General features: G+C 60.1%; 47 protein-coding genes and 1 tRNA gene (2 of these 48 only partly in view). 5 read left to right on the forward strand and 43 right to left on the reverse strand.

Annotation, left to right across the window (positions count from 1 at the left end; genetic code table 11):
- On the forward strand, window positions 1–451 hold the 3' portion of the coding sequence (locus AC54AF_RS08245) for a S8 family peptidase (RefSeq protein ID WP_496636157.1). The gene continues 2,702 nt to the left of window position 1, outside the view; the window shows 451 of its 3,153 coding nt (coding positions 2,703–3,153); its start codon lies beyond the left edge, outside the window; its stop codon occupies window positions 449–451.
- A gap of 116 nt (window positions 452–567) precedes the next feature.
- Window positions 568–975: a protease inhibitor I9 family protein gene (locus AC54AF_RS08250; protein ID WP_496636158.1), complete on the forward strand. Its 408-nt coding sequence runs from the start codon at window positions 568–570 to the stop codon at window positions 973–975.
- On the opposite strand, the gene AC54AF_RS08255 is transcribed toward AC54AF_RS08250, so the two are convergent.
- The 4 genes from AC54AF_RS08255 to AC54AF_RS08270 form a co-directional block, all read right to left on the reverse strand.
- Window positions 972–1,643, reverse strand: a complete 672-nt coding sequence (locus AC54AF_RS08255; protein WP_496636159.1) for a LuxR C-terminal-related transcriptional regulator — start codon at window positions 1,641–1,643, stop codon at window positions 972–974. The two genes, AC54AF_RS08250 and AC54AF_RS08255, sit on opposite strands and share 4 nt — an antisense overlap.
- Window positions 1,640–2,368 carry a winged helix-turn-helix domain-containing protein gene (locus AC54AF_RS08260; RefSeq protein ID WP_496636160.1) on the reverse strand — a complete coding sequence of 243 codons (729 nt, stop codon included), beginning with the start codon at window positions 2,366–2,368 and terminating at the stop codon, window positions 1,640–1,642. The genes AC54AF_RS08255 and AC54AF_RS08260 overlap by 4 nt, the downstream gene beginning before the upstream one ends.
- A gap of 182 nt (window positions 2,369–2,550) precedes the next feature.
- On the reverse strand, window positions 2,551–3,189 hold the full coding sequence (locus AC54AF_RS08265) for an NF038129 family PEP-CTERM protein (protein WP_496636161.1): 639 nt from the start codon (window positions 3,187–3,189) through the stop codon (window positions 2,551–2,553).
- Between the two features lie 10 nt (window positions 3,190–3,199).
- A complete protein-coding gene (locus AC54AF_RS08270; RefSeq protein ID WP_496636162.1) occupies window positions 3,200–6,193 on the reverse strand; it encodes an ExeM/NucH family extracellular endonuclease in 2,994 nt (997 codons plus the stop codon).
- A 454-nt stretch (window positions 6,194–6,647) separates the two neighbouring features.
- On the opposite strand from AC54AF_RS08270, the gene AC54AF_RS08275 reads away from it, so the two are divergent.
- Entirely contained in the window at window positions 6,648–7,385 is a 738-nt protein-coding gene (locus AC54AF_RS08275) for a PEP-CTERM sorting domain-containing protein (protein ID WP_496636163.1), read from the forward strand.
- Window positions 7,386–7,430: 45 nt separating this feature from the next.
- On the opposite strand, the gene AC54AF_RS08280 is transcribed toward AC54AF_RS08275, so the two are convergent.
- The 11 genes from AC54AF_RS08280 to AC54AF_RS08330 all read right to left on the reverse strand — a co-directional run bounded on the left by AC54AF_RS08280 (window position 7,431) and on the right by AC54AF_RS08330 (window position 19,932).
- Complete coding sequence (locus AC54AF_RS08280) at window positions 7,431–8,459, reverse strand: TIGR03790 family protein (RefSeq protein WP_496636164.1); 1,029 nt, start codon at window positions 8,457–8,459, stop codon at window positions 7,431–7,433.
- A 133-nt stretch (window positions 8,460–8,592) separates the two neighbouring features.
- Window positions 8,593–9,171 (reverse strand): FxDxF family PEP-CTERM protein, encoded by a 579-nt coding sequence (locus tag AC54AF_RS08285; protein WP_496636165.1) that lies wholly within the window; start codon window positions 9,169–9,171, stop codon window positions 8,593–8,595.
- Window positions 9,172–9,255: 84 nt separating this feature from the next.
- Window positions 9,256–9,813, reverse strand: coding sequence for an FxDxF family PEP-CTERM protein (locus tag AC54AF_RS08290; protein WP_496636166.1), 558 nt, complete (start codon window positions 9,811–9,813; stop codon window positions 9,256–9,258).
- A 183-nt stretch (window positions 9,814–9,996) separates the two neighbouring features.
- The gene (locus AC54AF_RS08295) at window positions 9,997–11,451 is read right to left on the reverse strand and encodes a mannose-1-phosphate guanylyltransferase/mannose-6-phosphate isomerase (RefSeq protein ID WP_496636167.1); all 1,455 of its coding nucleotides are present in this window, start codon (window positions 11,449–11,451) and stop codon (window positions 9,997–9,999) included.
- 20 nt (window positions 11,452–11,471) lie between these two features.
- Window positions 11,472–12,626, reverse strand: a complete 1,155-nt coding sequence (locus tag AC54AF_RS08300; RefSeq protein WP_496636168.1) for a nucleotidyltransferase family protein — start codon at window positions 12,624–12,626, stop codon at window positions 11,472–11,474.
- A gap of 49 nt (window positions 12,627–12,675) precedes the next feature.
- The gene (locus tag AC54AF_RS08305) at window positions 12,676–13,938 is read right to left on the reverse strand and encodes a glycosyltransferase family 4 protein (protein WP_496636169.1); all 1,263 of its coding nucleotides are present in this window, start codon (window positions 13,936–13,938) and stop codon (window positions 12,676–12,678) included.
- On the reverse strand, window positions 13,919–15,229 hold the full coding sequence (locus AC54AF_RS08310) for a nucleotide sugar dehydrogenase (RefSeq protein WP_496636170.1): 1,311 nt from the start codon (window positions 15,227–15,229) through the stop codon (window positions 13,919–13,921). The genes AC54AF_RS08305 and AC54AF_RS08310 overlap by 20 nt, the downstream gene beginning before the upstream one ends.
- Window positions 15,230–15,240: 11 nt before the next feature.
- Window positions 15,241–17,247, reverse strand: coding sequence for a heparinase II/III family protein (locus AC54AF_RS08315; protein WP_496636171.1), 2,007 nt, complete (start codon window positions 17,245–17,247; stop codon window positions 15,241–15,243).
- Window positions 17,244–18,323, reverse strand: coding sequence for a glycosyltransferase family 4 protein (locus AC54AF_RS08320; protein ID WP_496636172.1), 1,080 nt, complete (start codon window positions 18,321–18,323; stop codon window positions 17,244–17,246). Before AC54AF_RS08320 ends, AC54AF_RS08315 begins: the two co-directional genes overlap by 4 nt.
- A 49-nt stretch (window positions 18,324–18,372) precedes the next feature.
- A complete protein-coding gene (locus tag AC54AF_RS08325) occupies window positions 18,373–19,431 on the reverse strand; it encodes an acyltransferase family protein (RefSeq protein ID WP_496636173.1) in 1,059 nt (352 codons plus the stop codon).
- Between the two features lie 72 nt (window positions 19,432–19,503).
- The gene (locus AC54AF_RS08330; RefSeq protein ID WP_496636174.1) at window positions 19,504–19,932 is read right to left on the reverse strand and encodes a serine O-acetyltransferase; all 429 of its coding nucleotides are present in this window, start codon (window positions 19,930–19,932) and stop codon (window positions 19,504–19,506) included.
- A gap of 274 nt (window positions 19,933–20,206) precedes the next feature.
- Here AC54AF_RS08330 and AC54AF_RS08335 point away from each other — a divergent pair, with 274 nt between their 5' ends.
- Window positions 20,207–21,415 (forward strand): glycosyltransferase, encoded by a 1,209-nt coding sequence (locus AC54AF_RS08335; RefSeq protein WP_496636257.1) that lies wholly within the window; start codon window positions 20,207–20,209, stop codon window positions 21,413–21,415.
- A 17-nt stretch (window positions 21,416–21,432) separates the two neighbouring features.
- Here the strand turns inward: AC54AF_RS08335 and AC54AF_RS08340 are convergent, their stop codons facing one another.
- The 10 genes from AC54AF_RS08340 to AC54AF_RS08385 form a co-directional block, all read right to left on the reverse strand.
- Window positions 21,433–23,667 (reverse strand): DUF4962 domain-containing protein, encoded by a 2,235-nt coding sequence (locus tag AC54AF_RS08340; RefSeq protein WP_496636175.1) that lies wholly within the window; start codon window positions 23,665–23,667, stop codon window positions 21,433–21,435.
- A 419-nt stretch (window positions 23,668–24,086) separates the two neighbouring features.
- Window positions 24,087–25,025: a beta-1,6-N-acetylglucosaminyltransferase gene (locus AC54AF_RS08345; RefSeq protein WP_496636176.1), complete on the reverse strand. Its 939-nt coding sequence runs from the start codon at window positions 25,023–25,025 to the stop codon at window positions 24,087–24,089.
- A gap of 50 nt (window positions 25,026–25,075) precedes the next feature.
- Window positions 25,076–26,635 (reverse strand): polysaccharide biosynthesis protein, encoded by a 1,560-nt coding sequence (locus tag AC54AF_RS08350; protein WP_496636177.1) that lies wholly within the window; start codon window positions 26,633–26,635, stop codon window positions 25,076–25,078.
- Window positions 26,628–28,259, reverse strand: a complete 1,632-nt coding sequence (locus AC54AF_RS08355) for a hypothetical protein (protein WP_496636178.1) — start codon at window positions 28,257–28,259, stop codon at window positions 26,628–26,630. Before AC54AF_RS08355 ends, AC54AF_RS08350 begins: the two co-directional genes overlap by 8 nt.
- Window positions 28,260–28,274: 15 nt before the next feature.
- Window positions 28,275–28,964 (reverse strand): exosortase-associated protein EpsI, B-type, encoded by a 690-nt coding sequence (gene epsI, locus AC54AF_RS08360; protein WP_496636179.1) that lies wholly within the window; start codon window positions 28,962–28,964, stop codon window positions 28,275–28,277.
- Window positions 28,961–29,869, reverse strand: coding sequence for an exosortase B (gene xrtB / locus AC54AF_RS08365; RefSeq protein ID WP_496636180.1), 909 nt, complete (start codon window positions 29,867–29,869; stop codon window positions 28,961–28,963). Before xrtB ends, epsI begins: the two co-directional genes overlap by 4 nt.
- A complete protein-coding gene (epsG, locus tag AC54AF_RS08370; RefSeq protein ID WP_496636181.1) occupies window positions 29,869–30,759 on the reverse strand; it encodes a chain length determinant protein tyrosine kinase EpsG in 891 nt (296 codons plus the stop codon). Before epsG ends, xrtB begins: the two co-directional genes overlap by 1 nt.
- 8 nt (window positions 30,760–30,767) lie before the next feature.
- A complete protein-coding gene (gene epsF, locus AC54AF_RS08375) occupies window positions 30,768–32,177 on the reverse strand; it encodes a chain length determinant protein EpsF (protein WP_152251727.1) in 1,410 nt (469 codons plus the stop codon).
- 64 nt (window positions 32,178–32,241) lie between these two features.
- Window positions 32,242–33,030 (reverse strand): polysaccharide export protein EpsE, encoded by a 789-nt coding sequence (epsE, locus tag AC54AF_RS08380; RefSeq protein ID WP_496636182.1) that lies wholly within the window; start codon window positions 33,028–33,030, stop codon window positions 32,242–32,244.
- Window positions 33,031–33,076: 46 nt separating this feature from the next.
- Complete coding sequence (locus tag AC54AF_RS08385; protein WP_496636258.1) at window positions 33,077–34,063, reverse strand: EpsD family peptidyl-prolyl cis-trans isomerase; 987 nt, start codon at window positions 34,061–34,063, stop codon at window positions 33,077–33,079.
- A 372-nt stretch (window positions 34,064–34,435) separates the two neighbouring features.
- Between AC54AF_RS08385 and AC54AF_RS08390 the strand changes: the two genes are divergently transcribed.
- On the forward strand, window positions 34,436–34,726 hold the full coding sequence (locus AC54AF_RS08390) for a hypothetical protein (RefSeq protein WP_496636183.1): 291 nt from the start codon (window positions 34,436–34,438) through the stop codon (window positions 34,724–34,726).
- Here the strand turns inward: AC54AF_RS08390 and AC54AF_RS08395 are convergent.
- The 18 genes from AC54AF_RS08395 to AC54AF_RS08480 form a co-directional block, all read right to left on the reverse strand.
- Window positions 34,720–36,102, reverse strand: coding sequence for an undecaprenyl-phosphate glucose phosphotransferase (locus AC54AF_RS08395; protein WP_152251728.1), 1,383 nt, complete (start codon window positions 36,100–36,102; stop codon window positions 34,720–34,722). The two genes, AC54AF_RS08390 and AC54AF_RS08395, sit on opposite strands and share 7 nt — an antisense overlap.
- Before the next feature lie 8 nt (window positions 36,103–36,110).
- A complete protein-coding gene (gene epsL / locus AC54AF_RS08400; RefSeq protein ID WP_496636184.1) occupies window positions 36,111–37,367 on the reverse strand; it encodes an XrtB/PEP-CTERM-associated polysaccharide biosynthesis outer membrane protein EpsL in 1,257 nt (418 codons plus the stop codon).
- A 40-nt stretch (window positions 37,368–37,407) separates the two neighbouring features.
- Window positions 37,408–38,097 carry a CAAX prenyl protease-related protein gene (locus tag AC54AF_RS08405; protein ID WP_496636185.1) on the reverse strand — a complete coding sequence of 230 codons (690 nt, stop codon included), beginning with the start codon at window positions 38,095–38,097 and terminating at the stop codon, window positions 37,408–37,410.
- 149 nt (window positions 38,098–38,246) lie between these two features.
- Window positions 38,247–40,139 carry an ATP-binding cassette domain-containing protein gene (locus tag AC54AF_RS08410; RefSeq protein WP_092715120.1) on the reverse strand — a complete coding sequence of 631 codons (1,893 nt, stop codon included), beginning with the start codon at window positions 40,137–40,139 and terminating at the stop codon, window positions 38,247–38,249.
- 172 nt (window positions 40,140–40,311) lie between these two features.
- Window positions 40,312–40,386, reverse strand: a tRNA-Arg gene (locus AC54AF_RS08415).
- A 76-nt stretch (window positions 40,387–40,462) separates the two neighbouring features.
- Window positions 40,463–41,482 carry a hypothetical protein gene (locus AC54AF_RS08420; protein WP_496636186.1) on the reverse strand — a complete coding sequence of 340 codons (1,020 nt, stop codon included), beginning with the start codon at window positions 41,480–41,482 and terminating at the stop codon, window positions 40,463–40,465.
- A 41-nt stretch (window positions 41,483–41,523) separates the two neighbouring features.
- Window positions 41,524–42,996: an MBOAT family O-acyltransferase gene (locus AC54AF_RS08425; protein ID WP_496636187.1), complete on the reverse strand. Its 1,473-nt coding sequence runs from the start codon at window positions 42,994–42,996 to the stop codon at window positions 41,524–41,526.
- Between the two features lie 241 nt (window positions 42,997–43,237).
- Window positions 43,238–43,981, reverse strand: a complete 744-nt coding sequence (locus AC54AF_RS08430; protein WP_496636188.1) for a PEP_CTERM-anchored TLD domain-containing protein — start codon at window positions 43,979–43,981, stop codon at window positions 43,238–43,240.
- 122 nt (window positions 43,982–44,103) lie between these two features.
- Window positions 44,104–44,496 (reverse strand): RidA family protein, encoded by a 393-nt coding sequence (locus AC54AF_RS08435; RefSeq protein ID WP_496636259.1) that lies wholly within the window; start codon window positions 44,494–44,496, stop codon window positions 44,104–44,106.
- A 26-nt stretch (window positions 44,497–44,522) separates the two neighbouring features.
- The gene (locus AC54AF_RS08440; protein WP_496636189.1) at window positions 44,523–45,674 is read right to left on the reverse strand and encodes an acyl-CoA dehydrogenase family protein; all 1,152 of its coding nucleotides are present in this window, start codon (window positions 45,672–45,674) and stop codon (window positions 44,523–44,525) included.
- 1 nt (window position 45,675) lies between these two features.
- Window positions 45,676–46,530, reverse strand: coding sequence for an enoyl-CoA hydratase family protein (locus tag AC54AF_RS08445; RefSeq protein ID WP_496636190.1), 855 nt, complete (start codon window positions 46,528–46,530; stop codon window positions 45,676–45,678).
- 2 nt (window positions 46,531–46,532) lie between these two features.
- Window positions 46,533–47,045 (reverse strand): MarR family winged helix-turn-helix transcriptional regulator, encoded by a 513-nt coding sequence (locus AC54AF_RS08450; RefSeq protein WP_496636191.1) that lies wholly within the window; start codon window positions 47,043–47,045, stop codon window positions 46,533–46,535.
- 13 nt (window positions 47,046–47,058) lie between these two features.
- Window positions 47,059–47,859 carry an SDR family NAD(P)-dependent oxidoreductase gene (locus AC54AF_RS08455; protein WP_496636192.1) on the reverse strand — a complete coding sequence of 267 codons (801 nt, stop codon included), beginning with the start codon at window positions 47,857–47,859 and terminating at the stop codon, window positions 47,059–47,061.
- A 1-nt stretch (window position 47,860) separates the two neighbouring features.
- Entirely contained in the window at window positions 47,861–50,254 is a 2,394-nt protein-coding gene (locus tag AC54AF_RS08460) for a bifunctional salicylyl-CoA 5-hydroxylase/oxidoreductase (protein WP_496636193.1), read from the reverse strand.
- Window positions 50,251–51,870, reverse strand: coding sequence for an AMP-binding protein (locus AC54AF_RS08465; protein WP_496636194.1), 1,620 nt, complete (start codon window positions 51,868–51,870; stop codon window positions 50,251–50,253). The genes AC54AF_RS08460 and AC54AF_RS08465 overlap by 4 nt, the downstream gene beginning before the upstream one ends.
- A gap of 93 nt (window positions 51,871–51,963) precedes the next feature.
- Complete coding sequence (locus AC54AF_RS08470; RefSeq protein ID WP_496636195.1) at window positions 51,964–52,674, reverse strand: response regulator; 711 nt, start codon at window positions 52,672–52,674, stop codon at window positions 51,964–51,966.
- An 86-nt stretch (window positions 52,675–52,760) separates the two neighbouring features.
- The gene (locus AC54AF_RS08475; RefSeq protein ID WP_496636196.1) at window positions 52,761–56,990 is read right to left on the reverse strand and encodes a hybrid sensor histidine kinase/response regulator; all 4,230 of its coding nucleotides are present in this window, start codon (window positions 56,988–56,990) and stop codon (window positions 52,761–52,763) included.
- Between the two features lie 54 nt (window positions 56,991–57,044).
- A protein-coding gene (locus tag AC54AF_RS08480; protein ID WP_496636197.1) for a patatin-like phospholipase family protein crosses the window boundary here: on the reverse strand, window positions 57,045–57,671 show its 3' portion. 543 nt of this gene lie beyond the right edge of the window; only the last 627 of its 1,170 coding nucleotides appear in the window; its start codon lies off the right edge, out of view; the stop codon is at window positions 57,045–57,047.

Genomic DNA, 57,671 nt, shown 5'->3' on the forward strand with positions numbered 1-57,671 from the left:
CGACACCAGCGAAGGCGCCGGCAATGACCTCGACTTGCTGTTGCTCAACAGTGCCGGCGCGACTGTCGCCACTTCGGCCACGGCAGGCTCGAACGAAGCGATCAGCGTGACCACCCCGGCGGCGGGCAGCTACAAGGTGTGCGTGATCGGCTACGAGCTGGCGAATGGCGCGTCGACCGGCTTCGGCCTGTCGTCGGCCGTCGTCACGACAGCCGACAAGGGCGGCAACCTGAAAGCCACACTGCCCAGCAAGGTGTATGTGGGCGGCAGCGCCACGGCCGGCGTCAGCTGGTCGGGTCTGGAAACGGGCAAGCGCTACCTGGGCGGCGTAGTCTTCCTTGATGGCAACAACGCGGCGGCGTCCACCACCGTGCTGTCGGTGGAAACCAACAGCCCGTTGCCGCTGGCCGTCCCCAGCCTGCGCAACGTGAGAGCGGACGCCAAGCTGTAACGGCATCGCTCCAGGCGGTAACACGGCGCGCCCTGCGGGGCGCGTTTTTTATGCGCGACGCGCGTACAATCGGCGCATGAAAGGCTGGTCGTCCGCCACGCGCCAAAGGAGCTTGCATGTCCGTATTTCGCCTCAGCATGGCCATCCTGGCCGGCATCACCGGCCTCCATGCGCTGCCTGTCGCGGCGCAGGCCGCCGCGCCGCGCCTACCCTATCTGGTGCAATTACGCGCCCCGCCGCTGGCCTCGCAGGCGGACGGCGTGCATGGGCTCGATACAAAGAGCGACGCCGCGCGGCGCTACACGGCCCGGCTGGAAGTGCAGCAGCGCGCCGTGCTGGCGCTGGTGCCGGACGCTACCGTGCAGTACCGCTACACGGTGACCTTCAACGGCTTTGCCGCCATGCTGACAGCAGCCGAAGTGGCGCGTCTGCAAGCGAGCCCGGACGTGCTCAAGGTGTCGCCCAGCACCGTCGAACACACGCAAGAGGGGGGCGGCGATGGCAGGATGCGGGACCAGCGCTAATGGCCGAGCAGGCGTAGCGCGATGCCGCGCGACACGGCCTGCGTGCGGTTGCTCACGCCAAGCAATTTGTAGATGCGCTGCAAATGGCTTTTCACGGTGGCGCCGCTGATGCCGAGGATTTGCCCCACCTCGTCATTGCTCTTCCCCTCGCGCACCCAATGCAGCACTTCCAGTTCGCGTGCACTGGCTGCGCGCGTGGCGCCCGGACCGGCCAGGGGCGCACGCCCGCTGCCCTGCAGCGCCAGCCAGTGCACGTGCAGATACGGCAGCAACAATTCCAGCGCGTAGGCCTGGCGCGCCGCGTCCACGCTCCCCATGGCGAACAGGGCAAAAAAGCTGCCGCCGGCCTGCCCCACGCTGCCATGTACCAGCACGCCATCGATGACGCCCGCCCTTTGGCCGCCCGCGCGCCAGGCCAGCGCCAGGCGCGCCAGTTGGCCGTGGCGCTCGCGCAGCTGCGCGTGATCGGGCACGATACTGTGCCACGCTTCGCTGCGCAGCACGGCCCCGTCGGCGCCCAGCTGCGCGCACATCAAGATGTCGTGCGGCAACAACGTTTGCAGCGGCCCCTGGCTCCACAGGAAGAAATCGCCCGACACGGCGATACCATGCGCGCCGAGGATGGCGTGCAGCAGGTATTCCTGTTCCCGCCCCGTCAGCAGCATCATGCGCACACGGCCGCGTTGGCGGCATCGGCGGCCAGGTAGCGGTAGCCGCTGCCGCGCACGGTTTCGATGCGGTGGCCGCAGCCGCCCGGCAGCAAAGCTTGCCGCAAGCGTCCCACGTGGGTATCGACCGTGCGTTCGTCGAGATACACGGCATGGCCCCACACCTGGTCCAGCAGTTGCGCGCGGCTATGCACCGTGCCCGGATGATCCATGAGGAAATGCAGCAGCTTGAATTCCACGCGCCCCAGGTTGACGGGTACGCTGCCGGCCGTCACGCGCTGGGTACGCGGATCGAGCCGCAAGGCGGTAGTGCCAGCCGTGCTTGAGCCTGAGCCTGCGCGCAAGGCCGATGGCGCGCGCCGGCGCAGTAACGCATGCACGCGGGCCAGCATTTCACGGGGACCGACGGGCTTGCACAGGTAATCGTCGGCACCGCTTTCCAGCGCCAGCACCTTGTCCTGTTCGCTGTCGCGCGCACTGGCCATAATGATGGGCAAGTCGCACAGCAGCGCATCGTGGCGCATCTGGCGCAGCAGCGCGATACCGGACGCATCCGGCAGCTCCCATTCCAGCAGCAGCATGTCGGGCGGATCGGCCGCCAGCAGCGCCAGCGCGCCACGCGCGTCCAGGGCACAACTGACCCGGTAGCCGGCGCCCGCGAGGTTATGCGCCAGCAGCGCCTGCATTGCGGGTGCAGGGTCCAGCACCAGAATATGGCCAGGCATCGATGCATCTCCCGAAAAAAGTTGGCGGCAGTCCAGGAAAAACTAGACTGCCCGACAATTTTTTACTATGCATCAAGCATAAAACGGTGACCAATACAATTTAGTTTCCTGATTTATAGCTATTGCGACTAAATAGACGAAGCACAGCGGCCCGCAGGCGCGCTGTGCTCTGCTTGGCAAGACTATGCGCGTGTGACAGGCTGGCGGCGGCGCAGGGCCAGGCCGATCAACGCCAGGCCGCCCGTCAGCATCATCCATTCCGACGCTTCCGGCACGGCCGAGATCGACGCGATGCTGGCGTAGGTGCTGCCGGCGATGGTCGCCGGCAAGCCGCCGTTGAGCGGGGTCAGTTCGAATTGCACGAGGTTGCCATTCGCATTGCCCAGGTAGGACGTGGCCGTGGCGTCGAGCAAGCCCACGCCAAACGTCGTGCCCGCATTGCCGGCCGTGTTCAGGAAGTCGCCGCCAAAGACGATATTGAAACCGAACTTGCCACCCAGGGTCACGTTGTGAAACCAGTCGTTGTAGGCGCCGCTATTGCCGAAGGTCAAGGTACCGGGCAAGCTGCCGCTGACATTGCCTTCCTGCGACGCCAGCGCGCCAAACGCGCCCGAGAAATTGCTGAGCACGGCGCTGGCGCCCGGCGCGGGGCTGTTACCGGCAATAAAGGCGAAGTCGAGGAAACCGGCGCCCGAAAACTGGCTCGTGTCGATTTCCACGCGGTAGCCGAGCGGATCGGCCAGCGCCACGCTGGAGCTGCCGGCAAGCAAGGCGGCCAGCACGGCGCGGCGCAGGGTGAGGTTGAGTGTCGATGCAAACATGGTGAAGTCCTTAGAAGTTGCCGGCGTAGATGCTGGCGGAGTAATTGATCGTCACTTTCGACGGATTGGTGAAACTGACGGCAAACGAGGCTGTCGCGCCTGGCGCCAGGCTGGCGGCGTTGACGGTGACAAAAGCCGCGCCCGCATGGCTGCCCGTGGCATTGGCCAGGCTGACTCCAGCCGGCAAGCCGCCGAACACCACCTGGAACGGGCCAGCCAGGGTGCTCGTGCCCGTGTTGGTGAACGAGAACGTACCCGCGTATTTTTGCGTCACGCGGTTGTAGGTCAGGCCCGAGCTGGCCTGCGCCACAGCGGCCGTGATGTCGCGGTAGGCGGGCTGCAAGTCCAGGCTGACGACGACGGGGTCATGGTCCGAAGCGCGGTAGGGCAAGCCGTTGTACAGGTCTTGCGGCTTGGCCGAGTCGATGTTGTAGTCGATCACTTCCGGCTCGTCCGCATTCACATGCCATTCGGCCACGCCGGCCACTTGCGGGCTCAGCGACGCGCTGGCCAGCGCATGGTCGAGGTAACCGCTCTGGCCGCCGAACACGTACGAGTATGGCATGCCGGACGGCCGCACGAAACGCTCGAGCTCATTGACGAAGCCGGCGCCCGTGATGACCTGGATCGGGTCTTCCGCGCCATAGGAATTGAGGTCGCCGATGACCAGCACGTCCGCGTCGCCGGCAGCGGCTGCCACTTGCGGCACGAAACTGCCCACCAAGCGCTGCGCCTGCTGCACGCGGGTGGCATTCCAGCAGCTCTGGCTGTCGTTCTGGTCCGCGTCCAGCCCGCTCGAAGGGCAGCTGCCCTTCGATTTCAGGTGGTTGACGACCAGCGAGAATTTCTCGCCATTGGCGGCCTTGAACGTTTGCGCCATCGGCGGACGGTTATTGATGGCGTTGGCATCCGACAGGGCGCCGCCCACCAGGCCCAGCTTGGCTGGCTTGTAGATCATGGCCACGCGGATGGCGTCCGTGCCGGTCGCGGCCGGTTTCGGCACCACGGCATATGTGACGCCGCCGATGGCCGCATTCAGTTGCTCGACCAGGTAGGTAACGGCCGTCTCGCCATTGTTCTGGATTTCCATCAAGCCCACCACGTCCGCATCGATGGTCTTGAGTTCGGCGACGATCTTGTCGCGCTGGCGCACGAATTCGGCCAGGTTGTCGGCGCCGCGGCAATTGCTCTTGCTGTTGCCGCTGCCCAAGGTGCAGCCCTGCCCCGTCTGGCCAAAGACGTTGTTGCCATTCGTAAAGGTCGTAAAGAAATTGAGCACATTCGCGCTGGCCACCTTGACGTTGCCGGATGCCAGTTCCGGGCTGCCCGTGCGCGGGTTGTCGCGCGAGAACTGCGGCGTCTGCGTCGGCTGCAGTTTATACGCGGCGCCGCCGCCACCGATGGCGCCGAAATCCACCACGCCCGTCAGGTCGGCCAGCGTATCGCCGCTGCGCACGGTGTTGTCCTGGCCGAGATATGGAATGGTGGGCGGCGTGACGAAAATGCCATCATCGAGCACGATCAGGTTGTTCGCATTGGCCGCGATCAAGGCTTGCGCCTCGGCGGAGCCGGCAGGATAACGGTTGGTCGGCACTTCGCGCCGTCCGGCCGACAGGGTCAGTTCGCCGCGCGCGCCCAGGTAGGCGTTTTGCGACACGGTCAACGGTTGCGTGAAGCGCACCAGCATGCCTTCCACGGCGGCCAGGTTTTCGTTCGGCAGAGTCACATTCGCCGGCACGATGCTGTGACCCGCGCTTTGCGTGAGGATGGCCGTCACGTCCTTGAATTCCGTGTAGGAATTCTTTGCGCCAGACGGCGTGTACTCGACCACCGTGCCCGTCACGCGCACCAGTTCACCCGGCTGCACGGTGGTGGCCGTGCTGCCCGTGTAGACAAAAATGCCGTCCGACGTCGACGGATCGCCATCGCCGGCCACATCCTGGATAAAGAAGCCCGTGCCCACCTTCAGGGTGACAACGCCCTCGGTCGTCTGCACGGAATTGGCGTAGGGGCTGGCCGCACCGCTACCCTGGATCTGCGGAATCGTGTGGCTGATGGCGGCCAGGCCTTGCACGGCGACATCAATCTTGCAGCTGGCGCTTTGCTGCTGGTCATTGCTGAAGCTGACGATGACAGGGTAATTGCCCACCGGCACGCCGGCGGCCACCAGCAGGTTCACGCTGGCGCTCTCGCCCGCCACGCCGGCCGCGCTGAAGTTGGCCAGGCTGATGCCGGCCACGGCCGGCGAGCTCAAGGTAGCGGCGTTCACGACGCCATCCACATCGGCCGCGCGCAGCACGGCGCTGCCGCCATTGCCCACGGCCAAGGCCAGGCTGGCGGGGCAGCTGGTAATGATCTGATGCACGACAGGGCCGCCACACACATTCAACGGTGACGCCGTATTGCGCGGCGTCACGCTGCCGGTGGCAAAATCCACGCTGTTGTCGTCCGTGTCGCCGCAGCCGCCATGCGCGCGCGCAATCGACAGCGTATTCGATGGCGCGGGCGCGACGGCGCCCTCAAAGCCGTTGGCCGTGCCGAAGCCGACCAGGTCGACGACGGCGGCGCCCGTGGGGCTGGTACCCGTCTGCGCCGTCTTGCCATTGCTCAGCAACACCTTGCCCGCCGTGCCCGACATGGCCAGGCTGCCCGTGGCGTCCGGCGCGGGCAAGTCCTGCGTGCCGCCCGTGCCCTTGGCTTGCTGGACCAGCAGATACTGGCCCGGTTGCAGATCGATAGCCGGCAAGGCCGTCACGGCCCAGTTCGAACCGGCGGCGGACGCGTATTGCACGCTCCAGTTGCCCAGGTTGACGGGGCTGGCGCCGCGGTTGAACAGTTCGATGAAATCGTTGCGGTACAGCGCACCGTTGTTGCCGCCACCGCCATACACCTGGCTGATGACGATATCGGAGGCCGCCAGGGCTGGCAGGGACAGGCTGGCCAGCACGGCGGCCATGACGGTCAGGCGCAGCGGCGTGCGCAAGGGGGAAAACGAGGTGTGCATGAGGATCCCGGTCGATAAAAAAATGACGCCGGCCCTACATGATCGGCCGGCGCGCCACAGTTAACAAAAGTATTTCAGACTTGTTATTTGCATATTAATAGCCCGGGATGACGACTTGATGACATTTGATTAAGCTGAATGGAGTAAATACGCCATCTGCAGCATCTAAAGAAGTAACTTATCAGCAACAAATAATTCATCTCATTCACTCAAGGAAAGCATTTAGAGGAAAAATATGATATATTTCAGGCAAATAAGTTTTTATCCTGATAAGGGATTAGCGCTTTAAAGTAAAATGCAGTAAGGACCGCAGGAGCAGGCTTCATCCACGCCAGCACCTTGAGTTGCCGATTCGGCGATGCCCACAAAGGCGGCATCGCGGGATCCGGCAGAAATCCCATCCTGGACAGCACGCGCACTGGCGCGCGCGGGATGCACTCCTAAGAGATCAGCTATGTTAAAACCCATCACCCGACTCCCCATACGTGCCCTGGTTCTTGCTGCGGCGCTAGCGCTGTGCGGCGGTTCAGCGCAGGCACAAAGCACCCAACAACAGTCCAATACAGACGACAAAGGCTGCCAGGCAAACACATCCGGCGCCAGCGGCAAGACCAATGAGGCCGACTTCGACGGCACTTACAGTGCTTGCAGCCTAGTCAATGGCTTCATCGGCTTTGGCGCGCGCACCAACGATGGCACGAACCAGACGCCCGAGTTCAGCCTGGGCGAGTCAGACCAGGTGCTGCGCCACCCGCAATCCCCCAACAAGGACCATCGCCTGGCGAACCTGCTGGCGCAACAGGGCGGCAGCGGCAGCGAAGGTGGCTTGCGTACCGGTCGTGCCGGCGGCGAATACCGCTTCGGCACGCGTGACTTCGTCTCTGTGCAAGAAAATCAACCAATAGATGATGCGGACGGCTATCGCGGCGTGCCACGCGCATATGCTGGCGCACGCAGCGAGTATGCTCCATTTGTGAGCTCATCCAGTCGCGAGACCGGCTCACCCGCCGGTGGCGGTGGCGGCGTAGGTGGTGGCGGCGTGGGCGGCGGTATTGATGGCGGCAGCAACGGCGGCAGCCTCGTGCCACCCGTCACTCCGGCCGTACCTGAACCGGAAACCTGGGCCATGCTGATGGCAGGGCTCGGCTTGCTGGCCTTTGCCGGACGCCGCAAGGCAGGTCGCAAAGCATAGAAAAAGGCTCGCAAGAACCTTTTTCTTCCTCTGTGGATGACAACTTCAGCGCCGGTAAACGGCGTATGGTGCGGCCAGCGGGTCACCAATAAACAATCCCTGCGCTGGCCAGGCCACACTCCCCCAGTACGCTTCCAGTGCCGTCATGCCTGTCAGGTAGCGACGTAGCAGCACTGTCGGATTGGGAAATTTTTGCCAGTAATTGCACGGCTCGCTGACGGTACCGTAGCTGGCCGTAGCGCCCGCCTCCAGCCAGCGCTGGCTGCTCATTTGCGCCATCCCCTGCAGATCACCACCGAACGAAGTGAGATGGTCCGCCAGAGCGCCAGGCAGGAAGCGCAAGGTGTCGAGCTTGGCGACCTTGGCCATGCCGGTCTGGTACACCATGATGTCCTGCGCCCCATCGAGCACATCGACCTTCAGGTTCTTGACCGTCAGCTTGCGCTGGCGCACGACCCCTGCCGGTGGAAAAAAGGCGGCACGGCTGTTGCGCGCCTTTTCGCTGGTGGTCAGATAATACGCGCTGGCGGCAGGCACGGAAAAACCGCTGACCGTCCCGCGATCCACCACTGCCTTGGCCTCTTCCACATAGTCGACGGGCAGCAGCATCGACAGGCGCATGCCCATCTGCGTAAACGGTTGCGGCACATTGCTGTTGAAATAGGTGCTGGGCTTGCCGGCGTCACACGTCTTCGCGCATTGCCCCGCATCGTAGCCCAGGGTATAGGCGGACGTGATGGAATTGCATTCGACCGCGTACGGCGCGCTCCACACCATCAGCACGGCCTGGATATGGGGCTTCAATTGCGCGTCAATACGCTCCTTCAACTGCGCGAACTGATCCATGCTGAGCTTGCGCGGGCGATTCGGAATATTCACGTGCACAACGTTTACAAGAGGAATACCATGCGCCTGGCGGTAATACTCACCCACCGCGATGCTGTTCGGCTCGGCTTCATTGATCACGACAGCCAATTGCGCGGCATGCAATCCCAAGGGCATGGATGGCGCATCGGCGTGGGCGATGCCAGCGGTCAGCACCAGTAAAAGGAAGAGAAATTTATGCAAGGTCAATTTCGCCGTTGAGGAAGATCGAAGCAGCCATGCCGCAGCCACCAACTGTGCGTGACGATTATAGCCCCACGTCGGCCGGCGACAAAAAAAACGGAGGCCGCAGCCTCCGTTTCATGTACAGAATTTTTTATCTTCAGGCTTGCAGCTTGCGGCGGTGTGCCATGAAGCCGACCAAAGCCAGGCCCGCCAGCAACATGCCGTAGGTTTCCGGTTCCGGTACCGGCGTGACGGCCAGGATACCGCTGTAGCTGCCGCCCGTTGGCGAGGCAACATAGCCGTCAATTTGCAGAAAGTAATTACCCGCAGCCAAAGGCGTGGAACCGGACTGCAGCGACCATGCCTGGTCTTGCGCCGTAAAATTGATCAGGTCTAGCGCGCCATGAAACAGAATGCCGCTGGCATTACCCAGGCTGAAACCGGTCAGCGTCAGGCCCGAGTTGGCGCTCGGCTTGAGCGACGTCGCCAGCGCGCTCAGGTCGTTAAAACCCGTCACGCTGAACGTGAATTTGTCGCTGAAAAAGTTATTGCCCGCGCCGGCCAGCTGGTCGGATGCCAGCGAAAACGAGCCCAGCAGGTCACTGCTGGAATAGTCGAGCAAGTCTTGCGTCAGATCCACCGTCGCGTGGCTGATGTCAACCGGCGCCGCATGGGCTACCAGGCTGCTGCCGGCAAACATGGCGGCCACGAACAGGGATTTCAGGAATTTTTTCATACTTTTCACCAAGATGACTGCAACTGGCTCAGGCCAGCTGCGGGATGGAAACGCAAACGAGGATGCCTATCAGCCAGGCAGGGCTCAAGCGGCCTTCTGGCGGCGGCGTGCCATGAAGCCCAGCAGCCCCAAGCCCGCCAGCAACATCGCATACGTACCAGGCTCAGGCACGGCCGACACCAGGCTGCCATTCGCGCTGAAAGCCGCGCCCGTGTTCGACACCACGTTGCCGCTGACTTTCAGGTAATAGGAACCGGCAGCCAGGTTGGCATACGACAGGGTCCACTTGTCATTAATGCCGGTCAACAACTGATCGCCGCCCAGCAGCAAGGTATTGCCAACGCTGCTGTACAAGCCGAAACCCGTCAGATTCAGGCCATTCGTCGCGCTACTGCTGCGCGAGTTCAGTACCACGCTCAGGTCACTGGCCTGTGCCACATTGAACGTGAACAGGTCATTGAAAAAATTACTCTTTTGATTGTTTTTGAACTTGTCGCCAAAGGTCAGCGAACCGCCCGCTGCCAGATTGACGGCGCCGGGCGTGGAGCTGATGTCGACGGGCGCGGCAAAGGCTGCCTGCGCGAACAAAGCTGAACCGGCAAAGGCCAGCGCGGCCAGCACCGAATACGTATTTTTCTTCATGCGATTCCACTGAACGTGAATGCGGACGCGCCAGCGCGTCCGCATGAGTTATTTGATCAAACCAGGCAGAATCATAGCATAAAGTAATTTTTTGTGTTAACTATTGTTTAATTGAAAGTTACTTTATAGCATCATTCTTAAAGCCAATAGTTTCACGGTGCGGATATCGTAAAAAACCACACATCAGGCGCGCTGATAGACATCTTCCAGGCGCACGATGTCGTCTTCGCCCAGGTAGCTGCCCGACTGCACTTCGATCAGGTGCAAGGGCAGCTTGCCCGGGTTTTCCAGGCGGTGCGTCATGCCGATCGGGATGTACGTCGATTCGTTTTCCGTCAGCAAGGTCACCTTCTCGCCGCACGTGACTTGCGCCGTGCCGCTGACCACCACCCAGTGTTCGGCCCGGTGATGGTGCATCTGCAGGGACAACTTGCCGCCCGGATTGACCGTGATGCGCTTGACCTGGAAGCGTTCGCCGATATCGATGCCTTCATAACTGCCCCACGGGCGGTACACCTTGCGGTGCTGCACATGTTCGCTGCGCCCCGCCTGCTTCAAGTGATCGACCACCTGTTTCACGCGCTGCACCTGGTCCTTGTGCGCGATCAGCACCGCATCGTCCGTTTCCACGACGATCAGGTCCTGCACACCCAGCACGGCCACCATGCGGCGCTCGGCGCGCACCAGGCAATTGCTGACGCCATCGAGATACACGTCGCCGCGCACCACGTTGCCATTGGCATCACCCTGCTGCACTTCCCACAGAGCCGACCAGGAACCGACATCGCTCCAGCCGATGGCGGCCGGCAGCACCACCGCATGCGCCGTATGCTCCATGACGGCATAGTCGATCGAATCGGACGCGCACGCGGCGAAGGCCTTCTCTTCCAGACGGCAGAAATCGAGGTCGCGGTAGCCGTCGCGCACGGCCGTTTCGCAGGCGGTGAGCATGGCCGGCTGGAATTCCCCCAGCTCGCCCAGATAGCGTTCGGCGCGGAACATGAACATGCCGCTGTTCCAGAAATAATTACCGGCGGCCAGGAACGACTGCGCCGTGGCCAGGTCCGGCTTTTCCACGAAACGCTCGACCTTGCAGCCGACGGCACCCGGACTCACGGGCGCGCCGCTGCGGATGTAGCCGTAACCCGTTTCCGGCGCCGTCGGCACGATGCCGAAGGTGGCCAGGGCGCCATCGGCCGCCAGCAGCGCCGCCTGGGCGATGGCCTGGTGAAACGCAGCCACGTCGGTAATGACATGGTCGGCTGGCAATACCAGCATCAGCGCCTGCGGGTCGATGGCCAGCAGATATTGCGCGGCCACAGCCACGGCCGGCGCCGTGTTGCGCCCCACGGGTTCAAGCAAAATGCCCAGCGGCGGCAAGCCGATCTCGCGCAGCTGCTCGGCCACCATGAAACGGTGCTCATTGCCGCACACCACCAGCGGCGGCATGACGTCGAAACCGGCCAGTCCGCTATCGCCGGCACGGCGGTTCGGCAGGCTCTGCACGCGCAGCGCCGTTTCCTGCAGCATGGTCTTGTCCGTTACCAGCGGCAACAGTTGCTTGGGCAATACGGCGCGCGACAGCGGCCATAAACGGGTGCCCGAACCGCCGGACAGGATGACTGGATAAATTTTCATGGTTTCATTTCAAAAACAGTTTATTGGGCAGCATACAGGGCCGGCGGCGTTTCCGCGCGGCGCAGGCTGCGCCGGTCGCGCGCATTGCCCCAGGCATCAATCTCATAGTCGGAGACATGGCGCATCCGCCCGGCGCGGTCGACACTATAATCCTTGAAGACGATCATTTCCTCAAGCACCACGCCAGGCAGCACGCGCGTGTATTCGAACAGCACGCTACGCACCACCTCGGCGCCGCTGCAAACATGGCTGCCGTGGCCGATCCAGGTGGGCCCGATGATGGTCGCTCCCGCTTCGATGCGGCAGCCCGATCCGATGTAGACGGGCCCCTCGATGCGCGTACCGCCGCTCCAGTCGATGCTGGTGTTCAGGCCGGCCCACACGCCTTCGGCGATCTGGGTGCCAGGCACATGCAAATGAGCCACTTCACCCATCAGCACGCTTTGCAACACTTCCCAGTAATCCTTGACGCTGCCAATGTCGATCCAGTTGTATTGACGCTTCTGCGCATAGAACGGCAAGCCCTTTTCCACCAGCAAGGGAAACAGTTCCGATCCGATATCGAAAGGACGGTCGCGGGGAATCAAGTCCAGCACGGCCGGCTCGAAAATGTAGATGCCGGTGCTGACGCAATTGGACAGCGCATCGGCCTGCGCCGGCTTTTCCTGAAAGGCGCGAATGCGCCCGTCATCGTCGCTGACCACCACGCCATAGCTCGATACCTTGTCCCACGGCACTTCCAGGGTGATGACGGACGCCAGCGCCCCCACGCGGCGATGCTCGCGCAGGGCAGCTTCCAGGTCGAGGTCGATCAAGGCGTCGCCGCACAGCACGATCGTCGTGTCGTCAAAAAAGCCGCCAAACTCCTGGATCTTCTTCATGCCGCCGGCCGAGCCCAGCGGCTGCGGCACGACCTCGCCCGCATCGTTCGTATAGCCTTCGAAGGAATAGCCGATGCGCACGCCAAACTGGTGGCCTTCGCCGAAATACTCCTCGATCTTTTCATGCAGGTAGCTGACGTTGACCATGATGTCCGTCACGCCATGCTGCGCCAGGTGTTCCACCAGATAAGCCATCACGGGCTTGCCCAGGATGGGGATCATCGGCTTGGGCAAATCATAGGTCAGGGGCCGCACGCGCGTGCCCTTGCCTGCCGCCAAAATCATTGCTTTCATCGTCAAACTGCTCCATCAGGGTTGGGGATAGCTGGCCAGGCGGAACACTTCAGCGGCCATCCTTGCTCAAGGTCACGGCAGCGGCGGGCGCGGCGGCGGGAAACAGGCGCGCATACGCGGCCAGCAGCTTTGGCGCTTCATATTCCCACTCCAGCTCGTTGATCACGCGATGGCGGCCAAACGCGCCCATCTGCTCGCGGCGGGCCGGGTCGTCCAGCAATTCGACGATCTTGCGCGCCATGTCGATGGGGTCGTTCTTCAAGGCATACAGCGATGCCTGCTGTGCGGAAACCTTGCCCTCGACCAGGTCGAATTGCACGATCGGCTTGCCAAGGGCCATGTATTCCATGATCTTGTTCATGGTCGACTTGTCGTTCATGTCGTTGGCCACGTCCGGGTTCACGCACACGTCCGAGGTGTTGAGCATTTCCAGCAATTGCTGGTCCGGCACGCGTCCGGTAAACGTCACGTAGCCGGCGATGCCCATGTCCTGCGCCATCTGCTTCATCTGTTCGAGCGAGGTGCCGCCACCGACCAGACCGAAATGCACATCCTCGCGCTTCAGGGTCTGCACGATGTATTGCGCCGCCTGCAGCAGCAGGTCGATGCCTTCCTGCGCGCCCATCACGCCCACGTAGCCGACCAGGTAGGCGCGGCCCTTCTTGAGTTCCGGCACCGGCGGCAGCACGCGCAAGCGATCCAGCTTGGGTCCGCTGCGCACCACGTAGACATCCTCGGGCTTCATGCCGCCCCGCTCGATGGCGATCTTCTTGTACGACTCGTTGGTGGCGATCGACACGTCGGCGCTCTGGAACGACCAGCGCTCGAACAGCACCATCAGCTTGTAAAAGAAATCGCGCCGGCCAAACTTGGCTTCGTACAACTCCGGATTGATGTCATGGTGGTCAAACAGGAAACGCTTGCCCATCGTCAACTTGAAGAAACCACCGATGAGGAACAGCAGATCGGGCGGATTGCAGGCGTGGATGACGTCGAAGCCGCGCGCGAAATGCACTTTCCACGCCAGGCGGAAGGTGTGGAACAGCGCCAGCGAATATTCCACCAGATAGCCCTTCGCCCCTTCCGCTTCCAGCGGCAGGTGGTAGCGGTAGATATGGATGCCGTCGATGGCTTCGTAGCGCGATTCGTAACCTTTGCCCGTGGGACAGATGATCGACACTTCGTAGCCATTCGCATGCAGGGTGGTCGCTTCCTGCCACACGCGCCGGTCGAACGGCGACGGCAGGTTCTCCACCAGGATCAGCACGCGGCGTGGCGCACCTGCCACCTTGTTACCAGCAGATGCCGTCATATTGCTCTCCACTTTGTTCCTTGCTGATGCGCACCAGGTCGACGATATGCTGGTGCGGCTTCAGGCTGCCCGGCACGCTCTTGAATTCGGCCGCGCCATTGCCGATGACGATGGTGTCGGCAAAATCGAGCACGTCCTGCATGTTGTCCACCATTAGCTTGGAAATATGCGGGATCATGTTCAGGATGTAATCCTGGTTGGCGCCTGTCAGGGCGGCCAGGTTGACGTTCTTGTCGTACAGCTTCAGCTCGTAGCCCTTGCCCAGCAGATACTCGATGACATCGACCAGCGGCGACTCGCGCAAGTCGTCCGTACCGGCTTTGAAGGAAAAGCCCAGGATGCCCACCTTGCGCGCGCCCTTGTCGACGATCATCTTGATGCCTTTTTCCACTTGCTTCTGGTTCGATGGCAGGATGGAATTGAGCAGAGGCAAATCGAGGTCCAGGCTGCGCGCCTTGTAGGTCAGCGCGCGCACGTCTTTCGGCAGGCACGAGCCGCCAAAGGCAAAGCCCGGCTTCATGTAGTACGGAGACAGGTTCAGCTTGGTGTCCTGGCAGAAAATCTCCATCACCGTGTGGCCATCGATGCCGACGGCCTTGCAGATGTTGCCGATTTCATTGGCGAACGCCACCTTGACGGCGTGCCACGTATTGTCCGTGTACTTGACCATCTCGGCCGTTTCCACGTCCGTGCGCACCAGCGGCGCATCCATCTTTTCATACAGCTGCACCAGCAGCGCGCCCGCCTTTTCATCGGATTCGCCGATGACGGTCTTTGGCGGATGGTAATAATCGTAGACGGCCGTGCCTTCGCGCAGGAATTCAGGATTGTTGCACACGCCAAAGTCAACGCCGGCCACCTTGCCCGAGGCCGCTTCCAGGGTCGGAATGACGAGCGCGCGCATGGAGCCGGGCAGCATGGTCGAGCGTGCCACGACGACGTGGAAGCTGTCCTTTTCGCGGATGGCGGCGCCGATTTCCTGGCACACCTTGCGCACGTGGCTCAGGTCCAGGTTGCCATTGAGCTGCGACGGCGTGCCTACGCAGATGAGCGACATGTCCGAGCCGAAGACGGCGTCGCGCACATCCGCCGTGGCGCGCAAGTGGCCGCTCTTCACGGTGGCGGCGATCATCTCGCCAATGTCTTTTTCAATGATGGGCGTGGTGCCCTGGTTGATCAGTTCCACCTTAGTCCTGTTCGGATCGACGCCGATGACTTCGTGTCCATCCGTTGCCAGGCAACCGGCCGAGACCGCACCCACGTAGCCGAGGCCAAAAATACTGATTTTCAAAATATGCTCCCTTAATAATTAGCCGGCGAATTAGCCGGCGACGCCTGCGGCATCAGCTCGATGTGCGTCACGATTTCAGTGGTTCCCTGCACCCTCACGCGCCAGGCGGCGCTGACAATCGGTGATTTCTCGTCGAAGCGGCGCGATATCCAGCCGCCAGGCGGTGTATCGCTGCCGCGCAATAGGTCCAGCGTTCCATGCGAACAGCGCATGCGCAATCCGGACCGCAGTCCCTGCGCCTGCAATTGCCCCTCGTCGACAGCGACCACGCAGTGGTCGCCGAACTGCCAATGCACGGAAATATCATGTACATTTGTACATTGTAATATGTCTTTTACAACAATGCATTTATTATTAAAGTTAAACTCGATACGACGCCGGTGCAGCACGGGATCGGCCAGGCGGCCGTAGCCATCGTGTTCGCCCTCAAAAACTTGCACCTCGGAATTCGTTTCATGAGCAATCATGCGCGCATTGGCTTTTTTCAGCCACATGAAATTGCCGCCGATTTCAGACTGGTCCAGGCCGTCGACGGCTACCGTGTTATGCGCGGGCGTGCTGCGGAAGTAGTCGCGCCATTTTTTTTGCGTGTGATAGGCGTAAGTGCCAGGATCGGTGAGCAACTCTTCCCCGCTCACCGAGAGAGTAAAGGCCAGCGCATCGGCATGGCCATGGGCGGCAATGGACAGATAGCCGAGCGGTGCGCAATCGGCCACCAGACGCACCTCGTCCGGCGTGCCGAAATGGCTACCCAGCAGAAAGTAACCGCCTTCGGGAAAGGCCAGTACGGGCGCCTCGGGAGCGCTAGCATCGAGAGCCAGCCATTGTTGCAATCCAGCCTGCCCAAACAGCCAGCGGTTCTTGTCGTCGAAGTACTCAGCCTTGCGCTTGAAGTCACCGCGATTGAAAAGCAGGGCGCAGCTGGCCAGCAGCGAACGGTAGGGACTCCAGTGCTTCTCGTAGGCTAGGCGTACCATTTGCGCATCGTCAGCGTCACCCGTCATAGGCACGTTGCCATCCATGTCCATCATCGAGCAGATGAATTCGGCCATCCGTTCCAGACGCTGCAGGTAGCCATCGGAAAAAGTATCGCCCTGTGCATGGGCGGCCCGCTGGCACAGAAGCAGCATGTCCATCACTTCGTGCTGGTAGTACACCGCCTGTTCCTTGTTCACGCCGTCCGCGAAGTTCTGCTTGAGCGCTTCTTTTTCCATGCCGGCCTTGGCCTCGCGAAGCCAGCGCTTGCTTTCCGACCAGCAAGGCCATGTCACGCTGGCGATATACAAGCCCATATATTCGCCCAGCAAATGGTTATTCGCCGAAGAATGGCGCGAGAAGTAGCCGGCAATGAAATGACAATGTTGATATATGGCATCAAGCCAGCGGCGCTGGAAAGCCAGGCCTTCAGGACAATGGAACAAAGACGAGTCTGCGCCGCCAAGCAATTGCCAGGCAACACTCCAATTCACCAGGCGCACCGCCAGTTCCAGTGAACTGGTCCAATGCACGCCCAAGGGATAGGGGCACTGTGCCAGCCACGATTCCAACAGTGCGCGGGCTGCCTGGGCATAGCGCGCCTCTCCGCTGCTGCGTGCCGCCAGAGCCAGCGTGACCAGTTCCAGATGACGACTGGGCTCCCACAGGTATTTGATGTCCCCCACTACCGCTTCGCTGCGATAGTCAATTGCCTTGCCTAATATCATGGGTGCCAGAGTACCCGTCTTCGGGTCGCGGTTCCATTCAGGCGGAAAACCCAGCGGCGCGTCATGCATGGCAAAAACACGCCAGCGTCCATCCAGGATACGCTCGGCCGCGGCCAGCAGCGCGGTGTCATCCGGCAACTGGCCCATTTCAATAAAGGACTGTGCGGTGGCCGGCCAGCGAGAAGTAGGTGCCTGTGGCACCAGGCCCCATCCCCACTTGGCAGCCTTCTTTTGCGCAATTTGCCTGAAGCGCCAGACAATTTCAGCACCTCCCATCAACTTGATACGATTCAGTTTCCAGGCAAGCGTAGTCATGGCGCGACACTCCCCGCCTTCGCCCCCAACGCGCGATACAGAGCTTCGATATGCGGCACGATCGCTGCTGCAGAAAACTGGCGTTCGATCTTGTCACGCCCAGCCTTGCCCATGCGGCGTGCCAGACAGGCATCGGCTAGCAATTGGCGCAACCGTTGCGTCAGCAGCACCACGTCGCCCGGCGGTACCAAGAAACCTTCCACACCATCGCTAATGGCCTCGGGAATTCCGCCGACTGGCGTCGAAATGACGGGCAGGCCGGCAGCCATCGCTTCAAGTACACTCATAGGCAAGCCTTCATTGTAGGACGGCAACGCATAAATGCTCGCAGTACGCAACGCCTGTTCCTTGTCGCTGCCGGTGACCCACCCCAGCAGATGTACTTGCCCAGCGAGGCCCATTTGCGCGACAGCAGCCTCCACTTTGTCATGCTCGCCATCGCCACCCAACGCCAATTGGATGGCGGGAAACTCATCGCGCACGCTGCGGGCTGCCTCAAGCAAATCGTAAGTTCCCTTCGGCTTGCCCAAGCGCCCCAGCATCAATACTGTGCTGCCCTGCTCTGTGTCGCACCTAGGATCGAGCGGAGGCAGCATTACGGGATTGTAGATCGCAACGACATGATTGTTGCAGCTAATGCTCTGCACCCAGCCTTTCCACATTTCCGACAGCACCACCACGCGCGAAGCGCGATCAAACACATAGCGGATGAGCGCTTTTCCTGCGCTGCCGCACTGCTCGTAAAACAGGTGAAAGGCACCGCTGTGCACATGCACTATAGTCGGCCGGCGGCACAAGGTTGCAATCAGAAAAAATGGCGCCTTGCGCCAGAAACTGGCGCGTGAGGACACGTGCATATGCAGGAGACCAACCCTTCCGCTGCACAGCAATACCAAAAACCGCCCCAGGGCCGAGATAGCCATGCACAGCTTGGCTAGTCGGCTGCCATCGCAATGCGTGGCGACATATTCGACCGGGTAGCGTTCAAACAAACCTGCTGAACGATATACGTTGACGACTGCGGAAATGCCGCCCATGGTGTCGAAGGACGTACCTATCATGATAATTTTTTTCATTCGCCTGCCAGAAAAATCGTAGAAAACCAGATGCTTTCAAGCATAGGGCTCATTGGTGCAACTTACGCCGCAAGCGGGCGAACGGCAGCTCCACCACATGGTGCACGACATAGGAAAAAATGATTGTGAGCAGCAAGCCGCACAAGCCGGCGGCAAGCTGGCTCGGGCCAAAGATCAGGTGGCCGCAGTACATCCAGAACAAGTGCGACAAATAAAAAACATATGAAATCACGCCAAGAGTACGCACAGGCCGCCAGTTCAGCACGCGAAAAACAGGCCAATCCGGATGCCTGACAGCCAGCCAGAAGATAGGAAACAGGGCCAGCCCCTGCACCGTATAGCGCGCTGTCTCGCGAAATGCCTCGTCACGGTACACGAAAGCGAAGATCAGCAAGCCCACGGCACTGATCAACAGTAAAACGTTGGCCCAGAGCGAATTAAAAAATACCTGTGCATCGAGCGCCGGATTGCGCCATACCCCCATGATGCAGCCAAACAACAGACTATCCATACGGGTATCGCTGGCCAAATAGGTACGTGCGGGCTCCGCGTCGAGCAGGAAGACCAGCACGCAGCGCCAGGCAAGCACAAATATGCAAAGAGCGAGAAAGATACCCGCCACGCTATGCCGCCCCCAGCGTCGCATGCAAAAAATGAATAGAAGGGGGAAAAGCAGATAAAAATGTTCCTCTACCGCCAAAGACCAGAAAATACCCGTGAAAGGCACCAGCCCGGACGCGTCTGCGTACAATATATAATAATTGCTAACCTGCAGGATTTGCGCCACCAAGCCACCGCCCGTCACATTGTGCGAGATCACGCCGGACAGGCATAGGATCAGGAGGGAAAACAGCACCAGATACATGGGAGGCAGGATACGGTACGCGCGGCGCAGATAGAAGTGGCGGAAATTGATGCCGCCGCCCTGCTCCAGTTCGCGCCGCAGCAAGGTGGTAATCAGATAGCCGCTGAGGAAGAAAAATACAGTGACGCCAAAGCCGCCTGGCACCACATGGCCCAGGCCCGCATGACTGACAAATACCGTCAAGGCAGCAAAGGCACGAAAGCCGTCAAGTGATGGCAAATGAAATTCTTTGGTGACGATCATCAGATACTCATACGGGAATAGAAGGTGCGTGCGCAAACGGCCTCACAGGTAACGGCGACGTGCCAGACAGCATCAAGCATCGGGAGATACCCTGTGCGGTTTGGCGCGGGCCGGCACGCCGACCGCGATCGCGCCCGCGGCGACGTGTTCCAACACTACGGCATTGGCCCCGATGCGAGCACCACGACCGATTACGACGGGGCCGAGTATGCAGGCGCCAGCACCGATCTCGACATCGCTCTCGATCACCGGCACCTCATAATGTCCGGCCCGTCCGCCAATGGTGACATTTTGCGCCACCTTAACGCGGTCACCGATGCGTGCGCGCGCATGCACCACGGTACCCAGACCACTGTAGGCGAAACGCACATCCTTTCCCACTACAGCACCAGGTGGCAACACCACGGCAAATAGCAGGCGGTTAAGTATGTACAGGCAACGTGGAATCAGGGGAAGACCCAGACGATGCAGCCAAGCGGCGATGCGGAATACTTTAATCATGCTTTCGCCTGTCAATTCGAAGCAGCCGCACACAGGAACACCCTGGCGACACGACGATGTTTTTAAGGAACTATTCACCGCACATCAAAGTGCAAATAAAACAATATTGATGCATATTATACACAACATTAAGGAAAACATTTATAGTACACTTAAATTTTTTATATGTTGCATCGGGTGCAAGATTGCATGGATTTTGGACATAATGCTCGGCAACATCAGCGTATACGCAAGCACCATCTCATGAAAGTAAAAATTGACTTCCTCACCATCTTTGCACATCTTACAACTAGTTCCAGAACCACTTCCCTCCTACCGGGCTGATGTCTCCACCCTGTTTGGCAAGTATCTGCCACGGCATCAAGTGTATTGCGATATCGTGGGCAAACCAGGTTCCGGCAACGCTATTGCGGACGGATTCACCTCATGCAGCACGCCGGCCAGACATACGGGCCGCTGGCGCCAGGAACTAGCGTTCTTTATCTTGTGCCTGCGCAAGGTATGGTTCGCTACGCCTGCACGGTGTGATGTCATCCAGGTGAGGGACATGGTGTCCATCGGACTGTTCAGTATGCTAATTGCTCGCATTAAGGGCATACCGTTTACCTATTGGGTGTCGTTTCTCATGTGCGACGGACGTATTGAGCGCTCGCGCGCAGAGCTGGCGCGGCGGCCAGGCAGCCTGCATTATCGGCTTGCCCTGTGCAAGGGTTTGCTGGAAAAAATCTTGTTTTACAAAGTCGTACTGGCACGCGCCGACCATGTCTTCGTGCAAAGCGAAACCATGAAACGGGGAATGATCGAACGCGGGATCGCCTCCGATAAAATGACGGTGGTGCCGATGGGAGTGGATACGGAAATCTTGAAGGCCGGGGTCATCGTGCCGCGCCGCCTGCCGCAATGGGATACATTGCCGGTAATTGCCTATCTCGGTACGCTGGACCGCTCGCGCCAAATAGAAATATTGTTCGATGCCCTGGTCATCGTGCGCCGCAGCTATCCAACAGCGCGCCTGTTGCTGATCGGCAGTTCACCGACGCCATCCGACATCGACCTGCTGCATGCCCATGCGCAAAGCCTGGGCATGGATGAAGCCATACACATAACAGGTTGGCTCAGCAGCGCTGAAGCCCTGCCCTTGCTGCTCGGCGCCGATGTCGGCGTATCGTACCTGCCGCGCGGGCCGTTGCTCGATGTCAACTCCCCCACGAAGCTGCTGGAATACCTGGCCCTAGGCATGCCCGCTGTCGGCAATGACAACCCAGACCAGGCTCAAGTGCTGGGCGCCAGCGCGGCCGGTTGGCTCAGTGCCAGCACGCCGGAAGCCCTGGCATCAGCACTGAGCACGGTCCTAGACAACAACAACGCGGCGCGTGCAAAGGCTGCAGCAGGCGTGGCCTACATTGAACAACACCGAAGTTACCGCGTACTTTCGGCGGTGCTGGCCCAACGTTATCACAGCCTGCTCAGGCATCTGGCCTAGTGCCGCGCCAAATCGGCTTAGTTCGGCACGATCATGGTCTGCGTGCCAACTTTCAAGGTCCGTCCGGTAGTGCCACTGGTCAGCGACACGGAAGGATTCTTGCAACCCACATCAATCAGAATCAGGAACTCGCCATTGAGCGACTTGGCGTTGGAGACAAACACCGCCTGATCTTCCACGCGGCCCGGCATGAGCGGCACGCCGGTACGCTTTTCGAAGCGCACCCCATTGGTGATTAAGGGGCGGATACACGCGATGCGTCCCTTGTTGCTGATCGAGATGTTGCCGCTGGCGTCCCTTACGATCGGTGCCATGGCGTGCATGTTCCACTCCCATGTACGCGCTATGGCAGATATCGCCTTGTCATACACCACCACCGAATCGGTTTCTCGCACATACCACAACTTGCGGATGGCCGACTTCAGCTGCCCCCCATAGGAAGGCGTCGCATCGCCCTCGATGTAATCAAGGTTCTTGGTGGTGGCAAAGGCGGTGATCCTGCCGTTATCCCTGATCGTAGATACCGCAGTGCCGCCACTGGTTTGCCCGATGCCGCCATCGAAGGTCAAGGCATTGTGCGCCTTGGTCTGGCGGTACCAGGAACTCCACAGGGGCGAACCATAATAGTCGTACCAGCCGCCCTCCGCCAACAGGGGCACGCCGGCGCTCATGATGACAAAGCTGTTCTGGTCGCCATGGCTATGATTATAGGAACCATATGGGCTGGATTTGAAATACACGGAAGTACGGTTCATATCGGCCATGCTGCTATGCATGGCGCCCCAGCCTATGCTGGGCAGCATGATCGCATTCGCCGTCGGCGCCTGCGGCACCACCGTCAACGCGGGCAAGGGGTAATCCGACTTAAGCAGAGTCAACACATCTTCCTTGACCGACATTTTATCCACATACCAGGCGGCAGCGGGCGAGGAGAAATTCAATGCATAGGCCTTCATGATCTGCGCCGACGGCACCGCTTCGTGCCCATCACCGAAGACATGCGTCTGCGCCCCGGGCGGCACGAAATACATGAAGAAGTTCAGAAAACCCTGCGACCACGGTTTCGCATACAGATTGACATTCATCGCCTGTGCCGTCGGTTGCCACACCTGCATATACAGATCGACAGCGTATTCGCCATAGGCTGTGCCATTGGCAAAACCACCTTCAGGGCCACTCCACACGCTCAGCGAACTGACGTACGAGCGGAACGAAAAATCGAACCAGGCATTAGCGGCAGGTATATCGCCAAGGGCAAGAATCGAAATCAGCGCCAAACCGGCAGTGTTGCTGATTGCGTGCGAATCGTATGGATATTGGTCATTGCGGCCATTGTCCCTCGCTAAGTCGGCATAAATCTGATTGCCATACGCCGTCACCGACCGCAGCCATTTGGCCCGGCGCGTGGTATCGAGGCTGCTGCCCAGAGTATCAAAGGCACGGATAAGCGAAGAGGCGATGGCAAATGGCGCCTGATCCTGCTTGCTATAATTGGTCGGTCCCAGGGGATCAAAACCAGCCAGCTCGTCGCCACGCTTGAGCGCTTCAGTCAGGAAACGACTTTCTCCGGTCAAGCGGTACAACAAAACCGATGACTCAAGTTGCCGCGTGCGCATACCAAGCTGCTTGCGGATATCGGCCACCTGCACGGCGCCCGCGGCGGTCAGCACACCGCTCGTATTGAGCGGCCAGATGGCATCTGTGATGAACGGCAATGCGGTCATGTTCCAGACGACATCTTTTGTCAGCTGGGTGACGGCAGCCCCCCTTTGACTGAGCAAGGTAGCATCCCAGTTTTTTACCAGAGGCAAGCCGCCCTGCAATCCACGCGGACGCGTCTTTTGCAGCGCGCGCGCGCGCAGGTCGGCGTTTTCCGGCACCTCATATACCATCGAGGCAGTACTGATGACAAACTTGCGTTCGGAAGACCACTCGGTGGTGGTCGATGGGCGCACGCGCCAGGTGTACTCGCCCAACGGCAGCGCTTTCGACGGCAGATACCAACTGCGGGTACTGGTGAAGGTACGCACAACAGTACCGTTCATTTTCAGTTCAAGCACGTATGAAGCCGGTTCCTGCGGATGGCGGGACCAGGAAAACGTGGGGGGATTCTGCGGCTGGATGAGATTATTCTCTGGCACCGTTCTGATCTCAAGGGGCGTAACCGCCTGCGCCCAATCTGCATGCACTTGACCGCAAGCAGGTATCAATCCCAACAATGCGCAATGCAATATGATTTTAGCGGATTTCATTTCATAACCTCCGGAACAACAAAAATAGGATGGACCTGGACCACGGCTGCTGGCCGGACCACGTCTCAATAGCTCGATTGCCTCATCGGAGTAAGAAACGTTGATCCACGATTATGTTAATTTGAGATATAGCAATAGTGCTTCTTGGCTAGATGTTTTTTATTTGGAACAACCATCCTAGTGCAACCATGTACAAACAATAATGACAAGCCGGAGATACGTTTTTATCCTCTGAAACAGCTTACAAGCTACCTCAAATCATGCCATTCGACAAGGTCGAAAAGCCTGCAAATGACACCGACTCAAAGGCTCTGATGGCACCGTTGCAGAAACGAAACAAAATGGATAGAGTGAGTCGGAATGCGGGCTACAGGCACATATGGCGAGCTTGGCAATGTTACTGCGGTGGCCGCAGCGACTCAATTCCTGCCGTCATCCGCGTGACGCGCGGCATCCAGCATGTCGAGCACGGCGGCGGATTTGACGGTATCGAATTTACGCGCGAAAAATTTCCCGGATCCGATCAATGCCAGAAAATCGCCGGTATCGAAGATCGCGGGATCCTCACGCACCGGATTCCAATCTATGTAGTGCAAAGAGACCTTATTCTCATTTTTCATTTCGCCGATCGCCCGCTGCAATACATCCTGTTCGTAATTCTGCAAGGTGGAAGCGAGGGGTGAATTGAGCACAATGGTTTGAAAAAAAATCTCGTCCGCGCAATTAACCGAATGGAAGAATTTTAGATAAATATAATTAGCCGGATCGGCAACAAATGCCAGAAGATAGGCGACGACGGGTTGCGACAGGCACCACGACGTGGATCCCCGATACGGCTGCATGCCAAGAATAAACGTTCTTGCGGGCAGCATATTACTGACTTCGCGCACCAAGCGATTAGCCACACGTCGCAGCCATCGACCAGGCAAGCGGGCATAGAGATCGTAATAGCAGTGGCGGCGCACCTTGGCGACGAAATCGACACCTTCCGTCAAGGGGTAAAAGTTCATATAACTTGTGCCGCCTCCAGCTTCGAGATGAGCGCTGATCGCCCGCTGGCTGCGCAAGGGGTAATCCCGCCCGCTGAGGAAGACGTAGTAGTCATGGGGACCGTGCTGCGCGGCCAGTTGCAACAGGCTCAACATTGCGGAGACTTGGGAATATCCCCCCCAGTTCACCCTAACCGGTGCGGCAACGAAATGCACCGGGGTCGAGGACACTGCCTCGCGAAACGGCGCCGCGTCGGACTTTGCATCGATGTGAGCATAAAAGTGCACATCCGGTCCGGCCAGCGCACCGATCAGGCGCGCGAACAAAGTCGGCTGGTCGTGTGCCATGACCAGATAAGCAATTTTCATTCATTCTCCAGTTCAACAACAAGCGCCCAGGTTAATATGCCTGCTGGCGATTATCTGGCCGACATCAACATGAACATGCGAGCCAGCCGTGGCGAGATGGCAGAGATGCTCGCCACCTCATCGCGACGAAACAAGATCACTTTGCGCAATAACAGATAATAGGCCAGTACGCCGCCCACAACAGCTGCCAGCAAGCCCAATGCCATCCAGTCGGCGAGCAGCCACAAGGCCAGGCGCGCCACCATGACGGCGCCGGCAACCGGCACACCCAGGCGCGATATGGCGCGCATACCCAAGCCTCCGAGCAGCAAGGGCTCGCGTTGAATCCAGCGCAAGATAGCAAATACCAGCAAATAAGGGACTGCGCTGACCATTATCAGCAGCGGAATATTACGCAGCCAAGCGGCCAGTCCGATCGCTGCATAGCAAATGAGCGACACCCAGATCCAGACCCGATTGTGCGGCCCGATACGGCCGATCGGATTGAGGCCGAGCCACAACGCTTCACCGAGAGTCATGGCGCCTAGCTGCAATAACAGCAGGATGGCGACCCACGTTTCCGAGCCATATCGGTTATGCGTCAGCCAGTCGATCAGCGGCACGCCACAGCCCAGCAGGATGCCCATGCCGAGGCCGAGAATGACGAAGTTCAGCCGGATCAGCAGTGAAATCATCAGGCGGATGCGGCCAAAATCGCCGCGCGCGGCGAAATCGCTGGCCAACGCCGGCTCTACCATGCCCTTCATCATAAAAATCGGCATGAACTGATATGCGCGATCGGCTATGGTCTGAAAGAAACCGAAGGACGCTGTCGCCATAGGCGTCGCAAAGGCACCGACGATAACTTTCATCAACCCGCCGCGAAAAGGCAAACTCAGCATATAAGTCATCTGCGTGCCGAGGCTGTCAGCGACCAGCGTCTTCCAAGTAAAGGCGAAGACCAGCGGCCCTGCCACATGCGCCTTGCGGCGCAAGGCGAGAAATTCACGCGCCAGCACGACCAGCATGGCGGCGGCAAACAGGCTTTCCGTGACGATCATCACATCAGCCACCATGAAGGCATCGAGCGCGCCGCTCCAGGCCAGCCAGCCGATGATGACAGCAATGCGCAGGAAGGTCATACTGGTCTGTAAGATTGCCTGCCGCCCCTGTTGGCCCAGGCTGTTGCAAAAAACCGCAAAGGTATCCGTGAAGGCCATGGCAACGGCGAACAGCGCATATTGCACCGACAGCAAGCGCACTTCCCTCAAGATAGCTGCAGGCAAGATCAAGTGACCGGCAAGCCAGAATAACAATAACAACAACAGGATGGCCAGCTGCCGCACGGCGATCAAGCCTGTCATCAATACCAGCATTTCGCGCCAGCGCATGTCCTCTCGCAGCGGCGGCATGAAGCGATACACGACCCGATCCATACCGAACATGGTGGCGAACACCAGCAAGCCATTAGCCGCAGTGAAAATCGTAAAGGATACATAGTCGGCCACGCTCAGGTTGCGCACCAGGACAAACTGAAACCATAGTGCGGCCAAGGCCACGCCGATCTTTGCTACCGCGAACCACTTTGCCTGCAATATCACCCGCGCAGCGTGATATGGACTATCAGCCATGCGGCGCACTCGCCGGGTTTACTTGCTGCGGCTTGGCCCAGGCCCGGCCGTGCCTGACGGCCTGCGGGCCACGCACCGGCTGCTGCACGTCGGTCTGCGCGCCAAAACGCGCGATCTGCACGACACACGACAGGCAGAAGACGAACAGCAACTGACTACCCGTATCGTCCATCAGGGTGCGGTTATAGATCAACAGGGAAGCGAACATCACCAGCACGCCAGTAGAAGTTTCCATGATGGCCATCTGGATGGGGCTGCCGCGGGCCTCTTTCATGTAGCGCCAGCCGGCCATGATGCCGAACAATATCATCGCCACATAGGCCAGGCATCCCACCAATCCTACATCCCACAGCAACACGGACATGGCCATTGAATCGACATGCAGCGGCGCAAAGCGCTTGTATAGGGGGCCCTCACCCAGCCCTGGCCCGGACTTGATGGCGCCAGGGCCATAACCGATCAAGCGCGTCGGCGTAGTGGCCAGATGATCGCGTGCCCAGATGGCCAGCGCCGCACCGCGTCCCACCTCGCCCGTTTCATAGCTGAAGCTACTCGGATCGAAGAAGTAGCCGCCGCCGGCTTTCAACTTGCCGCTAAGCGTATGCTGGCTGTCGAGCTGCTTGCCCCAGTAAAGCGCGTTATAAGTCAAATAAATCGTACCGCCCAATATTATGGCAAGCACCGTGTACCAGATCACGGACAGGATGTTCTTCATGATGCGCTTACGCAGCACAATCACCAGCGCGATAGGCAGCCAGATGAAGGCAGCCTTGACCTCACCCAGCAAAATTACCCCCAGGCACACGGCACAAATGATGGAGGCGCGCCTCCCTGTCATGAGACTGCGGTTCCACAGCGCCAGGCTATAGCTTATGACCGCGATCACGAACATTACCAGCAAGGCACTATTGCCGCCGCCAAGGGGATTGCCGCCAAACGTACCCACCACCGAATCATGGCCAGTAAACACACGCTTGCTGGAAATAAAGAAATGCTGATAAAACACCACAGGCAACTGCAGCATCGCCACGACGATGAGTATCCACCACAGACGCTTCAATTGCTCGGGGCTCCAGCGGCCCCATGCAAAGGCCAGCAGCACGCCGAACATGGGCCAGGATGACTTGATGGCGACGACGAGCTGCGCGGTAGCCGAACGGTTCAATACCGCGCTGGCGCAGAAACACGTCGCATACACCAGCAGCGACACCATCACGCCGGCATCGGCCGTGCCCATATCCGGCTTGACCCTGGCGCTGCGGGAAAACATCAGCTCTATCAAGGCGCGCAAGGTAAATAATCCTGCCAGGCCAACCACGACCCAGGGCGCTTGCCGGTTGCCAAGGAAGTACACGGCTGACCCCTGCACCACAAAGGTCAGCACGAACACCGCCAGCAAGAGCTGGTAGGCATTCAGTATGAAAAAAATCAGGGCCACAAAAATGGCTCCGCCAAACAACGTGACAATCACGGGCGAACCCAGACCGACGATGGCGCCCATGAAGAGCGCCAGGATCACGACGACAAAAAACAGCAGCACCGGCATGGCGCGCGATGCTGACGGGCGGGCGCGTTTGCGCGCGCCTAACGGAGCAGGCCCCTTGATTCCAAACGCAAACTTCATGATGGTTTCCCTTGTCTATACACCGGGTGCGCCGATCAGTCTGGTACGCGTTTCCTGGCTCACTGCATTCAACAAATCATTCACAAACTTATCTTGCAAGCGATAACCAGCAGCCGTGTCGGCACCGATCGACGACACGCGCACCAACATTCCGTCGGGTACGGTGCCCGTCAGGCCCAGACGAATCTGGGTCAGCTTCTGCCCGATGCCTGGTTTGATGAGCTCACTACCGATCGTAATCCAGTAACTGATTGGTTCACGGCGCTCGCCGCTTACCGCCATCAAGCGCTTGACAGGCAGGCGGCCAAAAGCAGTTCCCATATCCTCGACTTTGTCCGACTCCACCGAAAAGCCCTGCGCCGCGTAACACACCTCAGGGCGATGCAAGCCCAGTCCTTCGCTCTGGTCACCGCCATAGGCAATCGACAACATTACCCGACTACCATCGCGATTGATGTAGGTGCGAGTGACCGTCTGGTTATACAATTTGTCGAGTTTCGCCTGCACCTCGGGGTCTAGCTTGAGCGGCACGATGCTGGTATCAACCTGCCATTCGGCAAAGCTCGACGGTATCATCGCGTCCAGATTGAAGCGAGGCTGTGAATCGGCCTGCCTGGCCGTTGGCGTCAAGGCTTTCGTCATACCGGCCGAGGCCAGCATCAACGCGCACAGGATTAGGCTGATGGAAAGGGGTTTCGTGATCATGGCTCGCTCCCGACGATGCTGCCAGCCTTGGCCGCACGCTTTTTGACAATCCATTGTAAGAAGGAATCCATGCTGAGTATCAAGGTCAGTGCGGTCAGGAAGAGCACCATGCCGGCAAAACCGTGCAAGAATCCCTGCCCTGCGGCATCGCCAAAATAATAGGTGATCAGACACAGCACGATGACACGAATCACGTTCGCAAGAAACGAGATCGGAATGATCAACAGGGCCAGCATGACGTTGCGGAATGCAGAAGTATGACGCACCAAATTCAGATAGAACAGACCCAGCGCCTCCAGAGTCAGCAAGGTTTGCAAGCCGGCACAAGCATCGGCCACCAGTAACTGGTATTGACCGATTTGCAGGATCACGCCACTACGGGCGATCGGATAACCTGCCATGAACAGCAGGTGTTCGGTCACATACGACACTGCCATTTTCATCGGCATTGTCAGCATGCTCACCAAGGGACCAGGCAACGGCACCATGAACAACATGAAAAAGAAGGGGAACCATAGCAGTACCAGTGCGCGTGCGCCGCGCTTGATCAGCAAGACAGCAGCCAGCGCCAGGATGAACGACAGAATTTCGAAGGCCGTGATCAGCTGCGATCTACCGACGATATACAGCATCATCGCCAGCACGGCCAGAGGCCAGCCAGCGGCCGCCGGCTTAACTGGGGCGGCCAGTACGGCCGGCCAAGTGCGATACGCCAGCCACAGCGACAGAAACAGAATGATCGGGCCATGCGCCTGCTCTTCCGTAGTCCACATACCATTAAATAGCGTGTAGAAAGTCGGGACGAACAGGCAGGCAAGCCCCAATAGCACAGGCCACCATTCCGGCATTGCCATGCGCAAGCCCGTGAGCGGTGCCACCGGCCATGGCTGGATATCGCGTGCCATCAGAAATCTACCAGGACAGAGCCGACCAGCTCCGCGCCAGAATTAGCCAATTGCTCGGAGACTGCAGCTACGTCATCAAGCAAAGTCTTGTTCTTGCGCACCACCAACAATACGCCGTGTGCGCGTCCGGCGATCGCCAGCGCATCGGCTCCGGAGGTAAACGCAGATGTGTCGTACAACACGATATCGTGCTGCGCCTCAAGCTGATTAACCAGTCCACCAAAGGATGAGCGGCTCAGCAACTCCTGTGGATTCGGCGGCAAGGTACCCGCCCCCAATACGGACAGCGACACGAATGATTCAACCTTGGCCACTGCATGCAGGTCGGCACGGCCGGCGAGCACATCGGACAAGCCCTGCTTGCCCTTCAAATCAAAGATCTCGTGCTGGGTAGGCTGACGCAGGTTGGCATCGACCAGCAGGGTGTTTTCACCTAGCTGGGAAAATACCACGGCCAGGTTAGCGGCAAACAGGCTGGCGCCATCACCGGGTTCGATGCTGGCAATGATGAGCGACTTATTGCCACGCGAGAACCAGCGTAACATCAACTGGCTGCGCACCGCGCGCAAGGTTTCCACTTGGCGGCTGAATGGCTCATAAGCTGCCACCAGCTTGCTGGAGAACTTCGCCTCACCCGGTTGCAGATACGGGTAGTCGAATTGCTGCGCCAGTATTTGCTGGATGTCAGCTTCAGTAATCAGCCCCAGACGCAATGCTGCTTCGCCGAAGCGGATGCCCAGCTCCTTCTGCATGCGCAGCACGCGCTCCGCATGTTCAGGTGTGATCTTGCCAGCTTCCAGCAACAGCCGGCCCATGCTCGAATCACCGCGCCCTGGCGCGGTGGCAGGTGCGGGGGCAGCCACCGCCGTATGTTTCAACGTTGTATCCATAAAAAATCCTAATTTAAGCGAAGGCGACGTGGAGCGATCGATTTGAACAAGCCGAAACGCTTGCGTGGCTTGCCAGTCCAGTCAATGACGCCCAGCACGGGCACTTGTGCATGCTCGGACAAGTCGCTGTCGGAGCGCACACGGCGGTCCAACATCTCTGCGAGAATTGCCAAGCCCAGGCCCAGCATGGTTCCCAGGAAAAACGACAACACGGTATTGAGCAACACTTTCGGTCCCGAAGGTTCGATCGGTGGCGCGGCGGGATTAAGTACGGCCACATCGGATTGGTCAGACTGTCCCTCGATGCGGGTTTGCGAGAAGCGCTGCGATGCGATGTCAAAGGCGCGCTGCGCATTCTCAACATCCTTACTCAGCACATTCATTTCATCGCGGGTGCGGTTCAGTTCCAGCACGCGCGTCTTCTGAGCCTGCAGGGCCGAGCGGATGGCGCCTTCGCGTTGCTGGAAAATCTGTGCGTTATTGCCAACGCTACGCGAAGCGACCGCCATTTGCTCTCGCAAATCGGCACGCAGCTTTTCCACCTCAGCCTTAGCGCTCTGGTACTGCGGGTGATTGCTGCTCAAACGCTGCGATACCTCGGCGAATTTCGACTCTGCATTGCCCAGGCCTATTTTCAAATTTTGAATCAAGGGATTCGATGCGACGTCTGGCGAATCGGCAGAACGGCTGCCTGCTGCCATGCTCTGGCGCGACATCGCTTCCATCGACTGTCCCTGGGCGACGACGAGCTGCGCGGATAAGTCATTGAGGCGGTTCGACTCCACGTCCAGGCGGTTGTCGAGACTGACAATGCCATTATCCTGCTGGTACTTGGACAATTTACTTTGTGCCACTTCAACATTGTCACGCAGGAGCTTGATCTGCGAGTCGAAATACAAAGCAGCCTTTTTCATCGGATCAACTTTGAGCTGAATATTGATTTTCTGATATTCATCCGAAAAAGCGTTAGCAATGGCGGCAACAAATTGCGGATCGGCTCCCTTGAAGCTGATATCGACTACACTACTTTCGCGCGACGGCACCACTTCCAGCTTTTTCAGTAACAAATCGGCCAGCCAGTCGCGTACCGTCCCCTTACCGTCGGTTGCCTCGCGGAATTGTTCGATGACGGCGGGACTCTGCGCCAAGCCTAGGCTGTCAACGACACGCAAAGCGACATTCTTGCTGCTGATTATGTCGATTTGCGTCGCCATATAACCAGGCAACAGCTGACCAGGCATGGTCAGGCCGGTCAGTGGATCGACGCCCTTGTAATTAAGCACCAGCGAACTGGTTGCCTGATATGTCTTGGGCAACAACAAGCTGACTAATAGCGTCGTCGCCACAGTGATCAGCAACGTGATCACCACGATCCGCATACGGGCTCGCAGAATCAGTAAAATTTGGGAAAAATTCATAATCTAACTCTCAACTCTCTAAAATACCAGCCGTATCGCGGTAAGAATCCAGCTCTGGTCTTGATCAGAACAGACTTTCTTGTACATAGACAACATCGTCCACTTGCAGCAAGTCGTCATGTTTGGCCGTGATGACCTGCATCACGCCATTCGCGTCGCGGCGCTTGATGCGCATGTTGCGCTCTGTGCCGCGTACCGTAAGGCCACCACCGACCGACAAGGCTTGCAGGACCGTCATGCTGCGTTCCAGACGAAAGGCGCCAGGACGCTGCACTTCGCCATAAATGTAGAAGCGTGGCGCACGTTCAACATAAATCACGTCATTACCAGCCAGGTCGAAATCCCGGTTCAGGTCCGCATTGCGCACCATATCGATGACGTCGATGCTTTCCTTGCTCGACTTCCCACCGCGTTTGCGGATCAGGCTGACCGTATCGCCGCCTTCAACGCCAATGCCGCCGGCCATTGCCAGCAAATCCATCACGCTGCGCTTGCCTTCAATCGGATAGCGGCCTGGACGGTTGACCTGTCCCAACACGGATACCTGCTGGCTTTGCAGAGACGTGACGATGATATTGACCTGAGCCTTTCGCAGGAAATTGCCGCTTTCAAGCAATCCGCCAATTTTCTTTTCCGCCGCTGAGACAGACAGTCCGCCCAACGCCACATTGCCTACCAATGGAAAAGTGATTTCGCCCGCCTCGCTCACTCGCGTCTCCAGCGCCAGATCGGGATTGCCATACACGGAAATTTTTAACACATCTCCAGCTCCCAGCTGCACGTCTGCCGCGCCAGCAAACCCTGCGCTCAGGGCCAGCAAGCACGCCATACACCACATCGAAAATCGTTTCATGATACGCTCACTTCATAGTCAATTAACAAGCAAAAAAAGCTGCGGCTCACTTCAAGCCTGCAACGCCACGATCATTGGCTTCCTTGGAAACCGGCGCCGCCGGGGCTGGCACGGCAGGCCCTGGAGTCGCGCCTAGCGCAGGAGTGCTGGCCGCAGGGGTGCTGGCCACAGGCTTGCCAGTGGCCTCCTTGTTCAGATACTCGATCTTGGCTACGGCACGCAGGCGCTTCAACTCCGCATCGGCGATATCTTTATTTTTTTTATTAAAAAGGAATTGCTCGATCTGCGGTGCTGCCTGTGCCAGGCTGGCAGGATTCTCGCGTATATCAGCAAGCGAGATCAGCAATGTACGATCCCCTTCGCGAATGATGAACAGCTGTCCTTTCGGCATTGCCAGCAGTTTCGAGCTCAATTCCGGCGCCAGATCAGCGCTGGTACGCGACAACTGCGTGCGCGCATACTTGACTTTATTCGCATCCAGCCAAGTGGCGACGTCTTCCAGCGATTTGGCGCTGTCCATAGCAGCCTTGAGCTGGTCATTCATGTCAGCGCTGGCGATGATCAGCTCTTTCATGTCGAACTGCCTGCGTTGGCTGAAAAACTGTGGATTCTTGTTGAAGTAATCTTCCACCTCTTCCTTTGTCGGTCGCGCAAGGTTCCCAATACGCTTTTGCATGTAAGCTTGCGCGACAATGAGCGCCTTGGCTCGTTCGACGGCCTGTACCACCTTCGGATCGCGGTCGACTTTTTCCTTCACAGCCTCATTCTGAAGCAACTGACGGTCAATCAGGGACTCTAGCAACTGCTTGCTGGCAACGTCCTGCTGCGACGCCTGAACATTGGCACGCTGCATTTCTTCATTAAGCTGCAAAACGGTAATTTCCTCACCATTCACACTGGCCAGCGCCTGGCCAGGCTTCTTCTCCTTGTCACCGCAAGCTGACAGGCCAGCCACAGTCAACAAGACCAAGGCTGCACACAGCAAACGGGGGGTTAACACTGGCTTGCGCACGATCAAACGTGCATTGTGCATATGGTTCAAAATTACTCCTTCGGTTTAGGTAAGGAAATCACGCGTTGCTAACTATAGACTTCTACACAATGCTTGTGCAAAAAAAACATTGTTAAAAAAACATAGATTTCCGAGAGAATTATGCCGCCTCAGCAGATAATTGTCAATATTATAAATATGATACACATTATACAATGTCGCCAGAAGAGTATTTGCTTAAAAATCTATTAAGAAGGTTTAAAAACAACTGTTTCCGCAGAAAACTTAACATAGAGAAACATTATTCCCTCGCTTATAGTTTTAACAGAATAGCACTTCTTGTGAGTGATAAACGACGTTGGCTTGCATGCTGTACGCAGGAAGCAAATTTGTACACGAGGTGTGCAGGAAGGAATGAGCCTGACTTTAACAAGCTGCGCCGAAGCAAAAAAACAAGCCAGTGGCCAAGTGCGGCAGAGCGCCCCCCTGGCCAATGCCCAGCATAACGGCCTGGCAAGCAAGGCGCCGCCGAGTGCCGTCGCACGATGTTGTGGTGCCTGCCTCATATCGGTCATTGCATCACCGCCTGATTTATCCAGTGTGAGCCAGACTCACACTTCGTATGCTTTATTTATTCTAACTCGTATTGATCTTACGCAAAAAATATTCCCACAGCATATTGCTCATCAAAACTCAAATCAATGAGCATTGTCCCGTTTGAGCACAACCTTTATAGTGCGCATGATTATCCACAAGTCGAGCCATAACGACCAGTTGCGCAAATAGTCGAGATCAAAATGGATGCGCGCCTCCATCTTGTCCAAGGTCTCCGTCTCACCGCGCAAACCATTCACTTGCGCCCACCCCGTAATCCCAGGCTTGACCTTATGGCGCAGCATGTAGCCCTTGATCAACTTACGATACTGCTCGTTATGAGCCACCGCGTGCGGGCGCGGACCGACGATGCTCATGCGCCCTTGCAGTACATTAATAAATTGTGGCAATTCGTCAAGCGAGCTCCTACGTAAAAAGCCCCCGATGCGGGTCACGCGCTGGTCGTTCTTGGTAGCCTGGATCACTGTCGCCCCATCCTCGCTGACAGTCATCGAGCGGAATTTATAGACGATAATTTCCTCGCCATACAGGCCGTAACGCCGTTGGCGGAAGATCACCGGCCCCTTCGACGTTACCTTGACGGCAATGGCGATGACCAACATCACTGGCAAAAGCATAATCTGGATCAACAAGCCCAGCACGATGTCACTGCCCCGCTTGACCATGCTGTTAAAACCCGTAAACGGCGACTCGCGGATGGCGATCACCGGCATGCCGCCCACATTGTCGAAACGTGCCTGCATCAAATCGAAGATATAAATATCCGGCAAAAAATACACTGACGCCGTCGTATCCTGCAATTCATCGAGCATCTTGCGGATGCGAGGCTGGGCCGAAATAGGCTGGCTGATGAATATCATCTTGATATTGTGTTCGCGCACATAAGTAGCGATATCGGCCATCTTGCCCAGCATGGGCTCGCGCATTTTCTCGGGCCAGCGGTCATCGGTGCGGTCGTCAAAAAAGCCGCGCACGCTCATGAACAGGTTCGGATTACGCTCGACGGTGGCGGCAAATTTCAGGCTGGCATCGTTGGCGCCGATGATGACGACCGAGCGCACTTCACTGTCGCGTCCGGGATCGGCCACCATTCGCCGAGCGGCCAGATGACTGAGCAGCAATACAAACGGCGTCAACAGGAACCAGGCCAGCACCAGATTGTGGTCATAATGATACGCCAGCCCTGTCGCCGAGCCCAGAAATACCAGGATCAGGGCCGTGATGCCCCAGCTGACAAAAATATCGCGGGCATAGGCCAGCATGCGACCGCTGCGCCATGTGCGATAGGGATCGACATACTGGAATACGGATGATGAAATAAAAAACGCAAGGATCATCAATACCAGCGAGTAACCGGTAAAGGGCGCGCCGGATAGGGCGGACAGCATATACAGCGTCCCCATTATGATCAATGGGTCAAGTATGCGCTGGAAAAACGAAATCAGGGGTATATCGTTAACCGTCATGATGCTATTTAAAACTGGGCACTGGCATTGAACGAAATGCCTTTGGCATGATAACTGCCAGTATTTATGATAGGAGCTCCACTACGTGCATCCCGGAAGGCGCTGATCCCAAGCTGGATAGTCGGCCGCGGGGCATATGTCACTCCAAGCGAAGCCGTGCGCGTAGAATCGCTGATATCTCCCGGCAACACCAAGCCGCTTGCGGCCGAAAAATCGCGCTTCTCGCGCCGCACTTGAGCATCCATGCGCACCTTGGCAGAAATATCCCACGCTGCAGCCAGGCTGGCGCCATTATTCAAACTACTGGTAATCAAGGAGTTTTCCACCGCAGCAAATTCATGCCACAAGCTGCCCGTGAAACGAACTTTTCCCAGCGGCGCCCAATACATGATCGCCCTGCCATTCGCACCGCTGGAATCACGCCCCGAAAATACCTGGTTCTTGCGCTTGACCCACCCCCCTAACAATTGAAGCTGGGTAACCCCGCTAAAGCGCCAATAGATATTGGCCTTGATTTCATCCTGCTCGTAACCCTGCTCAATGCCAGCGAAATTCAAATTGGTACGATTTGGAAAACTGCCCTTCAAGTGACGCAGTTGCAGGCCAATTCGGCTATCGCTGGGTGCCAGGTAATCCATGCCCAATTCCGTCGCGTTTTCGCTACGGTCAGCGTAGCGTTGCGCGATGGAGTCATAGGTATAGCGCTCGCGCGTGAAACCGCCACGTACCCGCCAGCGCGGGTGAAAACGCCAGGTGCCATTGGCATATTCGCGCCGCACCACTCGCAAATTTCGATCGGTAGTACGCAAGTCATTAAATGGTGTCAATGTCTGCGCATAGCTCGCCCCCAGGTGACCTTCCAGGTGATTAGCGATATGCCATTCCAGATCACCGAGGTAATCTTTGCCGTTGTAATCCAGCTGATTAAAATGATCGAACGATACGCGTGACCACTTCATCTGCCCAGTCAGTAATTGACGCCCGATCGGGCGATTGACCAGGAAGCCAGCTTGTACTTGCCGCGAGGTGTCCGAGCGAGCGCCATCAAAACCCGGAGAATTATCGGGCAAGCGAAAAAGGTTATCGTCATACGAATACGAAGTGGCGACAAATGGTGCGATGGTGTCACTGAATGCCGCAGCGACCGGTAGGCTGAACACAGCACCGCTAAGCATTAGCACAGCGGTGGAGAGGCGACTCAAACATGGATGCGCCGAGACGGAAGTGCCTGGAAGACGCTTATTTTTACTCAAGGAATTCAACATGGGTATTGTCTTTGAAAGAGCAAACAGTTGGTTGGCAATATTACCAGTAAGTCCAGTGTCCACCGGAAACAATCCAGAGACCCAGCACGCCATTCGTCACGCCATGGGCGAGGATGGGCGACCACAGCGATTGGCTGCGCATGTACAGCAAGCTATACGCGGCGCCGGCAACGATGCCAGCCAGCCACAAATTATGTTCGAACCCAAACAGTACCACGCTGACAACAAACGCCTTGGCGCTGGCCAGGCGTGGCTGGAATGCCAGGAAATCGGGGGCGTCGATCCAGCGCAGCAGGAAGGAGCGCCAGAACAGCTCTTCCATCACGGGCACCACGAGAGCGGCGCCGGCGATGCGCAAGACCACCAGACTCCACTCGATCTGGCCATCATTGCGCGGATCGAAGCCGTCGGCACTGCCGATCACCATCCAGCCTGCATTCAAATGAATCCACAGCAGAAAAACAACAAACCCGGCGGCGATGGCCACGGCAGTGGCGCGCGCACCGAGTCTCATCCAGGCCAGTTCCGTATAACTGCGGCGCCAGTACAACAACATGCCCAGCACGACGCCGATCTTGACGGCGTACAGCCAGCGCAGGTCCTGCGCGGCAAAGCCCGCCCGGCCCAGCATGTCGGCGATGAAAATGAAGGAAAGATAGGCCAGGAATGGCGCTACGCGTGGCAAGGCGGCGCGGTCAAACATGCTGATGGCCACCGGAAGTGAAGCCACGCGCCGGACGCCGTGGTCCGGAGCGCGTGTTTTTCATGACAAACATGCATCCTCCGATGTAATAAATATAATTATATAATTATATCAAGCTGAACCGTTGCCGTGGCAAGTAATCCTAACTTAATTACAACAGAAGAGGCAGAAAACAATCAACCGTTGGCGCGCGCCTCGATCTGCTCCCACTTTTCCAGCGCTTCCAGCAGTTCGCCTTCGATCTCGGCCACGCGCGCGTTCAGGCGCTTGCCTTCGGCCGGCGTCTTCTTGTAGAAGTCCGGGTGCGACAGCTCGGCGGCCAGCACCGATTGCTCGTCTTCCAGCTTGGCGATCAGTTTCGGTAACTCTTCCAGCTCGCGCTGCTCCTTGTAGCTGAGCTTTTTCTGCTTGGCGGCCGGTGCGGCAGCCTCAACCTTGACGGCCGGCTTGCTGGCTGGCGCCGTGGCGATCGGCAAGGTGCGCACGCGCTCCCAGTCCGTGTAGCCGCCGACGAATTCGCGCCACTTGCCCTCGCCTTCGGCGACGATCACTTGCGTGACGACGTTGTCGAGGAAGGTGCGGTCATGGCTGACGAGGAAGACGGTGCCGGTGTATTCTTCCAGCAACTCTTCCAGCAATTCCAGGGTATCGATATCCAAGTCATTGGTCGGCTCATCGAGCACCAGCACGTTAGCCGGCTTGGCGAACAGGCGCGCCAGCAGCAAACGGTTGCGCTCGCCACCGGACAGCGACTTGACGGGCGAACGGGCGCGTTCCGGCGCGAACAGGAAGTCGTTCAGGTAGGTCATCACGTGACGGCGCTGGCCATTGATCTCGACCCAGTCGCTGCCCGGCGCGATGGTTTCCATCAGGTTCGCCTCTTCGTTCAGCTGCGTACGCATCTGGTCGAAATACGCCACTTGCAGCTTGGTGCCCAGGCGGATGGTGCCCGTGTCCGACTCTTCCTGACCCAGGATCATCTTCAGCAAGGTGGTCTTGCCGGCGCCGTTGGCGCCAATCAGGCCGACCTTGTCGCCGCGCAAGATGGTGGCGCTGAAATCCTTGACGATGACCTTGTCGCCATAAATCTTCGAGACGTTTTCCAGATCCGCCACGATCTTGCCCGAGCGTTCGCCGGCCGACACGTCCAGCTTGACTTGTCCCTGCTGTTCGCGGCGCGCATTGCGCGTCAGGCGCAGCGCTTCCAGGCGGCGCACACGGCCTTCGTCACGCACGCGGCGGGCCTTGACGCCCTTGCGTATCCACACTTCTTCCTGCGCCAGGAACTTGTCGAACTTGGCGTTTTCCACTTCCTCGATTTCCAGCTGCTCCGCCTTGCGGGTCTGGTAAGCCGTGAAGTTGCCTGGATACGACAGCAAGCGGCCGCGGTCCAGTTCAATGATGCGCGTAGCGACGTTGTCGAGGAAGGAGCGGTCATGGGTAATGAACAGCACGCTGCCCTTGAAGTCGCGCAACAAGCCTTCCAGCCACAGGATGGAGCTGAAGTCCAGATGGTTGGTGGGCTCATCGAGCAGCAGCACGTCGGGCGCGGACACCAGCGCGCGCGCCAGCGCCACGCGCTTTTGCATCCCGCCGGACAGGGTTTTCATCAGCATGTCGCCCGTCAGGTTCAAGCGATCGAGCACGGTTTCCACCTTGTTCGGCAAGCTCCACGCATCGGCCGCATCGAGTTTGACCTGGATGTCGTGCATGCGTTCCATCAGTTCGTCGTCATTGCCCTGGCCAAACTGGCCCGTCAGCGCATCGTATTCCTTCAGCCACGCCTGCGATTCGCCCATGCCGGAAGCGACGGCATCGAACACGGACATCTCCGGGTCGAATTGCGGCTCCTGCTCCACATACGCGATCTTGATGCCTTGCTGCATCACCAACAAACCGTCGTCGAGCTTGAACTTGCCCGAAATGACCTTCAACAGCGAGGATTTGCCCGTGCCGTTGCGGCCGATCAAACCGACCCGTTCCGAAGTTTCCAGTGAAAATTCCGCGTGATCGAGCAGCGCGACGTGACCGAACGCAAGTTGCGCCGATGAAAGAGAAATGACAGCCATAATGAATAAGAGTGCTCGGGCGCCGTCTCGCGCACACCGCGTGGTGTGCCAAACAGCTGCCGATTGGATGAATGAAGCACGCATTGTACCGATAACCTGGACTTCAATCGCCATCGACCAGTAATTACCGCCTGGAATATCACAGGCTGCCGACGCGCGTTGCGTGGAAACGTGGTGTCGCCAGCAGGAATCGAACCTGCATTTAAGTCTTAGGAGGACCTTGTACTATCCATTGTACGATGGCGACACGCGCAGCGGCATTATACAGTCTAGTCTTGCCTATTAATAGTCCGGCTAGCCAAGGCCGGCAATATCGGAAGGCATCAGTTCACGAGAGGCTGCCGCCCCGCCGGTAACGGAGGGGACGTATTCAGCAAAGGTAAGATCTGTTGCGCTGCCAGACGATGCGCCACCTTGTTCCAGTGGCCATCCATAGGCAGGAAGTCCATGCGCTCGCGCCGCAACGCCCAATGCTGAGCGAACACAGGCTGCATGTCGATCACCGCATAACCATGCTTTCTGACGTGCGCCATAAAAAACTCGCGGTCATCGCCTTGCCACATGGACTTGACCGTGCCAGGGCCATACAATGCCTTGCGATCACCGTCGACCAGAAAAATAAACCGTGTTGCCGCCCCCCCACCCACTTCGCGCAATTGGGTCAGGTAATAATCCATCGCCGCTACGCGCGCGGTATCCGGATCCGTCGCCGCAGCAGCAGTCGTCGCGCTGCGCCGCACCTTGGACATGATCCAATCTGACAGCTTCAGGTTGTAATATACATAGCGCGCCAGCGCCGAATACGACACCAGGCGCTTGACCTTCGATTCAACATAGGGATTATGGACGACCGTCACCCCGTTCGCGGTAACCACAAAATTGTTGTGCCCGCGCTGGGCCGGCGCCAGCATGTCGCTCAGATCTCCTGAATCGACAAACAGCACCACATTGTGCGGGTGCAGGCGCGGCTGGTGGTAGCGCACCATCTCCAGGGCGTCGGCCAGACCGTTGCCTGAACTGGCAGCGGCATAGACCTTGCCGCCCAATGCCTTCTCCAGATTGCCTTGCACGGTATCCTCATAGTTCAGCATAAGGCTTTCAATGAAGCTGTCACCGACAACCAGTACGGCGGCACCATCCTGGAAATCGGCGGAATTGGCATATCCCTGCAAGTTCGTCACACCACGCTGGGCATTTGCCATGGCCCAGCCATGTGAGTAGACGTAATGCTGCCGCGGCAGATAGCGGTTGAAAGGCACAGCTACGCTGCTGTCCTCCATGCGCAAGCCCGATACAACTGGCATACATTGCAGGAAGACTTCTAGTACCAATGCCGTGGCCATGACACCGAGGCCGATCACGAATAGGGAGCGCATAGGATTAGTTAGAAATTAAAGTACAAGAATTCGGATACACCACGCGTCTCGCTGATCGCCAAGAAGAATAAGCACAGCATCAACATGCCGCCAAGTAGGAGCTCGCCACGACCGCCGCTCAGCCACAACTCTTGTTCACGCCGCAAACCGCGTCCCAGTAACTGATAGGCATTCGGCGGGAAAAAGGCTATCGTCGCGCAGGCCACCAGCCACCACAGGCAGTTTCCCAGTTCCATGATCCGGTTCACTCCCAACGCTCCGTCACGCATCTGCGGCGTCAGCGTGCCGCCCAGCATGCCGTGCAACACGTCAACCGCCACAGTCACCGAACTGGCTCGGAAAAAGACCCAGGCAAGCACAACCGCACAGAAAGTGATGACAGTACCGGCAACACGAATCAACAGATTACTGCGCCCTGCCAGAATATGCCGTAGAGCATGGTTGATAATCAAGTAAAAACCATGCAGGGCACCCCACACCAGAAACGTCCAGTTGGCGCCATGCCACAGTCCGCCCAACAACATCGTCAACAACAGGTTGCGATAGCGGTGGAAAGCACCCAAACGGTTGCCACCCAAGGGAATATATAGATAATCGCGCAAAAAATTGGACAAGGTAATATGCCATCGACGCCAGAAATCGATGATGGAGGCAGCCTTATACGGTGAATTGAAGTTGATCGGCAAAATAATTCCAAACATATACGACAGACCGTATGCCATGTCGGAATAAGCTGAAAAATCAAAATACAACTGGAAGGTGTACGCTAACGCGCCAGCCCAGGCCTCCAACATGCTCAAATGTTCGTGGTGCAGATCAAACACGGGCCCCACATAGCGCGCCACGCCATCCGCAAGAATCACCTTCTTGAATAATCCTATTGTAAAAAATGACAATCCCACGACCAACCGCCCGCGGCTGAAAACATGCGATTCGGATGCCACGAATTGCGGCATCATTTCCTTGTGATGCAGGATGGGACCGGCAATCAGGTGCGGAAAATAAGTGACGAACAAGCCATAGCTTTCAGGCTGATAATCCTTTACCTTACCTGCGTGACAGTCAACCAGATAGGCAATTTGTGTAAAGGTAAAAAAAGATATTCCGATTGGTAAAGTAATGCCGATCGGCTCGATCTGTGCCCCCGTCAGCGCTGCAATATTGCCAAGTAAGAAATCAAAATACTTGAAGAAGATCAGCAAAGACAGATTGAAAACCAATCCGCCGACCAACCAAGCCTTGGCACTGCGCGCCCTACCTTGTTCCTGGCGCTGCGAAATACCCCGGCCAATCGAGAAGTTGCTACAGATAGACAATGCCAACAGGGGGAGGAATGAAATATCCCAGTAGCAATAGAATGCAATCGAGGCGAACAGCAGAAAGATGATGGATAGACGAAATGAGTATTTTGATAATAAAAAATACCCAAGCAATGCCAGGGGCAGAAAGATCAAAAAAAAAGGAAATGAGTTAAATAACACAACGCTATCCCAGAAAAGGAAGGTGACTCACGCAAGAATTTCTAAAGATGAAATTATAGCAATTTCATCATGCTGGTGGGATATAACCCATTGAGAATTAGCCAATGCATCAGCACCGTTTATTGAGCTCATAGCGCACACAACCGCTCTTCCCTGGACTGGGCAAGGCATGGCGACAGACACGCCGATGCCGCATCCGACTGTCCGCAAGAGCGCAACAACGGTGATGAGCAATACGGAATCAAGCCACGCCGCGGCGCCGATGGCGCTTGCGTACCTGCATACCACCGATCAGAGCAAGGCCTAGCAGCGTCATGGCATAGCTTGCCGGCTCAGGTACGGCACTGATGGAAAAGACCTGGATCGCGCCAAAGGTCACGTTCGGGTGCGTGGAATATGGTTTACCATCGAGCAGGCTGATGCCAAAAACGCCTGCATCCGGATCAAGGTATGAATACCGGTATGAAACGCCCCTCGTCGTCAAGTCCGCAGAAACCCCAAGATCGGCACCGATACCAAACGTGGGGCCGGCATTGATATCATTGAAAGTTTGGTAGGCGCCAATCGAATCGAGCGCATAGCCTTTCGGCGTCTGCACGTGGCGTTGCCCCGTGCTCAGGTTGAAGATAAACGCCGTGCGCTGGCTATCTTCCGGGGTCATGTTATAGGAGCCCGAAGAATTCCAGCTTTGAGGATTGTAACCACCAACCAGCCAAGTCTGCCCGGACTCATTACGTGCTTCCATAACGGAAAAAGTACGCCCCTTGCCGTCGGATGCCTTGTGAAAGTCCAGCGAGGTATCGCCCGCCGCCTTGGTATAAATATTCGTCAGCGCCAGGCGGCCTTCGCCGAGCCAGGTTTCCAGTTGCGTCTTGTAGCCGGGAGAGAGTAGCGAGGTACCGGAATCGGCCTGCGCACCCAGGCTAACAACCATGCCGGCCGCCGCCAGCGCCACGCTTCTTGCTGCTCTAAAATTGTTCTGCATCCTCTACCTCGACTGTCAGTATTTAAAACCGGTGTGTTTTCCGGTTGCCAAATATAACACGAGAGATAATGTTTTTATATTTATTATTTAGATGCTAATATACAATGTTTCATAGTAGAAATTCAGGCAGGCAGCACCGCCGTCACCTCGATCTCCACCCTCGCTCTGTCCTCGATCAGACCCGCCACCTGCACGGCCGTCATGGCAGGAAAATGCTTGCCAATAATTTCCCTGTAGGCAACGCCGATTTGTGGATATGCCGCCACATATTCCTTCTTGTCCAGCACATACCAGTTCATGCGCACGATGTGCTCGGGCAAGGCGCCCGCCTCGGCCAGCACGGCGACGATATTCCGCAAGGCCTGGCGCACCTGCCCCGCGAAGTCGTCCGTGTGAAACTGGCCCTGCGCATCCCAGCCTATCATGCCGCTGACGTACACCGTGCGTCCGCTGGCGGCCACGCCGTTCGCATAGCCGCGCGGCCTGGCCCATCCCGCTGGTTGCAGCACTTGCATCGTATTCTCCTCGTTGTTCATGCGGTTCATGCGTGTCCCGCCTCGCGCAGCAGTTCGCGCGCGATGATCAGCTGCTGTACTTCGCTGGCGCCCTCGTAGATGCGCAAGGCGCGAATTTCGCGGTACAGGCGCTCGACCGGATGGTCGCTCACCACGCCCATGCCGCCGAACAGTTGCACGGCCGCGTCGATCACCTGCTGCGCCGTTTCCGTGGCCGTCAGCTTGGCCATGGCCGCCGCTTTCGTCACCTTGCACCCCTGGTCGCGCTGCCAGGCGGCGCGGTAGGTGAGCAGCGCGGCCGCGTCGATGCCGGTGGCCATCTGTGCCAATTTCGCCTGCGTCAATTGAAAATCCGCCAGAGTCTGGCCGAACATCTGGCGCTTTGTCGCGTGGCGCAACGCTTCGTCGAAGGCGCGCCGCGCAAAGCCCAGCGCCGCGGCGGCGACCGAGGTGCGGAACACGTCGAGTGTCGCCATCGCCACCTTGAAGCCTTGCCCCGCCTCGCCCAGGCGCTGCGACGCGGGCACGCGGCACTGGCTGAAGCGCAGGCGCGCCAGCGGATGCGGCGCAATGACGGCGATGCGCTCGGCGATTTCCAGGCCAGGATTGTCGGCGTCGACGATGAAGGCGCTGATGCCGCGCGCGCCCGGCGCCTCGCCCGTACGGGCGAACACCACGTAGAAGTCGGCGATGCCGCCGTTCGAGATCCACGTCTTTTCGCCGTCGAGCACATACTCGTCGCCGTCACGGCGCGCCGCGCACGCCATGGCCGCCACGTCGGAGCCGGCCTGCGGCTCGGACAGGGCAAAGGCGGCGATGCGCTTGCCGCTGGCCACGTCGGGCAGATAGCGCGCCTTGTTCTCAACGCTGCCGAACAGGCCGATGGCGCCCGAACCGAGACCCTGCATGGCGAAGGCGAAATCGGCCAGGCCATCGTGACGGGCCAGGGTTTCGCGCATCAGGCAGATGGCGCGCGTGTCGATCCTGCCATCGGTGCCGGTGGCGTATGTCAGCCAGCCGCCCTGCCCCAGTTGCGCTACCAGCGCGCGGCAAGCCGCATCGACGTCGGCGCCATGCGCGCCGGCCAGGTGCAGGGTCGCCCAGGCATCGAGCTCAGACTCAAGCTCCGCATGGCGCGCTTCGAAAAACGGCCACTCCAGATAGCTGCGATCACGCATCTCAATCTCCTTCGAATTGTGGCGTCTGTTTCGCCACGAACGCGTGATACGCGCGGTGGAAGTCGTTGGTGGCCATGCAAATGGCCTGCGCCTGCGCCTCCGCCTCGATGGCTTCATCGACGCCCATGTTCCACTCCTGCTGCAGCATTTTTTTCGTCATGCCGTGCGCGAAGGTGGGGCCGCCGGCCAGGCCGGCGGCGAACAGCTGCGCCGCCTGCGCCAGTTCTTCCGGCTCGACCAGCCGGTTGAGCCAGCCCCAGCGCTCGGCCTCGGCGCCGGCCAGGGAGCGCCCCGTGTACAGCAGTTCGGCGGCGCGGCCCTGGCCGATCACGCGCGGCAGCAAGGCGCAGGCGCCCATGTCGCAGCCGGCCAGGCCCACGCGGGTAAACAAAAAGGCCGTCTTGCTGCGCGCCGTGCCGAGGCGGATGTCGGAAGCCAGCGCCAGCATGGCGCCGGCGCCCGCGCAAATGCCGTCGATGGCGGCGATGATGGGTTGCGGGCAGGCGCGCATGGCTTTCACCACGTCGCCCGTCATGCGGGTAAACGCCAGCAGGCCGGGCATGTCGAGCTGCGTCAGGGGGCCGATGATGTCGTGCACGTCGCCGCCCGAGCAGAAATTGCCGCCGCTGCCCGTGATCACCACGGCCTTGACGTCGTCCGCATGCGCCAGCGCGCGGAACAGCTCGCGCAATTCCGCATACGAATCAAAAGTGAGCGGGTTCTTGCGCTCGGGCCGGTGCAGGGTCAAGGTGGCGACGCCGCCTTCGACGGAAAACAGGAAATGCCGCGCAGCGTAATGGGCCAGGCTGGCGCGGTTGCCTGGCAGGTCTTGCGGCTGGCCGGGTAGATGGCGCATGCTCAGTCCTTTATTGAGGTGTCATTCAGCTGCTGCTTCATGTGCGACAGCAGGTCGATCAATTGCGTCTTGTCGTCCGGCGTCACGCCGTGCAGCAGTTCGGCGATCCAGCCTTCGTGCACGCGCGCCATCTCGTCGAAGGCGCGCCGGCCGGCCGGCGTCAGCTTGACGCTGTACGAGCGGCGGTCCTTCGGGTCGACCACGCGCGCCACCAGCTTTTCCTGTTCCAGCTGGTCGGTGATGCCCGTGATATTGCCGCCCGTGACCATCATGCGCTTGGACAGTTCACCCATGCGTAAACCGTCGGGAAAGCGTTCGAGCTGCGCCATCAAGTCGAAGCGGGGCAAGGTGATGCCGAAGCTGGCGCGCAAGCGCGTGCGCACCTCGTTTTCAATCTTGACCGTGCACGAGAGCATGCGCAGCCACAGCTTGAGCGACTGGTGATGGTCCTGCGTCAGGCGGCTGGCCAGGTCCAGCACGGGTTCGTCCAGCACATTATCGGGTTCTTTATCCATGGTCCTCATTCCGTTACATGACTTCACCGCCGGCGACGGCGATCGATTGTCCATTCATGGCGGCCGACGCTGGCAGGCAGAGCCAAGCCACCGCATCGGCCACTTCCCGGGGCTGCACCAGCCGCTGCTGCGGGTTGCTGGCCGCCAGTTCCGCGCGCGCCGCGTCTTCGCCGCGCCCCGTCTTGCGCACGATGTTCTGCACGGCCTGCGCCACCATCTCCGTTTCCGTGTAGCCGGGGCAGACGGCGTTGACGGTGACGCCGCGCGGCGCCACTTCCAGCGCCAGCGCGCGCGTCAGGCCGATCACGCCGTGCTTGGCGGCGACGTAGGCGCTGACGTAACGGTAGCCCTTCAGGCCCGCCGTCGATGCCACATTGACGATGCGCCCCCAGCCCGCTTCCAGCATGGCCGGCATGGCCGCCTGGCAGCAGTGGAACACGCCCGTCAGGTTCACGGCCAGCATCTGCTGCCAGATGGCGGCGTCCGTCTTGGCGAAAGGCGCCGCATGCGCCTGGCCCGCGTTATTGATCAATATGTCGATGCGGCCGAAATGCGCCCCCGCCTGCGCGAAGCCTGCCTGCACGGACGCTTCCACGGCCACGTCGAGCACGCAGACGGCCACCCTGCCCGCATGCCCCTCCTCTTCCAGCTGCATGCGCGCGCGCGCCAGCCGCGCGCCATCGCGCCCGGCCAGGGTGACCCTGGCACCCGCGTCCAGCAAGGCGCCAGCGCAAGCGAAGCCGATGCCGCTGCCGGCGCCCGTCACCAGCGCGTGTTTGTCGGCCAATGCGCCGTCCCGTCGTTCCTTGTTCATGTCATCCTTCCAGCAGCCGCGCGGCCACCTGTTGCGGGGTGAGACCCGTATTGGCGGCGGCCAGCTGGCGCTCGCGCTGCAGATTGCGTTCCAGCTGCTGCTGGCCCGGCCGGTACTGTTTCGGCCAGGTTGCGCCTGGCCCGGTGCCGCTGTAGCCGATGCGCGCCATTTCCGTCAGGGTCCAGGCCGGGTTGGCAAGGTGCGGCCGGCCCACGGCGCACAGGTCGGCGCGCCCGGCGGCGATGATGCTGTTGGCGTGGTCGGCCTCAAAAATCGAGCCGACGGCCATGCTGGCGATGCCCGCCTCGTTGCGCACGCGGTCGGCGAACGGCGCCTGGAACATGCGTCCATACACGGGCCGTTCCAGCTTGCTGACCTGGCCCGAGGAACAGTCGATCAGGTCCGCGCCCGCCTGCTTGAACAGGCGCGCGATGACGACCGCATCGTCGGGCGTGATGCCGCCTTCGACCCAGTCGTGGGCCGAGATGCGCACACTCATCGGTTTATCCTGCGGCCAGGCGGCGCGCATGGCGCGGAACACGCGCAGCGGATAGCGGCAGCGGTTTTCCAGGCTGCCGCCATATTCGTCCGTGCGCCGGTTGGTCAGCGGCGAGATAAAACTCGACAGCAAATAGCCATGCGCGCAATGCAGCTCCAGCCAGTCGAAACCGGCGACGGCGGCGGCCAGCGTGGCGCGCACGAAGTCCTGTTCGATGCGCGCCAGGTCGCTTTCCGTGGCCGCGCGCGCCACCTGCGACACGCCGGCCAGGTATTGTTGTTCCGAGGCCGAGATCAGCGGCCAGTTGCCTTCCCTGAGCGGCTGGTCGATGCCATCCCACATGGGCCGCGTCGAGCCTTTCGCCCCCGCGTGGCCCAGTTGCAGGGCGATCTTTGCATCGCTGTTCCCATGCACGCAATCGACGATGCGCCGCCAGGCCTGCGTGTGCGCTTCGCTGTACATGCCGGGGCAGGCGGGCGTGATGCGCGCATCGGCCGATACGCACGTCATCTCGGCAAACACGAGCCCCGCGCCGCCCATGGCGCGCGCGCCCAGGTGCATCAGGTGGTAGTCGCCGGCCACGCCATCGACGGCGCTGTACTGCGCCATCGGCGAGACGGCGATGCGGTTTTTCAGCAGCACGCCGCGCAGCCGGAAGGGCGTGAGCATGGGCGGCATGGCCTCGTCCCGCATCTCCACGCCGGCCTGCTCGCCCGCGCACCGCGCCAGCCACAGCTCATAGTCGGCCACGTAGGCGGGATCGCGCAGGCGCAGGTTTTCATGCGAAATGCGCTGGCTGCGCGTAAGCATGGAATAGGCGAACTGCGGCGCTTCCATGGCGCTGTAGCGCTCGACGTTTTCAAACCACTCCATGGAATTGCGCGCCGCGCTCTGGATTTTCAGCACCTCGATGGCGCGCAGCTGCTGGTAGGCGGCCAGCGCGGTATCAGTACCAGCAGCGCCATCCCCATGCTGGCCGAAGCAGCGCGCCAGCTCGATGGCGTCTTCCAGCGCCAGCTTGGTGCCCGAACCGATCGAGTAATGCGCCGTGTGGGCCGCGTCGCCCATCAGCACGACGGGTACGCCATCGTGCCGGTGCACCCATTGTCGGCAGACGATGCGCGGAAAAGTGATCCACTGCGCCGAGCCGCGCAAGTGCGGCGAATTGCTCAGCAACTCATGGCCATCGAGCTGCTCGGCGAACAGGGCGGCGCAAAAGGCGATGCCCTCTTCCTGGCTCATGGCGTCCAACCCTGCGGCGCGCCACACGTGTTCCGGCGTTTCGACGATGAAGGTCGAGGTATCGCCGTCATATTGATAGATATGCGCCTGGAACCAGCCGTGTGGCGTCTGGCGGAAGGCAAACGTGAACGCCTCGAATTTCTTGCGCGTGCCGAGCCAGACGAAGCGGCAATGGCGCTGCTCGATCTGGGGCTGGTAGCTGGCCGCATAGCGCGTGCGGATGCGGCTGTTCAAGCCGTCGCTGGCGATCACCAGCTCGGCGCCGTACTGGCGCGCGATGGCCTGGTCGTCCTGCACTTCCGTCTCGAATACCAGTCGCACGCCGAGTTCCTCGCAGCGCGCCTGCAGGATGTTGAGCAGGCGCTTGCGGCCGATGCCGCAAAAGCCGTGGCCACCCGAGCGCACGGTCTCGCCCTTGAAGTGGATCTCGATATCGTCCCAATGGTTGAACGCCTGCAGGATGGCGCGCGCCGTCGGCTCATCGGCATTGGCCAGGTTGCCCAGGGTCTGGTCGGAAAACACCACGCCCCAGCCAAACGTGTCGTACGGGCGGTTGCGCTCGATGACGGTAATCCGGTGCGCGGGGTTCTGCCTCTTCATGAGCAGGCTGAAATACAGGCCGGCGGGACCGCCGCCGATGCAGACAATATTCATGCGGTGTCCGTGCGAAGTTTGAAGCGCTGCAGCTTGCCCGTTTCCGTGCGCGGCAGGGAGGGCAGAAAACGGATGGCGCGCGGATATTTATACGGGGCGATCTGCTGGCGCACGAAGTCCTGCAGTTCGGCTGCCAGCAGGTCACTGGGCTGGAAACCGTCCTTCAGCACGATGTGCGCCTCGACGATCTGGCCACGCTCGGCATCGGTGCGCCCGACCACGCCGCATTCGGCCACGGCCGGGTGGCGCAGCAGCGCCTCTTCCACTTCCGGGCCGGCGATGTTGTAGCCTGCCGAGACGATCATGTCGTCGCTGCGCGAGCGGTAATAGAAATAGCCGTCGGCATCCATCTCGAAGGTGTCGCCCGTCAGGTTCCAGCCGTTCTGCACGTACTCGCGCTGGCGCGGGTCGGACAGGTAGCGGCAACCGGTGGGGCCTTTCACGGCCAGGCGGCCCGTCACGCCGGGTGGCTGCGGCACGCCGGCGTCGTCGACGATGCATGCCTGGTAGCCGGGGATGGCCTTGCCGATGGCGCCGCGGCGTATGCCCTCGCCCGTGGCGGAGATGAAGATATGCAGCATCTCGGTGGCGCCGATGCCGTCCGTCATGGCCAGTCCCGTCGCGGCCTGCCAGGCGTCGCGCGTGGCCAGCGGCAGCGCCTCTCCGGCCGAGACGGACAGGCGCAGGCTGCGCAGCTCGTGCTGCGCGGCCAGGGGCGCCATCTGGCGGTAAAAGGTGGGCGCCGTGAAGCAGATGGTGGCTTGATAGGCGCCGATGGCGCGCAGCAGGGTCTCGGGCGTGAGTTTTTCCAGCAGCACGGCGCAAGCGCCAAAGCGCAGGGGGAACAGCAGCAAGCCACCCAGGCCGAAGGTGAACGCCAGCGGCGGCGTGCCGATGAAGATATCGTCGGCGCGCGCCTGCAGCATGGAGCGGGGAAAGCAGTCGCAGATGGCCAGCAGGTCGCGGTGCATGTGCATGGTGCCTTTGGGGACGCCCGTCGTGCCCGAGGTAAAGCTGATCAGGCAGACGTCGTCGGCCGCCGTGTCGCATGCGGCAAAGGGTGCATCGTGGGCGGCCATGCGCCGCTCCAGTTCCGCACCGTCGGCGCCAAAGCACAGCATGGCCGGCAAGCCTGGCAAGCCATCGAGTTCCCCGCGCAAGCCCTGCGCGCACAGCACGGCGTTCACTTGCGCCTTGGCCAGGATGGTGGACAGTTCGCGCGCGCGCAGCAGCGGCATGGTGGGCACGGCGATGCAGCCCGCTTTCAGCACGGCCAGCAGGCAGGCGGCCATCATGGGGGTATTCGCGCCGCGCAGCAGCACGCGGTTGCCGGGAATCAGGCCCAGGTCGGCGCGCAGCACGTGGGCGATGCGGTCGACCCGCTGCGCCAGCTGTGCATAAGTCCAGCGCTGGCCGTCGGCAAGGACGGCGGTGCGTTCGCCGCCACCGCTGGCGACGGCCGCATCGAGCAGCGCAGCGACGCAATTGAGACGGGGCGGATATTGCAACTCGGGCAAGTCCAGGCACAGCTGCGGCCAGAGTGCGCGCGGCGGCAAATGCGCGCGCGCAAAGTCGTCCTGGGGAGATGCGGTGCTAGGCGAAGGGTCGCTGATCATGCTCATCCTGGCTGGTAGCGGGCGCGTGCACAAGGCCCGGAAGCAGATACTTTAAACCTAAAGTATTTTCCCGGCAAGCGAAAATCAGCAGATTCAGTCGGCGCCGTCGTGCTGGCGCAGCAAACGCGCCTGCTGCGCCACGCTGCGCGCCAGCGCGGCCAGGGCCGTTTGCATCTGGTCGCCATCGAGCACCGAGGCCTGCAGCAGGGCCATCATTCCCGCCTCCGCGCCATGCAAGCCGAGGGTACGGCAACCGAGGTGCAGCCGTTCGAGCTGCTGGCGCGCCTGGGCCGGTTCACCGCGCGCCAGCAAGGCGTCGACCTGTTCGCTGGCCGCGCCGACCTGTCCCTGGAAGCCTGTCAGGTAGGCCAGCAGGCGTTCGCTGTCGATGCCCAGCCGCTGCAAGGTGTCGCGCGGCGCCTCGGCCGGCAAAGCCGAGACGTCGAAGCAGGCGTCGATATGCTGGCGCACCTGCTCCGGCTGGAAGGGCTTGACGATGTAGCCGGCAGCACCGGCCTGCACGGCGTCGCGCACCGTGTCCTGGTCATTGGCCGACGACACCAGCACCAGCGGCATGGCATCGAGCGCGCTGTCGGAGCGGATTTTCTGCAGCAGTTCCATGCCGGACAGGCGCGGCATGCGCAAATCGCAAAAGCACAGCGAGGGGCGCAAGCCGCCTTCGAGCTGCTCCCACGCGGCCTCGCCATCTTCGGCTTCCACGATATCGTGCACGCCGCAGCTGTCGATCAAATGCATCAATACCATGCGCGACACGACATCATCGTCAACCACCAGTACTTTCATTGCGTTCTCCATTGGCGGCAGCATCATGGTGCCTGGCCGTATTCTACCCAGTTTCGCCGCGCGCTCGATGGCCGGCATTGCCTATTTTACATTTCTTTGCCCGAGACGGCTATTTGCGCCAACAGTGCGCGCAATTGCGGCAAATGCAAGGCCACCTGCGTCCAGCGTCCGCCGTCCGCCGCCTCTTCCATTTCCGTGCACAGCATGTGCAGCTGCGTTTCATCGAGATAGGCGGCGCTGCCCTTCAAACCGTGCAGCAGGCGCCCGGCGTTGTCCTTGTCCTGCGCCGCCAGGGCGGCGTCGAGTTCACGCAGGCGTCCCTCCAGGTCGGCGACGAAGGCGACGCGGATGCGCCGCTGCAGTTCGCCGCTGCGGATGGACTGGGAAGGCGCCGGGACGGGAACGGCCGGCGCGATGCCGAACAGGGCATCGAGTTCGGCCTGCCCCCGCGCGGCGCCGCGCAGCGCGCTCGACGGCATGCGCGGCAACATGAAGCCGCGCTGCAGCTGGCGTTCGATGGCGCGCGCCAGCAAGCCATGCAGCGCCGCCTCGTCCACCGGCTTGCTGAGGAAATCATCCATGCCGACGCCCAGGTAGCGGTTGCGGTCTTCTTCGCTGGCATTCGCCGTCAGGGCCACGATCATCAGTTCCTGGTCGCGCACGGGCTGGTCCGGCCAGCCGCCCACGCGGATCAGACGCGTCGCCGTGGCGCCATCCATCTCCGGCATGCGCCCGTCCATCAGGATCAGGTCATAGCGCGTATGCACGCAGGCCGCCACGGCCAGCACGCCGTTGGCGACCACGTCGACACGGTGCCCCAGTTCTTCGAGCATGACGCGGATGATGATCTGGTTGGTGGGGAAGTCTTCCGCGCACAGCACGCGCAACTGGTGGCTGTGCGGCGCCAGCGCCACCTGCGGCACCAGCGGCGGCGCCACGCCATCGGCCAGCGGCAAGGTGAAGGCAAACGTACTGCCCTGCCCCGGCGTGCTGGCCACCTCGATCTCGCCATCCATCAGTTCGACCAGCTGGCGGCAGATCGCCAGGCCCAGTCCCGTGCCGCCGTAGCGCCGCGTGGTGCTGGCGTCGGCCTGCTCGAACTTCTGGAACAGGCGCGCCATGGCTTCCGCATCGATGCCGATGCCGCTGTCGCTGACGGTAAAGCGAATCAGGTTGACCTTGCGTCCACCGCTGCCGCTGGCCACGCCGGCGCGCTCGACACATACGCTGACGCCGCCGCGCTGGGTGAACTTGAAGGCGTTGCCCACCAGGTTGACCAGCACCTGGCGCAGACGGGTCGGGTCGCCCACCACGAAGGGCGGCAGGTCGGGCGCGAAATCGATGGAGAAACCGATGCTGCGCGCGGCCGCCTGCTCCTCGAACAGGCTGACGACCGTCTCGATCGCCGCGCCGAGCGCGAAGTCGATGTTTTCGATGCTCAGCTTGCCCGCCTCGATCTTGGAAAAGTCGAGCAAGTCATTGATGATCACCAGCAGCGACTGGGCATTGGCCTGGCCGCGCAGGATCTGCTCGCGCGTGGCGTCGTGCAGCTGCTCGTCGCGCAGGGCAAAGCCCAGCATGCCGATCACGCCGGCCAGCGGCGTGCGCATCTCGTGGCTCATGTTGGCCAAAAATTCCGACTTCTGGCGCGTCGCATCCTCGGCCTTGCGCTTGGCCTGGCGCAGGCTTTCCTCGTTTTTCGTCAGGCTGCTGTTCACTTGCGCCAGCTTTTCCGACTGGGCCAGCACTTCGATTTCCTTGCTCTGCAACTCGGCCGTGCGTTCGCCGACCAGTTTCTCCAGCTCGTTCTGCTGGCGCCGCAGCGCGCGCACGCGCTGGCGGTAAGCGCCATATACGGCGCCCAGCAGCAGCGCCGCCATCAGGGTGCGGAACCACCAGGTTTTCCAGAACGGCGGCAGGATCGTGATGGCCACGGTGGCGCCGCTCTCGTTCCACACGCCGTCCTTGTTGGCCGCCTTGACGCGAAAAACGTAGTGGCCGGCATCGAGGTTGGTGTAGGTGGCAAAGCGCCGGCCCGCATCCGTCATGACCCAGTCCTGGTCGAAGCCTTCAAGCCGGTAGGCGAACATATTGCGTTGGGGCGCGGCGAAATGCAGGGCCGCGAATTCCAGCGAAAAGACGCTTTCGCGGCTGGTCAGCACCAGCTTGCGCGTATGGTCGATGGCCGTCCTGAGCACGTGCGCGAACTCGCCGCGGCCGATGGCCACCGGCTTGTTGAATATCTGCAGCCCCGTGATGGCCACCAGCGGCGGCACGCGGTTGTCGTGGATATCCTGCGGCACGAACGCCGTCATGCCGTTGAAGCCGCCGAAATACATGGTGCCATCGGATGCGCGCAGGGCCGCGCCATCGAAGTACGAGCCTTCCACCGTGCCATCGGCGCTGTCGTAGTTGCGAAACAGGCCGCTGCGCATATCGAGCCGCGTGATGCCGCTGTTGGTGCTCAGCCACAGCTGCTCGTTGTCGTCGCCCAGGATACTGGCGACGGCATCGTCGGCCATGCCATCCTTGCGCAGGAAGCGCCGGAAGCGGATCTCGCCCTTGGCGTCGACGTCCATGCGGTTCAAGCCATTGGCCGTGCCCACCCACAGCACGCCGCGCTTGTCCTCGTGCAGGAAATGCACCTCGTCGTGGCTCAGGCTATGCGGGTTTTGCGGATCGTGGCGGAAATGCCGGAAGTGGCCGCTGGCGCGGTCCAGCAAGTCCAGGCCATGGAAGGAGCCTATCCACAACCGCCCCTTGCCGTCCTCCAGCACGGGCCGCACCATGTTGTCGGACAGGCTGTTCGGGTTGGCCGGGTCGTGCCGGTAGGTGGTAAAGCGGCGGCTGACGGGGTCGAAGCGGTGCACGCCGCCCCGCGTCGAGACCCACAGCATGCCGCTGCGGTCGCTCACGATATTGCGGATGGTGTCGCTGTTCGGGTCGCCGGCGGCAAAGCGCATGGTGAAGAAGCGTTCGAGTGCCGGATCGAAGCGGTGCAAGCCCGTCGAGCCGCCCACCCACAGGGTGCCGTCCGGCGCCTTGTACAGGGTGGTGACCTGCTCGTCGCGCGACATGCCGGGCGCGCTGCGCGGGTCGAACAGGCGCGAACTGCCGTCGCGCGTGTCATACAGTTTCAGGCCGCCCTTGGTGGCCAGCCACAGTTTGCCATTGCCCGCGTCGGCCACGGCGCGCACTTTCTTGTCCGCCAGCGCGCCCACGTCGCCGGGCGCGCGCGCCATGCGCGAAAAGCCGCCGCTGCCCAGGTCGACCCGGCTCACGCCGTTGTACCAGGAGCCGACCCAGAAGGTGCCGGCGCGGTCGCGGTACAGCGACGACAGCTGGTTGTCGGCGACGCTGAATTTGTCGCCAGTCTGGTGCCGGTACTGCAGGAAGGTGTCGCTCTCGGGGCGCCAGCGGAACAGGCCATCGGCATTGCTGCCCAGCCAGACGGTGGCGTCGACATCCTGGTACAGGCTGGCGACGCGGATGGCGGAAAAGCCATGCTTCTCGCCGAAGCGCACGCGCGCCTGCGGCGGCTGGCCGGCGCCACCCAGGCGCCAGCGCTCGGCGCCGGCCATGGTGCCGATCCACAGGTTCTGCTGGCGGTCGATCAGCAGCGACTGGATCACGTTGTACTTCGAGCCGGCCTCCGTGTCGACGGCGAAATGCTCGAAGCGGTTGCTGCCTGGCGCCAGCATGTCCAGCCCCGTGACCGTGCCGATCCACAGCCGATTTTGCGCGTCCAGCGCCAGCGCCTTGATTTCATTGTCGCCCAGGCTGTGCGGGTTGCCTTCTTCATGGTGCCAGGTACGGAAGTGGCCCGTGGCGGGGTCGAAATGCTGCAAGCCGTCCGAGGTGGCGATCCAGAAGCCGCGCGCGCCATCTTCGAGAATGGCGTGGATATGCCGGTTGCCATTACCACGCTTGCTCTTTTCGGCCGGGACGTAATGGATGAAGGTCTGGCTGGCGGCATCGAAGCGGTCCAGGCCATTGTCGGTACCGACCCACAACTGGCCCTGGCTATCGACATGCAGCTCGCCGACCCAGTTGTCGGCCAGGCTGGTCTTGTCGCCCTCGATATTCTTGTAGACCACCATGCGGTAGCCATCGTAGCGGCTCAGGCCAGACTGGCTGCCGAACCACATATAGCCCTGCCGGTCCTGGGCGATGGCCAGCACCGATTCCTGCGCCAGGCCCTGGTCAACGCTGAGCTGGTCGAAACGCAGAGTGGGCGCAGGCGCCGCTACGGCCGGGCCACCCAGCAGCAGAATTAACAGTAAGGCAACATCGCAAACACGTCGAAATACCAGCACAATCGTCCTGTCAAAAAAAACGCGAAAAACCCGCACACCGCTCCAGGGGCCGTCTCAGGAACCAAAGAACGCCAGGACATCATCCTTGCGGGCTTGCGTATCGCGCTGTCCAAGACGGATCAACTCGTTAGTATACGTCGATTCGAACAATAAATACGATGCCAGCGCCGCGCCGCGCGCTTCGGCCGCGCCGATGCCCGACAACATGGTGCGGATGGGACGCGGCAAACTGCCGATATGCCGGCTGGCGATGGCGTCGAGGCGCTCGGACGGCGCGATGACCAGCAATTCCACAGGCCGCAAGGCCGTCTTGCCCAGCAACTCGGGCGGCAGCATCGACAGGGTCAGGTTGATGCGGTTCAGGCGCTCGATGTCGACGGCCAGGCCATCGAGGAAGATCGACGACAGCGCATGGCCGGCGATCTGCGCCAGGCTCGGGTAGCGCGCCGCTTCGGACGCGGCGGGCGCCGGTTCCGTCATGCGTCCCGCCCCCACCACCAGCACCTTGTTCGCGCCCAGGTGAATGGCCGGCGAGATCGGCGCCAGCTGGCGCATGGAACCATCGCCGCAGTATTCGCGCTGGCCGCCCACATACAGGGGCACGGCGGGAAAGATAAAAGGGATGGCGGCCGAGGCGAGCAAGTGCTCCACGCCGATCTGGTCTTGCAAGGCCAGGCGCTG

This window comes from Janthinobacterium sp. JF4, from assembly GCF_059617925.1.

Coding starts and splice junctions, on each gene's coding strand:
- AC54AF_RS08285 (WP_496636165.1), bottom strand. CDS start 9,171: ATGAAAAAATTCCTGAAATCCCTGTTCGTGGCCGCCATGTTTGCCGGC.
- AC54AF_RS08250 (WP_496636158.1), top strand. CDS start 568: ATGTCCGTATTTCGCCTCAGCATGGCCATCCTGGCCGGCATCACCGGC.
- AC54AF_RS08355 (WP_496636178.1), bottom strand. CDS start 28,259: ATGAAGTTTGCGTTTGGAATCAAGGGGCCTGCTCCGTTAGGCGCGCGC.
- AC54AF_RS08430 (WP_496636188.1), bottom strand. CDS start 43,981: ATGCAGAACAATTTTAGAGCAGCAAGAAGCGTGGCGCTGGCGGCGGCC.
- AC54AF_RS08345 (WP_496636176.1), bottom strand. CDS start 25,025: ATGAAAATTGCTTATCTGGTCATGGCACACGACCAGCCGACTTTGTTC.
- AC54AF_RS08450 (WP_496636191.1), bottom strand. CDS start 47,045: ATGGATAAAGAACCCGATAATGTGCTGGACGAACCCGTGCTGGACCTG.
- AC54AF_RS08290 (WP_496636166.1), bottom strand. CDS start 9,813: ATGAAGAAAAATACGTATTCGGTGCTGGCCGCGCTGGCCTTTGCCGGT.
- AC54AF_RS08460 (WP_496636193.1), bottom strand. CDS start 50,254: ATGAATATTGTCTGCATCGGCGGCGGTCCCGCCGGCCTGTATTTCAGC.
- AC54AF_RS08390 (WP_496636183.1), top strand. CDS start 34,436: ATGAGCCTGACTTTAACAAGCTGCGCCGAAGCAAAAAAACAAGCCAGT.
- AC54AF_RS08300 (WP_496636168.1), bottom strand. CDS start 12,626: ATGAAAGCAATGATTTTGGCGGCAGGCAAGGGCACGCGCGTGCGGCCC.
- AC54AF_RS08255 (WP_496636159.1), bottom strand. CDS start 1,643: ATGATGCTGCTGACGGGGCGGGAACAGGAATACCTGCTGCACGCCATC.
- AC54AF_RS08275 (WP_496636163.1), top strand. CDS start 6,648: ATGTTAAAACCCATCACCCGACTCCCCATACGTGCCCTGGTTCTTGCT.
- epsG (WP_496636181.1), bottom strand. CDS start 30,759: ATGGATACAACGTTGAAACATACGGCGGTGGCTGCCCCCGCACCTGCC.
- AC54AF_RS08470 (WP_496636195.1), bottom strand. CDS start 52,674: ATGAAAGTACTGGTGGTTGACGATGATGTCGTGTCGCGCATGGTATTG.
- AC54AF_RS08440 (WP_496636189.1), bottom strand. CDS start 45,674: ATGCGTGATCGCAGCTATCTGGAGTGGCCGTTTTTCGAAGCGCGCCAT.
- epsI (WP_496636179.1), bottom strand. CDS start 28,964: ATGATCACGAAACCCCTTTCCATCAGCCTAATCCTGTGCGCGTTGATG.
- AC54AF_RS08385 (WP_496636258.1), bottom strand. CDS start 34,063: ATGCACAATGCACGTTTGATCGTGCGCAAGCCAGTGTTAACCCCCCGT.
- AC54AF_RS08350 (WP_496636177.1), bottom strand. CDS start 26,635: ATGGCTGATAGTCCATATCACGCTGCGCGGGTGATATTGCAGGCAAAG.
- AC54AF_RS08330 (WP_496636174.1), bottom strand. CDS start 19,932: ATGATTAAAGTATTCCGCATCGCCGCTTGGCTGCATCGTCTGGGTCTT.
- AC54AF_RS08410 (WP_092715120.1), bottom strand. CDS start 40,139: ATGGCTGTCATTTCTCTTTCATCGGCGCAACTTGCGTTCGGTCACGTC.
- epsF (WP_152251727.1), bottom strand. CDS start 32,177: ATGAATTTTTCCCAAATTTTACTGATTCTGCGAGCCCGTATGCGGATC.
- AC54AF_RS08320 (WP_496636172.1), bottom strand. CDS start 18,323: ATGAAAAAAATTATCATGATAGGTACGTCCTTCGACACCATGGGCGGC.
- AC54AF_RS08260 (WP_496636160.1), bottom strand. CDS start 2,368: ATGCCTGGCCATATTCTGGTGCTGGACCCTGCACCCGCAATGCAGGCG.
- AC54AF_RS08305 (WP_496636169.1), bottom strand. CDS start 13,938: ATGACGGCATCTGCTGGTAACAAGGTGGCAGGTGCGCCACGCCGCGTG.
- AC54AF_RS08270 (WP_496636162.1), bottom strand. CDS start 6,193: ATGCACACCTCGTTTTCCCCCTTGCGCACGCCGCTGCGCCTGACCGTC.
- AC54AF_RS08325 (WP_496636173.1), bottom strand. CDS start 19,431: ATGATCGTCACCAAAGAATTTCATTTGCCATCACTTGACGGCTTTCGT.
- AC54AF_RS08295 (WP_496636167.1), bottom strand. CDS start 11,451: ATGAAAATTTATCCAGTCATCCTGTCCGGCGGTTCGGGCACCCGTTTA.
- xrtB (WP_496636180.1), bottom strand. CDS start 29,869: ATGGCACGCGATATCCAGCCATGGCCGGTGGCACCGCTCACGGGCTTG.
- epsL (WP_496636184.1), bottom strand. CDS start 37,367: ATGTTGAATTCCTTGAGTAAAAATAAGCGTCTTCCAGGCACTTCCGTC.
- epsE (WP_496636182.1), bottom strand. CDS start 33,030: ATGAAACGATTTTCGATGTGGTGTATGGCGTGCTTGCTGGCCCTGAGC.
- AC54AF_RS08265 (WP_496636161.1), bottom strand. CDS start 3,189: ATGTTTGCATCGACACTCAACCTCACCCTGCGCCGCGCCGTGCTGGCC.
- AC54AF_RS08455 (WP_496636192.1), bottom strand. CDS start 47,859: ATGAACAAGGAACGACGGGACGGCGCATTGGCCGACAAACACGCGCTG.
- AC54AF_RS08315 (WP_496636171.1), bottom strand. CDS start 17,247: ATGACTACGCTTGCCTGGAAACTGAATCGTATCAAGTTGATGGGAGGT.
- AC54AF_RS08435 (WP_496636259.1), bottom strand. CDS start 44,496: ATGCAAGTGCTGCAACCAGCGGGATGGGCCAGGCCGCGCGGCTATGCG.
- AC54AF_RS08395 (WP_152251728.1), bottom strand. CDS start 36,102: ATGACGGTTAACGATATACCCCTGATTTCGTTTTTCCAGCGCATACTT.
- AC54AF_RS08340 (WP_496636175.1), bottom strand. CDS start 23,667: ATGAAATCCGCTAAAATCATATTGCATTGCGCATTGTTGGGATTGATA.
- AC54AF_RS08465 (WP_496636194.1), bottom strand. CDS start 51,870: ATGATCAGCGACCCTTCGCCTAGCACCGCATCTCCCCAGGACGACTTT.
- AC54AF_RS08445 (WP_496636190.1), bottom strand. CDS start 46,530: ATGCGCCATCTACCCGGCCAGCCGCAAGACCTGCCAGGCAACCGCGCC.
- AC54AF_RS08420 (WP_496636186.1), bottom strand. CDS start 41,482: ATGGCCACGGCATTGGTACTAGAAGTCTTCCTGCAATGTATGCCAGTT.